The 57,671-nt window shown below is 39.1% G+C and carries 50 protein-coding genes (2 of these 50 only partly in view); 9 read left to right on the forward strand and 41 right to left on the reverse strand.

The features are described from left to right. A protein-coding gene (gene miaB / locus ACXAF2_RS17915) for a tRNA (N6-isopentenyl adenosine(37)-C2)-methylthiotransferase MiaB (protein WP_475140714.1) crosses the window boundary here: on the reverse strand, nucleotides 1-1,076 show its 5' portion. It extends 490 nt beyond the left edge of the window; 1,076 of the gene's 1,566 nt are visible here — the first part of the coding sequence; the start codon lies at nucleotides 1,074-1,076; its stop codon lies beyond the left edge, outside the window. A gap of 276 nt (nucleotides 1,077-1,352) precedes the next feature. Here miaB and ACXAF2_RS17920 point away from each other — a divergent pair, with 276 nt between their 5' ends. Next, complete coding sequence (locus ACXAF2_RS17920; RefSeq protein WP_475140716.1) at nucleotides 1,353-2,708, forward strand: hypothetical protein; 1,356 nt, start codon at nucleotides 1,353-1,355, stop codon at nucleotides 2,706-2,708. Between the two features lie 52 nt (nucleotides 2,709-2,760). Here the strand turns inward: ACXAF2_RS17920 and ACXAF2_RS17925 are convergent, their stop codons facing one another. After that, nucleotides 2,761-3,966 carry a hypothetical protein gene (locus ACXAF2_RS17925; protein WP_475140718.1) on the reverse strand — a complete coding sequence of 402 codons (1,206 nt, stop codon included), beginning with the start codon at nucleotides 3,964-3,966 and terminating at the stop codon, nucleotides 2,761-2,763. 167 nt (nucleotides 3,967-4,133) lie between these two features. Between ACXAF2_RS17925 and ACXAF2_RS17930 the strand changes: the two genes are divergently transcribed. Beyond that, nucleotides 4,134-5,009 carry a glycosyltransferase gene (locus tag ACXAF2_RS17930; RefSeq protein WP_475141278.1) on the forward strand — a complete coding sequence of 292 codons (876 nt, stop codon included), beginning with the start codon at nucleotides 4,134-4,136 and terminating at the stop codon, nucleotides 5,007-5,009. A 49-nt stretch (nucleotides 5,010-5,058) separates the two neighbouring features. Here ACXAF2_RS17930 and ACXAF2_RS17935 read toward each other — a convergent pair whose 3' ends face one another. Together ACXAF2_RS17935 and ACXAF2_RS17940 are read right to left on the reverse strand one after the other, a co-directional pair. Further along, a complete protein-coding gene (locus ACXAF2_RS17935) occupies nucleotides 5,059-6,159 on the reverse strand; it encodes a DegT/DnrJ/EryC1/StrS family aminotransferase (RefSeq protein WP_475140720.1) in 1,101 nt (366 codons plus the stop codon). 12 nt (nucleotides 6,160-6,171) lie between these two features. Next, entirely contained in the window at nucleotides 6,172-7,473 is a 1,302-nt protein-coding gene (locus ACXAF2_RS17940) for a nucleotide sugar dehydrogenase (protein WP_475140722.1), read from the reverse strand. 143 nt (nucleotides 7,474-7,616) lie between these two features. On the opposite strand from ACXAF2_RS17940, the gene ACXAF2_RS17945 reads away from it, so the two are divergent. The 4 genes from ACXAF2_RS17945 to ACXAF2_RS17960 all read left to right on the forward strand — a co-directional run bounded on the left by ACXAF2_RS17945 (nucleotide 7,617) and on the right by ACXAF2_RS17960 (nucleotide 11,856). Beyond that, entirely contained in the window at nucleotides 7,617-8,585 is a 969-nt protein-coding gene (locus tag ACXAF2_RS17945) for a glycosyltransferase family protein (protein ID WP_475140724.1), read from the forward strand. A gap of 55 nt (nucleotides 8,586-8,640) precedes the next feature. Continuing rightward, the gene (locus ACXAF2_RS17950) at nucleotides 8,641-9,480 is read left to right on the forward strand and encodes an FkbM family methyltransferase (RefSeq protein ID WP_475140725.1); all 840 of its coding nucleotides are present in this window, start codon (nucleotides 8,641-8,643) and stop codon (nucleotides 9,478-9,480) included. Continuing rightward, nucleotides 9,470-10,414 (forward strand): glycosyltransferase family protein, encoded by a 945-nt coding sequence (locus tag ACXAF2_RS17955; protein WP_475140727.1) that lies wholly within the window; start codon nucleotides 9,470-9,472, stop codon nucleotides 10,412-10,414. The genes ACXAF2_RS17950 and ACXAF2_RS17955 overlap by 11 nt, the downstream gene beginning before the upstream one ends. A gap of 161 nt (nucleotides 10,415-10,575) precedes the next feature. Then, the gene (locus ACXAF2_RS17960) at nucleotides 10,576-11,856 is read left to right on the forward strand and encodes a DUF6395 domain-containing protein (protein WP_475140728.1); all 1,281 of its coding nucleotides are present in this window, start codon (nucleotides 10,576-10,578) and stop codon (nucleotides 11,854-11,856) included. A gap of 143 nt (nucleotides 11,857-11,999) precedes the next feature. On the opposite strand, the gene ACXAF2_RS17965 is transcribed toward ACXAF2_RS17960, so the two are convergent. Then, nucleotides 12,000-12,677, reverse strand: coding sequence for an acyltransferase (locus ACXAF2_RS17965; RefSeq protein ID WP_475140730.1), 678 nt, complete (start codon nucleotides 12,675-12,677; stop codon nucleotides 12,000-12,002). Between the two features lie 149 nt (nucleotides 12,678-12,826). Here ACXAF2_RS17965 and ACXAF2_RS17970 point away from each other — a divergent pair, with 149 nt between their 5' ends. Both ACXAF2_RS17970 and ACXAF2_RS17975 read left to right on the forward strand, forming a co-directional pair. Next, the gene (locus tag ACXAF2_RS17970; RefSeq protein ID WP_475140731.1) at nucleotides 12,827-13,777 is read left to right on the forward strand and encodes a Gfo/Idh/MocA family protein; all 951 of its coding nucleotides are present in this window, start codon (nucleotides 12,827-12,829) and stop codon (nucleotides 13,775-13,777) included. 38 nt (nucleotides 13,778-13,815) lie between these two features. Beyond that, nucleotides 13,816-14,508, forward strand: coding sequence for a galactosyltransferase-related protein (locus ACXAF2_RS17975; RefSeq protein ID WP_475140733.1), 693 nt, complete (start codon nucleotides 13,816-13,818; stop codon nucleotides 14,506-14,508). A gap of 118 nt (nucleotides 14,509-14,626) precedes the next feature. Here the strand turns inward: ACXAF2_RS17975 and ACXAF2_RS17980 are convergent, their stop codons facing one another. The 3 genes from ACXAF2_RS17980 to ACXAF2_RS17990 form a co-directional block, all read right to left on the reverse strand. Next, complete coding sequence (locus tag ACXAF2_RS17980) at nucleotides 14,627-15,112, reverse strand: M67 family metallopeptidase (protein WP_475140735.1); 486 nt, start codon at nucleotides 15,110-15,112, stop codon at nucleotides 14,627-14,629. Between the two features lie 72 nt (nucleotides 15,113-15,184). Beyond that, entirely contained in the window at nucleotides 15,185-16,378 is a 1,194-nt protein-coding gene (locus ACXAF2_RS17985; RefSeq protein WP_475140736.1) for a hypothetical protein, read from the reverse strand. Nucleotides 16,379-16,472: 94 nt separating this feature from the next. Beyond that, on the reverse strand, nucleotides 16,473-17,657 hold the full coding sequence (locus ACXAF2_RS17990; protein WP_475140738.1) for a BMQ_0737 family morphogenetic spore coat protein: 1,185 nt from the start codon (nucleotides 17,655-17,657) through the stop codon (nucleotides 16,473-16,475). A 511-nt stretch (nucleotides 17,658-18,168) separates the two neighbouring features. Here ACXAF2_RS17990 and ACXAF2_RS17995 point away from each other — a divergent pair. Beyond that, entirely contained in the window at nucleotides 18,169-19,653 is a 1,485-nt protein-coding gene (locus tag ACXAF2_RS17995) for a hypothetical protein (RefSeq protein WP_475140739.1), read from the forward strand. A gap of 18 nt (nucleotides 19,654-19,671) precedes the next feature. Here ACXAF2_RS17995 and ACXAF2_RS18000 read toward each other — a convergent pair whose 3' ends face one another. The 33 genes from ACXAF2_RS18000 to pnp all read right to left on the reverse strand — a co-directional run. Continuing rightward, nucleotides 19,672-20,538, reverse strand: a complete 867-nt coding sequence (locus tag ACXAF2_RS18000; RefSeq protein ID WP_475140741.1) for a 2-oxoacid:ferredoxin oxidoreductase subunit beta — start codon at nucleotides 20,536-20,538, stop codon at nucleotides 19,672-19,674. 3 nt (nucleotides 20,539-20,541) lie between these two features. Further along, complete coding sequence (locus tag ACXAF2_RS18005) at nucleotides 20,542-22,284, reverse strand: 2-oxoacid:acceptor oxidoreductase subunit alpha (RefSeq protein WP_475140742.1); 1,743 nt, start codon at nucleotides 22,282-22,284, stop codon at nucleotides 20,542-20,544. A gap of 238 nt (nucleotides 22,285-22,522) precedes the next feature. Further along, nucleotides 22,523-23,446 carry a dipeptidase gene (locus tag ACXAF2_RS18010; RefSeq protein ID WP_475140744.1) on the reverse strand — a complete coding sequence of 308 codons (924 nt, stop codon included), beginning with the start codon at nucleotides 23,444-23,446 and terminating at the stop codon, nucleotides 22,523-22,525. Nucleotides 23,447-23,554: 108 nt separating this feature from the next. Further along, nucleotides 23,555-23,815, reverse strand: a complete 261-nt coding sequence (spoVS, locus tag ACXAF2_RS18015) for a stage V sporulation protein SpoVS (RefSeq protein ID WP_034760060.1) — start codon at nucleotides 23,813-23,815, stop codon at nucleotides 23,555-23,557. A gap of 137 nt (nucleotides 23,816-23,952) precedes the next feature. Continuing rightward, nucleotides 23,953-24,756 (reverse strand): TIGR00282 family metallophosphoesterase, encoded by an 804-nt coding sequence (locus tag ACXAF2_RS18020; protein ID WP_475140746.1) that lies wholly within the window; start codon nucleotides 24,754-24,756, stop codon nucleotides 23,953-23,955. Nucleotides 24,757-24,924: 168 nt separating this feature from the next. After that, entirely contained in the window at nucleotides 24,925-26,484 is a 1,560-nt protein-coding gene (gene rny / locus ACXAF2_RS18025) for a ribonuclease Y (protein ID WP_148969297.1), read from the reverse strand. Between the two features lie 447 nt (nucleotides 26,485-26,931). Beyond that, nucleotides 26,932-27,969, reverse strand: a complete 1,038-nt coding sequence (gene recA / locus ACXAF2_RS18030) for a recombinase RecA (RefSeq protein ID WP_148969298.1) — start codon at nucleotides 27,967-27,969, stop codon at nucleotides 26,932-26,934. Between the two features lie 217 nt (nucleotides 27,970-28,186). After that, nucleotides 28,187-29,425: a competence/damage-inducible protein A gene (locus ACXAF2_RS18035; RefSeq protein ID WP_475140748.1), complete on the reverse strand. Its 1,239-nt coding sequence runs from the start codon at nucleotides 29,423-29,425 to the stop codon at nucleotides 28,187-28,189. A gap of 71 nt (nucleotides 29,426-29,496) precedes the next feature. Beyond that, nucleotides 29,497-30,075, reverse strand: coding sequence for a CDP-diacylglycerol--glycerol-3-phosphate 3-phosphatidyltransferase (gene pgsA / locus ACXAF2_RS18040; RefSeq protein WP_148969300.1), 579 nt, complete (start codon nucleotides 30,073-30,075; stop codon nucleotides 29,497-29,499). A gap of 82 nt (nucleotides 30,076-30,157) precedes the next feature. Further along, entirely contained in the window at nucleotides 30,158-31,051 is an 894-nt protein-coding gene (locus ACXAF2_RS18045) for a helix-turn-helix domain-containing protein (protein WP_475140750.1), read from the reverse strand. A 19-nt stretch (nucleotides 31,052-31,070) separates the two neighbouring features. Further along, nucleotides 31,071-31,862: a DUF3388 domain-containing protein gene (locus tag ACXAF2_RS18050; protein ID WP_113968160.1), complete on the reverse strand. Its 792-nt coding sequence runs from the start codon at nucleotides 31,860-31,862 to the stop codon at nucleotides 31,071-31,073. A gap of 266 nt (nucleotides 31,863-32,128) precedes the next feature. Further along, nucleotides 32,129-32,386, reverse strand: coding sequence for a DUF3243 domain-containing protein (locus ACXAF2_RS18055; RefSeq protein ID WP_044337337.1), 258 nt, complete (start codon nucleotides 32,384-32,386; stop codon nucleotides 32,129-32,131). Between the two features lie 89 nt (nucleotides 32,387-32,475). Further along, on the reverse strand, nucleotides 32,476-33,192 hold the full coding sequence (gene ymfI / locus ACXAF2_RS18060) for an elongation factor P 5-aminopentanone reductase (RefSeq protein ID WP_475140752.1): 717 nt from the start codon (nucleotides 33,190-33,192) through the stop codon (nucleotides 32,476-32,478). A gap of 61 nt (nucleotides 33,193-33,253) precedes the next feature. After that, nucleotides 33,254-34,543, reverse strand: a complete 1,290-nt coding sequence (yfmH, locus tag ACXAF2_RS18065) for an EF-P 5-aminopentanol modification-associated protein YfmH (protein WP_475140754.1) — start codon at nucleotides 34,541-34,543, stop codon at nucleotides 33,254-33,256. A 2-nt stretch (nucleotides 34,544-34,545) separates the two neighbouring features. Then, complete coding sequence (gene yfmF / locus ACXAF2_RS18070; protein WP_475140755.1) at nucleotides 34,546-35,820, reverse strand: EF-P 5-aminopentanol modification-associated protein YfmF; 1,275 nt, start codon at nucleotides 35,818-35,820, stop codon at nucleotides 34,546-34,548. Nucleotides 35,821-36,078: 258 nt separating this feature from the next. After that, on the reverse strand, nucleotides 36,079-37,038 hold the full coding sequence (locus tag ACXAF2_RS18075; protein WP_148968788.1) for an ABC transporter permease: 960 nt from the start codon (nucleotides 37,036-37,038) through the stop codon (nucleotides 36,079-36,081). Beyond that, nucleotides 37,039-38,088 carry an ABC transporter permease gene (locus ACXAF2_RS18080; RefSeq protein WP_475140757.1) on the reverse strand — a complete coding sequence of 350 codons (1,050 nt, stop codon included), beginning with the start codon at nucleotides 38,086-38,088 and terminating at the stop codon, nucleotides 37,039-37,041. Next, nucleotides 38,081-39,616 (reverse strand): ABC transporter ATP-binding protein, encoded by a 1,536-nt coding sequence (locus tag ACXAF2_RS18085; protein ID WP_148968786.1) that lies wholly within the window; start codon nucleotides 39,614-39,616, stop codon nucleotides 38,081-38,083. Before ACXAF2_RS18085 ends, ACXAF2_RS18080 begins: the two co-directional genes overlap by 8 nt. A 215-nt stretch (nucleotides 39,617-39,831) precedes the next feature. Next, nucleotides 39,832-40,929 carry a BMP family lipoprotein gene (locus ACXAF2_RS18090; RefSeq protein WP_475140759.1) on the reverse strand — a complete coding sequence of 366 codons (1,098 nt, stop codon included), beginning with the start codon at nucleotides 40,927-40,929 and terminating at the stop codon, nucleotides 39,832-39,834. A 50-nt stretch (nucleotides 40,930-40,979) separates the two neighbouring features. Next, a complete protein-coding gene (locus tag ACXAF2_RS18095; RefSeq protein ID WP_148993639.1) occupies nucleotides 40,980-41,705 on the reverse strand; it encodes a GntR family transcriptional regulator in 726 nt (241 codons plus the stop codon). Nucleotides 41,706-42,129: 424 nt separating this feature from the next. After that, nucleotides 42,130-44,493, reverse strand: coding sequence for a DNA translocase FtsK (locus ACXAF2_RS18100; protein WP_475140761.1), 2,364 nt, complete (start codon nucleotides 44,491-44,493; stop codon nucleotides 42,130-42,132). A 191-nt stretch (nucleotides 44,494-44,684) separates the two neighbouring features. Next, a complete protein-coding gene (locus tag ACXAF2_RS18105; protein WP_427597496.1) occupies nucleotides 44,685-44,891 on the reverse strand; it encodes a YlzJ-like family protein in 207 nt (68 codons plus the stop codon). Beyond that, complete coding sequence (locus ACXAF2_RS18110; RefSeq protein ID WP_475140763.1) at nucleotides 44,888-45,640, reverse strand: ClpP family protease; 753 nt, start codon at nucleotides 45,638-45,640, stop codon at nucleotides 44,888-44,890. The genes ACXAF2_RS18105 and ACXAF2_RS18110 overlap by 4 nt, the downstream gene beginning before the upstream one ends. A gap of 126 nt (nucleotides 45,641-45,766) precedes the next feature. Continuing rightward, on the reverse strand, nucleotides 45,767-47,434 hold the full coding sequence (locus ACXAF2_RS18115; protein WP_475140764.1) for a ribonuclease J: 1,668 nt from the start codon (nucleotides 47,432-47,434) through the stop codon (nucleotides 45,767-45,769). Between the two features lie 262 nt (nucleotides 47,435-47,696). Further along, the gene (dapA, locus tag ACXAF2_RS18120) at nucleotides 47,697-48,569 is read right to left on the reverse strand and encodes a 4-hydroxy-tetrahydrodipicolinate synthase (protein WP_475140766.1); all 873 of its coding nucleotides are present in this window, start codon (nucleotides 48,567-48,569) and stop codon (nucleotides 47,697-47,699) included. Between the two features lie 22 nt (nucleotides 48,570-48,591). Further along, on the reverse strand, nucleotides 48,592-49,830 hold the full coding sequence (gene dapG / locus ACXAF2_RS18125) for an aspartate kinase (RefSeq protein WP_475140767.1): 1,239 nt from the start codon (nucleotides 49,828-49,830) through the stop codon (nucleotides 48,592-48,594). A gap of 88 nt (nucleotides 49,831-49,918) precedes the next feature. Then, nucleotides 49,919-50,956: an aspartate-semialdehyde dehydrogenase gene (asd, locus tag ACXAF2_RS18130; RefSeq protein ID WP_475141280.1), complete on the reverse strand. Its 1,038-nt coding sequence runs from the start codon at nucleotides 50,954-50,956 to the stop codon at nucleotides 49,919-49,921. 222 nt (nucleotides 50,957-51,178) lie between these two features. After that, nucleotides 51,179-51,772 carry a dipicolinate synthase subunit B gene (locus tag ACXAF2_RS18135; protein WP_113968175.1) on the reverse strand — a complete coding sequence of 198 codons (594 nt, stop codon included), beginning with the start codon at nucleotides 51,770-51,772 and terminating at the stop codon, nucleotides 51,179-51,181. After that, nucleotides 51,769-52,671 (reverse strand): dipicolinic acid synthetase subunit A, encoded by a 903-nt coding sequence (gene dpaA, locus ACXAF2_RS18140; protein ID WP_475140769.1) that lies wholly within the window; start codon nucleotides 52,669-52,671, stop codon nucleotides 51,769-51,771. Before dpaA ends, ACXAF2_RS18135 begins: the two co-directional genes overlap by 4 nt. A 313-nt stretch (nucleotides 52,672-52,984) precedes the next feature. Then, the gene (locus ACXAF2_RS18145) at nucleotides 52,985-53,218 is read right to left on the reverse strand and encodes a YlmC/YmxH family sporulation protein (protein ID WP_475140771.1); all 234 of its coding nucleotides are present in this window, start codon (nucleotides 53,216-53,218) and stop codon (nucleotides 52,985-52,987) included. Between the two features lie 135 nt (nucleotides 53,219-53,353). Next, nucleotides 53,354-54,595, reverse strand: a complete 1,242-nt coding sequence (locus ACXAF2_RS18150) for a M16 family metallopeptidase (RefSeq protein WP_475140773.1) — start codon at nucleotides 54,593-54,595, stop codon at nucleotides 53,354-53,356. 28 nt (nucleotides 54,596-54,623) lie between these two features. Further along, nucleotides 54,624-55,628 (reverse strand): polysaccharide deacetylase family protein, encoded by a 1,005-nt coding sequence (locus ACXAF2_RS18155; RefSeq protein ID WP_475140775.1) that lies wholly within the window; start codon nucleotides 55,626-55,628, stop codon nucleotides 54,624-54,626. Between the two features lie 318 nt (nucleotides 55,629-55,946). After that, nucleotides 55,947-57,671, reverse strand: partial view of a polyribonucleotide nucleotidyltransferase gene (gene pnp, locus ACXAF2_RS18160; RefSeq protein ID WP_475140777.1) — the 3' portion only. 399 nt of this gene lie beyond the right edge of the window; 1,725 of the gene's 2,124 nt are visible here — the last part of the coding sequence; its start codon lies off the right edge, out of view; its stop codon occupies nucleotides 55,947-55,949.

Raw genomic sequence — 57,671 nt, forward strand, 5'->3', positions numbered from 1 at the left:
TTAATTTTTCTTACTAATTCCAGGAATTGCTCACGTGTATACTTACGGGCCATGATCTTCAGGACATCTGTCGATCCGGATTGAACCGGTAAGTGAATATGCTCAACCAGATTCCCTTTTTTCGCAAGGACTTCAATTAAATGATCATCGAAATCCCTCGGATGACTGGTCGTAAATCGAATACGCGGAATATCCACTTTTCGAAGATCATCCATTAAATCTCCTAGGCCATATTCAAGATCCTCGATATCTTTACCATAGGCATTCACGTTCTGGCCAAGAAGAGTGATTTCTTGATACCCCTGGGCGGCAAGGTTTCGTACCTCCTGAATGATTTCTTCAGGACGTCGGCTCCGTTCCTTACCGCGTGTGTATGGAACGATACAGTACGTACAGAATTTGTCACACCCGTACATGATGTTCACCCATGCTTTAATGTTCCCACGGCGTACCTTCGGAAGATTCTCGATGACGTCCCCCTCTTTAGACCAAACTTCCACGACCATGGCTTTGGACATATAAGCATCGGACAGGATTTTAGGAAGACGATGGATGTTATGAGTTCCAAAAATCATATCCACTTGCTGGTATGTTTTCAAAATTTTATTCACAACGGATTCTTCCTGGGACATGCACCCACATACACCGATTAATAGCTCGGGTTTTTCCCGCTTCAAATGCTTCAGGTGACCTAATTCACCAAATACCTTATTCTCGGCATTTTCACGAATCGCACATGTATTTAAAAGGATAACGTCTGCATCGTCAGTCGAATTCGTCGCTTCATAGCCTAATGCCATGAAAATCCCTGCCATCACTTCTGTGTCATGTTCGTTCATTTGGCAACCGTACGTACGAATATAGAATTTCTTGCCTTCCCCTAAACCTCTATATTGATCATCAATCGTAAAGTCATTATGATATTTAATTTCTTCCTTCCCACGCTTTTTTGCATCTTTTAAAGATGGTGGGATATAGACACTTTCAAAGTATTTACTGTAATCCTTTTCGGATTTTTGGTCCGATGGAGTAACAGACTTCGATTGTTGTCCATGTTTTCTTTGATCTTCGTTCATGAAAAATCCCCTTTCTACCTCAATAACCAAACCGCTTATCTTCTATTATAAATCAGCTTAGAAGATATACATTCTTGCACATTATAATAGTATAAAGGTTTTCAAGGATACATACAATAGAGGCGCTTAAGTGTTGAAATTTGTTCGAAATTTTCCGCTTACACGTATAAATGGGCTTTCATCCATGTAACTCCCCTTGTAATTGGTGCATAACGTAAAGTAAGACAAATACCCAGGGAGGAGATTAAAATAGCAAAGAATGAAATTAAGACACCTATGTATCACATTGAAAACCAAGAAAAATTATACCTCCATTCTAAAATAGATGAACTACACCAAACCATTGAAAGATTACAAGAAAGCTATCTGTATGCTGAGGTTCAGCATTATAAAGAACTTCTTATTTCTAACTCTCACCAATTAGAGGAGTTAAATGAGGAGTTAGAAGTAAACCGGGTTTCTGAAGAAGAAATGATGAAGGATCGAAATAGATTTAAAGAATGGAAAGAAAAGCTTGAGGATCAAGTAAATGTCCTACACCATCAACTACACATAAAGGAAAATATCCTAATAGAGAAGACTGAAAAAAATCATGAATTAGAGCAAAAGCTGCTTCAAATCGAGATGGAGAGAAAAAATCTATCAGTATCTTTATCCTTATTAGAAGATCAATTGAAAATACTACAGGATAAGCTTATCAACAAAGAAGAATTGCTTTTGGAAAAAGGTGAAATGATAAAGAAGTTGGAGCAAAAGCTGGTTCAAACTGAGGTGGAACGGAAAAACCTCGCCCTTTCCATGTCCAGGCTTGATGAAGAAAGAGACTCACTCCGTCAACAACTTCACGAAAAGGAAAGTCTGCTTCAAGAGCAATCTATAACCATAAATGAATTAGAAAAAAAGCTCATTCAATCCGAAAATGAACTCAATACCCTCTCACTTTCCTTATCCAAGTTGGAAGAAAATCATACTAGGTCATCTACTGAAAACGAAACGTTACTAAAAGAAAATCAATCATTACTGCAACGAAACCACTCTTTAAATACGAAGGTCCTTAGTCAACAACAGCATATTTCGGATTTAAATGCTGCATTAGCTCATTCCGAAGAAACGAAGAAAGAAATGTTCTATAGCCTTATTTCCAAAACAGAAGAGCTAGAAAAGCTAATGTCTGAGAGGAAACATACTCTTGATTCTTTGCAGTTCGCAAAGGATCAGTTAGTTGAAGCAGAAAAGCAAAAAATGGAATATATTAAAACATTTATCAGCGAATATCAAAAGCAATTTGAAGAGAATGAGTGGTGGTTTTCCTCCCAATTTGCCGATATTGATCGACGGTCAAAACAACAGGATGAACGGATTGAAGCGGTTGAACAGGAGCAAGAACTCAACTTTATCCATCAAAATGAAGTACTAATGGAGAAATTCGAAGAAGTCGAGCAGCGATTTATACAGTTTATTGAGGAAGTGGATTCCATCCGTGACCAAAATTCCAAAATGACCCACAATTTATTTGAGCTGAAACGAATGGTTGAAAATCAAAAACGAAGTCAAACCCATATTATTAAGCCTCGTCAGAAACCCATAGCCGATAAGATGGTCACTCAAAACGATGACAGTTCAAGAGAATAACGTCAGTAATAAAGAAAGTTGCCTCGGAAGATCCCTTGGCAACTTTTTATGGTTAAAAGGTAATGATGATTTTATTGTTTGAACTGAGCTGAAGCTCTTGTTCTTCAAATAACACAAACCCCAAAATAGTAGAATTTTCCTGTTCTTCGAGATTTTCCAACGTAAATTGTAACCCCTCCACCGCAATTGTTTCCCCAGGCGGGATAACGGATCCCTGTATAGATTCGATCCAATAATCCCCAGTTGCGAATGCCTTTTCCAGCCAGTCTTTCCCCATATACTTCCATCCTTGCGCACCGTTTTGGCCCTGAATGGAAAAAATCTCACTCATTTCAGGGGGCAGGATCTGTCCTCCAATTTCAATTTTATCAGGAGGGTTCATCCGAAAGCAGATTTTTGGATTCAATAAGTCTACGTTTCCTGTATTCTTTATGAAGAAATCCGCCTTAATAGAATATCGTTCAAGTTTTCGATTAGGTAATACATTATAATCAAAATATATTTCAGCGGATGGTTTTTTCACCTGGGCTTCCAGAGTTTTTCGATTCGCTTTTTGCTTTTTGATTTCTTCATATTCTTTATCATCAATCTGGGTATGCCTATTTGGCTTCTTTATCTCCTCCTTATTTATTCCCGTGTCCTCAACAAGCTTACCTGTCGTTTTTAATAAGTGCAGCATATTCAAATCGAGTAAGGTGGGTTTTTGATTCCCTAGTAGTATTTTCAGTGCACAAGTCGTTAAAATTGCAGGAGCTTCGTTCAGTATGAATTCTTCATCTCTACATTGTATGGAACATCTAAGATGGGGAATTGAGTGACGCTCTTGCAATAAATAGGACCCATTGAAATGCAGCTCATCTTTATAGACCGAGAGATTTTTTTTCACATTGATGGAATTCAGCTTTTCGTTATATCCAAATGAAACAAACTGTTTATCGCCCTTTGGTTTACTCGTCACTAATTCAAAAAATAGGTCCCCCTCACTGAGCCATTCCGTATTTTCCATTATTGAAACATCCACCCCATAATGAGTTAATGCCTCTTTCACCTTTTCATGTACCTCATGATTTATGTTTTCATTCGATGTGTTCACTGATAGCCATACTTTTTTTCCGTGTAGAGAACTATTCACTTCCACCACTTGTTCTTCTTTGTTCCAATTGAATTGATAATTATTTTCCGCACATAAAAACTGGATGGCTGATAAGGAATAGTCTGGAATTGATCCCCAATCATAATTATTGATTTTTAACTTCATATACAGGCTCACCACCTTTGAATATTATTTGGTCTTTTTATCTTATGATACAAATCGACTAACTATGATGCATCCCATGAGCCTTGAATTCTAAGAACACCATCAGGATTTATTGACATATGATAAATGGATGAATAAATATATGAAGGAGAGAGTATGAAGTGCAAATGGATCATTATAAGGTATCTATTATCTTTCCTGTGAAAAATGAAGGTTTAAATGTAAAAAAAACGTTAACTTCACTTTTTTCCACTGATACTTCTATAGACTACGAAGTGATTATAGTTGATGATGCTTCTGAAGATCGGTGTTGTGATTTCTTGGAACAATCTCATTTCAAAAATAAAGTTAAGTTAATCAGGACGGAGGGAGTAGGACCTTCAGTAGCGCGTAATATTGGAGCAGAAAATGCTAATTTTAACTATTTAATGTTCTGTGATGCTCATTTATCTTTCGAACCTTATTGGATAGATAAATTATTAACTACTTTAAGAGTGGGTATGACGGATGTCGTTTGTCCCGCGATAGCATCAATGGACGACCCGAAGATTGTAGGTTATGGACAAACTTTAAATAGCAGCTTAAGAATACAATGGCATAAGAAAAAGCCATGTTTATTTAATACTGCGATTATTCCAGGCGGGTGTTTTTTAATAAAACGGGATGTCTTCTTCAAAGTTGGTGGATTCGAAACCGGCTTTAAAACATGGGGACATGAAGATGTAGAATTATCTATAAAACTATGGTTGTTCGGCTATAGGTGCAGCTGTGAGCCGGCAGTTACAATCAAACACTTGTTCAGGAAGTCCCACCCTTACAAAGTAGATTATGATGGAGTATATTATAATCTACTGCGTATGGCTTACCTTCATTTTAATCAGGATAGGATCAAAAAAACGAAAGAGTTGATTATTCATAGGAGTCCAAAAAAAATTGAGAATCTTGTTCTCAAAGATGGAGTGGAACAACGAAGAAAGAAATATTTCCAAAGCAGGACTTTTAATGATGAATGGTTCTTCAAACACTTTAATATACCCTTTTAATAAAGAAAACCATTTCTTTATCTACAAAAAGAAATGGTTTTCTATCGTTTTATTTCTTGTTTAAAAACTCGATTACAGTGTTCATGATATATTGTTGCTGGCTATTGGACAGCGTCGGATACAATGGCAGGGAGAGGATTTCATCGGAGATTTTTTCTGTTTTCGGAAAATCCCCTTTTTGATAATGTAAATGGCTAAACGCTTTTTGGAGATGTAACGGAATCGGATAATAGATCATGGACGAAATTCCTTTTTCTTTTAAATACTCCATTAATCCTTCTCTTTTTTCTACCCTGAATGAGTATTGGTGATAAGTGTGCTCTCTTGATTGTATATACGTGGGGAGCTTTAGGTTATTCTTTAACCCTGAATAATACGTTTTAGCAAGAGCATTTCTTTTATCCAATAATTCTTCAAAGTATTTTAATTTCACTAATAGAATGGCTGCCTGTATCTCGTCCAACCTGCTATTGATTCCTATTGTGTTATGAATATATCTTTCTAGAGAGCCGTGATTTCTAAATTGCCTTATTTTATTATTGAGTTCCGGCGAGTTAGTTGTCAGCATCCCAGCATCTCCGCACGCACCTAAGTTCTTGGTAGGATAAAACGAAAAACAACCTATGTCCCCTATGCTTCCTGCCATCTTTCCTTTGTACTTTGTTCCTAACGCCTGGCAAGCGTCTTCAATCACATAGAGTCCGTGCTCATTGGCTATTTCCATGATCTCATCCATATTTGCAGCCAGGCCAAATAAATGGACAACAATGATGGCTTTCGTTTTTTTGGTGATTTTCCGGATGATTTCTGTAGGATCTATATTAAATGTTTCTTCTTCAATATCTGCAAAAACCGGTTTGGCTCCTACATGAGCGATAGATTCAGCGGTTGCAAAAAAGGTAAAAGGAGTAGTAATTACCTCGTCCCCTTCTCCAATTCCCAGGGCTTTTAATCCCAATGTAATGGCATCTGTACCACTTGCTAACCCCAACGCATACTTAACGCCTACATATTCAGCTATCTCTTCCTCGATTTTTTTGGACCTTGGTCCAAAAATGTACTCTCCATCTCTGATTACTGCCGCAACTTCTTTCATTATTTCCTTTTCGTATAGCTTCAAGTCACTTTTAGTATCTACCATAGGTATCATTCAATCACCCTCTTATGTGGCTCCAATGCCGATATATTTGATTCCCTGCTCTTCGACTTCATTGCGGTTGAACGCATTTCTTCCATCAAGTAATACCTTGCAGTTTTTAAACATGGAAAGATTAAGATTCTCATATTCGGAATGATACGCTTGTAAAATGACAATATCCATATCAGCAACTAGTTTATCCTGAAGTGACATATACGTTATGTCCATGTCTTCCACTTCTTTAGGAGAATAATACGGATCGTTCACATACACATTCGCATTTTTTTCATTTAGAATTTCATTTAGACGTATAGTAATTGATTTTGTATGTTCTTTCACATTTTCTCTAAACGACAGCCCTAGAATAAGTATATTCATAGAATCTAATTTACCTACTTCTTTTTCTATCATATCGACAGAATAAACCGCCATGCTATCATTGATTTCTCTAGCTTTGTTAACTAAGCCCTCTGTATTTAATCCATTATTCAAGAAAAAGTAAGGGTATATAGGGATGCAATGCCCCCCGACTCCTATGCCCGGATTATGGATATGAGAAAAAGGTTGGGAGTTTGAAGCCTTTATGATTTCTACTATATTTACACCTTTTTCATACGCATATACAGAAAGCTCGTTTGCAAGTGCAATGTTCACGTCTCTATAAACCGATTCTGCTACTTTAGCAAATTCAGCAGCTTCAGTGCTACTCATTTCAATCACTTCACATTGTAATGCCCTTTTATAAAAAGTAACTGCAAGATCCTTACTTTTTTCATTTACTCCTCCCACGACTTTAGGATAATCCTTGAGATTTTTTATGATCTTATTTGAATAGACTCTCTCTGGACTATAAGCAAGGTAGAAGTCAGTACCCATCTTTAAACCGGAAAGCTTCTCGATATTCGAACCAAATCGATTCCTTGTATCACCGGTTGGTAATGTTGTTTCAAATATCACTACCGTACCTTTTTTTATGCTTTGTCCAATTTGATTAACGGCTTCATCAATATATTGGTAATCAACCTGGTTATCAGGTGTTATTAATACCGGGACAATGACAATTACTACATCGGAGTTACTGACGGCTTCTTTAGTATCTGTGGTAGATGTCAGTGCATGAGCCATCTGATTTGCCTTTACCAATTCTTCCAAACCAGGTTCCCCTTTAATATGACAAATACCCTTGTTGACTTGTTCAACTACATGAGGGTTTTTATCTACTCCATAAACTTTTATTCCTTTCTCCGCTATTACTGAAGCAATGGTTAAACCTATTTTGCCCAGACCAATAACTGTCACTTTCAAGTTATCCTTTTCGAAATTCACTATCCACACCCCTTATTGTTTTTATCAGTTTATGCATATCCAAGGAAACTGTTAAGACACTAATCTATTATTGGAAATTTTCATATCTTGTCCTCACATAATCACCATTTATCCATAAAATATTAGATAGGGAGGTGTGATATTTGAAAATCAAAAAATTAAAGCTATTAATTCTAATTCGACCATTTGGGAGAATGTACGCTAAACATAAATCAAAATACGACTTCATTACAACAATTGAACAATTTGCTGACGTTTACTATTGGCATAAAGACGGGTCAATTCATGAAATTATTAAAAAGTTAAACATCAGACCGGATTTCATCTTCCACTATGACACAGCGTACAATTATAAATTATCACCGAGAATCACTGGATTGTCTCAAATTAATATTCCTAAGGGATGCTATATTATTGATTCCCATTACAATCCTGGTTTCCGCAGGGAGTATGTAAATAAAAATAAAATTGATGTTATATTTTCGGTTACTAAAGAAAACTTCCTGAAAATGTATCCAGACCTAAAAAACCGGTTTGTTTGGTTACCCTGGTCGATAAATACCTCTATATTTAGAGACTGGTCGCAACCAAAAGTATATGACTTTATGTTGATGGGCTTAGTCAATCCTCTATTAGAAGGAAGATATCCTTTCAGGGAAAAAGTATTGGAAACAATGAAAAAATATAATGGATTTGTCCATCACCATCATCCCGGCCATTTAGTTTCATGGAAAGGAAATCCTATGGTCGATCTTAATTACGCAAAAGAAATCAATAAATCGAAAATCTTTTTTACTTGTGGCAGTACATTAAATTACCCCGTTTTAAAGTTTTTCGAAGTTCTCGCTTGTAACACTCTATTACTTGCGGAAGCTAACAATGACATTTATGAATTAGGATTCAATAATGGGGTAAATTTCATTTCCTGTACAAAAGAAGATTTTGAAGAAAAAGCTCTCTTCTATTTAAATAATCCAACTTTAAGAAATAGGATATCTAAAAATGGAGCGAATTTTATTAATAGATACCACTCAAATGAGGTTAGAGCAAATCAATTCATTAAGCATATTAATGAAATCATTATTGAAAGAAAAAAACCCCGGATTGATTGATATATACTCTTTCATTCTAATCTCTCCAAAACAATAATAATAAAGGGGTGTTGTAATGATGAAAGAAATCATATTTAGTGATAACCACAATTCATTTTATGTAAATGATGAAGAAAAGAAGGGACTAGGCTTGTCACTGCACAATGGGATCACTCAGCCCAGAGTTGTGAATTTCTGGAGAAGAATTGTAGAGAAGCTGGAACCGAACATTATCATAGACATTGGTTTGAATTATGGAGAGATTTTATTTTCTGCAAATTACTGTAAGGATGCATTGATTTATGGCGTAGAGCCAAATAAAGATCTTAAACCTTATATTGAAAAATCTCTCCAAAAGCATGTAAATAAAGATCAAATGAAAATTATTTATAAATTGGCATCTGATCGAAACTTGTATTCTCAAGATTTTTTTATAGATAAAGAACGGTCCGGAAATTCATCAATCTTTCAATTAGAGCATAGAGAACAAATTAAAAAGAAAATTGGCAGTATAAGAATTGACGATCTATTTATGCTGAAAAGCATTAAAAATCAGATAGTCATCTTTAAGATCGATGTCGAGGGTCACGAATGGAAAGTATTGGAGGGGATGAAAGATACCTTAAATAGGTGCCATACTTTCGCGGGATGTATAGAGTTCAATATAGATTTCCTCAAAAAAGTCAATGTTAACGTGGAAGATTTCATTAACTATCTAAATGAGAACTTTAACGTTTTCATTCCTGGTGAAGAAAACACTCTGATAAAAATCCCCCAGCTGGACATTCATCTCCTAAGTGCCTACTACTCGATAGATACTAAATGTAATGACTTAGTATTATTCCCTCAAAATTATCATCCTGATAATTTTGATTACTCTATTATCACTAAAGAGGTGTTTGCTGATGAAACCTAAGATATTACTATTAATTCGACCATTTTGGAAAAAATACGCTAAGCATAAGGCGAAGTTTGATATGATTAAAGCATTTGAAGAATATGCTGATCTTTACTATTGGTATGAAGATGGGGATATAAGAGAGATATTAGAAAAAATAATAGTCAAACCTGATTTTATTTTTCATTATGATGTCGGATATAATTATGCACTAGCACCGAATATCACTGGTTTACATTCCATTGACATACCGAAAGGTTGCTTTATTATTGATTCTCATTATAATCCTGCTTTCAGGAAAAACTATGTTCTTACTAATAAATTTGATGCTGTTTATTCTGTATCCAAAGAAAATTTTCTCAATTCCTATCCAGAACTTCAGCATAAATTCAAATGGTTACCCTGGTCAGTAAACACAAAGATTTATAGAGATTGGAAGCAGAATAAAGAATATGATTATCTATTGATGGGATTAATCAACACGCCAACACATGGCCGGTACAAATTTAGAGAAGCAGTGTTAAACAGGTTTAATAATCTTCCTAATTTCACCCACATTGCACACCCGGGTCACTTAGTATCCTGGGATAAGGAACCGATTGTCGATATTAAATATGCGAAAGAAATCAACAAGGCTAAAATCTTTTTCACTTGTGGAAGTAATCTCAAATATCCAATTTTGAAGTTCTTTGAGGTACCTGCATGTAAAGCTTTACTGCTCGCTGAACCCAACAACGATATCCTCGAGTTAGGCTTCAAGGATGGTGAGAATTTCATCGCTTGCAATGTTACAAATTTTGAAGAAAAAGCGAAGTATTATCTTAATAACAATCGATCAAGAGAAGAAATTATTCATAATGGATACCATTTCATTCAAAATAATCATTCTAATCAAATACGTGCTCAGCAGTTTGTCCACTCCGTAAAAGATATTATCCTCAAAAAAAAATAGGAAAAGTAAGTGGGATTCATAGCTTTTCATTCCTAAAAAATTCAAACACTATATCACCTTGAATATCCAACCCAAAAACTATAATATCCCATTTATCTTCTTATCTTCACAAGGGTTATCTATCATAAGTTTTATGAATTTTATTAAAAAGGATGAATGGAATGAAAATTTACTACAAATGCAAAACCGGGTTATTGACCCTCTCTTATTTTATTGACCCAACGGATAAAACCAACTTTACTATTTTTAGAAACAGTTATAAATCATCGGGTGAAGTACACCTGAATAATAAACAATGTACTATCCACTTGCCAAACAACTGGAATATCGATTCAGTTCATCCAGATATGTTAGCTCTTGCTGCTATTTCAATTGTGTACCCATTTTGTGGTCCTGTAATCTCTGTACCAATAGGTGTCAGTGTACACTTCCACAGGGCTTTCTACAGACTCACTAATAAAAAAATAGTTCCTGTAAATTATCATCTCAAACCCAGAAAAGCTCCAATTAATGCTGTACCAGCCCTTTCCTATAGTGGAGGTATGGATTCAACTTCAGCTTTATTACTCCTCCCACCTTCAACTCACTTGTTCTATATAGATCGAATTCCACCACTTACACTTAAACATAAAAGAACGATGCTTAATCAGGATGCCGCATATTTTGCTTGTAATTCTTTAAAGAAATTGGGATTTAATATTCATAGAATTAAGTCAGATTTACAGTATGTGAGGAATCCTGTTGGCTTTAATACCATTTTGGCTGACGCAGCTCCTAGTTTACTATTATCTGATTACTACGGCTTCAATAGTTTAGCAAATGGTCATACGATCGAAGAGGGATACAGGGTCGGTTATGAGGGGTATACAGACTGGAAGCAAAATCCATTCATAGCCACATGGTCAGAAATATTAGAAAGCGTAGATATGCCCTTTACCCTTCCATTAATAGGATTAAGCGAAGTATCTACAACAAAGATGGTTATGAACTCCCGCTATAGGAATATCGCGCAAGCATGCAGCAGAGGCGGCGTAGGAAAGCCTTGTATGAATTGTTATAAATGTTTCAGGAAAGATCTATTGGAAAATACGATTAAGAACGTACCTCTTTCAGAACCTTATCTAAATAATTTGTTTAAAATCAATGATGCAAACAATATTATAAAACATCCATATCCACACTTCGGAAACGTCCTATCATACATTACTTCTAAATATAATGGCAAACACCTTGAAATGAATAAATTAAAGGTTAAAGTTAGAGGGGATTCCATCAATACATCCTGGATGGAAAAATTTCACCCAGAAGCTTTAGAAATTATCGCCCCACAATATCGCCAATATATTAAAAAGCAAATTGATCAATATGTACCTACAATGAATGCGAATGAAATTAACACAATGAAAACCTTATATAGTGTAAATACATTAAAAAAATTATAACTTCATATAAAAAAGTTTCTTCACAAAATCATTTATACAAGTAATAAACCCCTCATAATTTTAATAGTTTATGAGGGGCTTTCTTTCATGTCTACTAATATTTACTTTGTTCTTCCTTACTGATTAGTAAGTCTATGAATGTATTATTTTCTCTTTAATACTCTTGCGGGATTTCCTACAACTGTACAATTATTTTGTACATCTTTTGTTACTACAGAACCTGCACCAATTACAGAATCGTTATCAATAATAACTCCAGGAAGTAAAGTGGCATTATTTCCAATGGAAGCGCCTTTCTTAATAACAGGACCTTTCAACTCATAGGGAGATTTCCCCATATATTTATCGTTTGACATCGAAACACAAGGACCAATAAAAACGTGATCTTCTATAATGGTATCACCTGTCACATACGCAAGCGTTTGAATAGTACATGCCTTGCCAATGGTACTATTTAATTCAATGATAGCACCCCTGCCAACTACAGTATCCTGATCAATTATTACGTTCTCCCTTATACTTGCATGATCTCCAATGAATACATGTTGACCAATAGTGGTGCCTGAATAAATGCTGACCAGGTTGCCTATTTTCACATTTTCTGAAATTAATAAGGTAGTAGAACTTTTGTTGCCCCTCATCCTATTATTTCCTTGTGGTTTTATACCAATCACACAATTATTTCCTATCTTTGAATTCTTCATTATATGTGTTCCCTTTAAAATCACGCTGTTATGGCCGATCTCGACCCCTTCTTCTATTAAAACATCCTCTTCTACAACTACATTTCTCCCTAGTGTCACACCATTAAGATTCTTCACGTAGATCACCCCTGCAAACGTTATTTATTACCTAGTGTATGTGCAAACCTCTATAATAGTTTGGACTAATTTAAACATTTAATTGTTTGTCCAAGCAATTTAATTTTTTTCGCATAGTATATTAAAAACAGGTATAAGAGGTGTTCAAATTGAAGATTGGAGTTATTGGTGCTGGTAAAATGGGTGAGAAGCATATTAATGCATTATTGGCACTTAAAGAACAAGTGACACTACAAGGAATATTTGATAACGATATAAATAAGAGTCAAATCATTTCAGAGAAATATAAAATAAAGAGTTACCCTACAATGATCGATCTTATGAGAAGTGTGGATGCAATAAGTCTTTGTGTGCCAACTAAATATCACTACGAGCTTGCGAATCTATGTTTAGATCATAATGTTCATTTATTAATAGAAAAACCCATAACTGCTAATAGTTCTGATGCAGAAAAGATTGTTGAAAAAGCTCAAACTAAAAACTTGATTGTACAAGTTGGGCACATAGAATTATACAACCCTACCTTTAGGTTATTAATGGAGCTATTAAAGCACGAGGATATTTGCTCTATCAATTTTAATAGGTTAAATCCAGCTGCTGTCCGTATGGATTTCCCTGAAGTTGTCAGTGACTTAATGATTCACGATGTATATCTATTAGAAGAGATCACTAAAGGTGATACAATTAAAGATATATATTCTATTAGATCCCCTAAGAATAATCACCATGGAAACGATCATGTAACGTCTATTCTTACTCTTCAGTCCGGATTAATTTGTACATTAACAGCCAGCTATATATCAAAATATAAAAAAAGACAAATCGAAATCATAACCAACCATTCATACTTTGATGTTGATTTGATTAACCATACGATTAAGACGATTCAAGTCTCCTCTCATTATCCTGAAATAGAAGACATTGTAAGCCAGAATAAAGTTTCTACAATTAATATCTCTGCTCCTGAGTATGATCCATTACAAATGCAGCTACTGGACTTCATTCAAAATGTGAAAACCCACAAGCAGCCTAAGGTGACTGCTGAAGATGGAATGATTTCCCTTTCCATTATAGAAAGGATACTTTCAAACCTGAATTAGTCTTATTATCTTTTCCTAAAGAAAGGATGTGCATAAAGATGGTTCCCTTTACGATCATCATTCCTTTTCATTCAAAGGATACCTTCAGAAAAAAAGACTTACATGTAGTTATGAATTACTACAAAACGTTGTTTCCTAACACAGATATGATCATCGCTTCCGATGGGAATGATCCTTACTCCAAATCGTCAGCAATAAATAAAGCTGTAAAAAAGACTAAAACTGAATGTATTGCCATTATAGATGCAGATATACTTTGCCCAAAAAATGCAATGCTCTCAGGCTTGAAGCTTCTTAAATCTTTTCCCCTTATACTTCCATATAATAACGTGTGTGATTTGTCCCGTCACATGTCTGAAGTGCTATATGACAAACCCTATTACGCTCTGAACACTTCCATGTTACATGGTAAAAACCGACACAATAATAAGTCGATTCCCGTTGGCGGAATAAATTTAATCAATAAAACATGCTTTATGAAGATTAATGGTTTTGATGAACGTTTTACAGGCTGGGGTGGTGAGGACGATGCATTTGTTGCTGCCAGTGATACAATTTGTGGTCCTCATAAAAGATTAACCGGTAACATCTATCATTTATGGCATCCTCCAAAAAAAGCTAAAACAAACCCCTATTATTCAAATAACCATAGAATTGTTAGTGAGTATTTTAAGGCCTATAATAAAAAAGAAGAAATGATTAAAATCCTTTCAAAAAGGAAGGGTATTTAACGTTTATACACTCGAAGAAGGAGACTGACTCTCCTTCTTATTCTTATTGTCAGATCAACGTTTTTCACTTTAAAAAAGGATCTGCTATATGGCAGATCCCTTTTAAAAGTGAAAATTGTCACCCGTAAATTTCGATATCGACTTCCCTTACATTACCATTAAATATTTTGTAGCATCTGATATTTGCTTCTCCCCTTCCTAAAGCAATGATGAAATAATAAATATGGTGGCCAGGGGCATGCTTAATATCATCGTTTGAAGGTACTGCTTTACCAAAAGGATGAGAATGATAAACTCCAACTAATTCTTCATGATTTTTTTTCAGTTCACCCATTATTCTATCTTGATCATGGATATCAATGGCAAATGTATAAGGAGAAGGGTTTGTGTTTTTGGTTGGCCATACATTTTTACACACATTCGTATGACCAGAAATAAATCCGCATGCCTCATTCGGAAGCTCTTTTTTACATTCCGCTTCAAGCAATTGAATTAATTTTTTTGAAATATACACTCTTTCTTTATGCGTTACACCCGCATCCCTTATATTTGAACTTTGTTCGTTTCGCTTCCATTTTCTTTTTTTGTTCTTTTCTGATCCCAATGGGTACACTCTTTTGCTGCTTGTAAATTTTATTTAGATCATTGGATTGCATCTTTTTCCCCCCTTTCAAATTCATCGAATGTATTTGTTCGGATTAAACATTGTTCGTTTCGCTTCAGGAGCCATCGGTATGTTTCCGTACTCTTCAAATTGAGGGTTCCCGTGAGTTGCTTGTTTACTTTGCTGTTTCATTTTATTATAGAGATCATTTTTCTTATTTGATTGAGACTTCAGATCTTGACGAAGTTTAGACAATTCTTTCTCCAGTTCCATTTCACGCTGACTTTTCCCTTTTTGAATACCTGTATCTTTTTCATTCAATAACGTCATCTGTCTTTCAAGATCTTTTTCTCTTTGTTTAAATTCTTCAATTTGAGTCCTTAGTGCATGAAGTTCTTCCTCGTAATGTTCCTCAATTTTCTTTAGCTCTTCATGCAAGGCACTCATCTTCTGTAAGTAATTCTGAGTGGTTTCTTCCCTTTCATTGCTCTTATTCAACGATTCCTTCACTTCATTGAATTTTCCAGAATACGATTCTAAATGTTCCTCAATCAAATTAAGCTTCTTAATTATCTCAGGATGATTATTTTCTTGTTTTCCCCATAAAAAATTCCACATTTTCGTATACCACCTTTCATTTTTCCCCTTGATGTATTGCTTGTATTGCTGTCTTACCCATGCTAAATGAGTTGCGAATGCATTAGCATATACCTCGACCTCAATGGACCTTTTGCTCTCCGTTAGGAAGTACTCATTGGCTTCCATCAACAAAGATATTGCATCATTTTTAATACCTTCAAGTATTGACCTCTTTTGGCTAAGAGTACTTTCATAAATCACCCTTATTTCTGGAATGGCTGTAGGAATTAAATGGTCATTAACTTCCCATAAGCTATTTCCGAAAATGCTATCATCCAGATTCTCTGGTTTAACGGTTGCTTCATTAATTAATACAGATTCATCTGGATTTGGTACTTTCTTTAATTCATGTTGTAGTTGAAGATAAATCTCATGTTTCAATTCCATATCTTGTAGTAAGTATTCAATTTGCTCTGTCAACATCTGAATTGTATGGTGATTCTCAGCGATTTCTAATTGATACACTTTATGTTTTGATCTTTCCCTGGACAATTCCTCTGACACATTCTTTATCCGCCTTGAATAATGATTATAGAGAGACTCAAGTTCTTTAGATATCAAATGAATATCATTCATGACTTCCGGGTAGCCCGTGCCATCTTTAGTTTCATCCTCCTCCACTGTCATCACGTTCACCTCCATTGATTTCTTTGTATTATCTTATGTATGGTTTGTTTACATGTTAAAAAAAAGGAGAGAGATTCCTCTCTCCCTCATTTAATTAGTCATCCAATCCGCCAAGCAGGTCAGCAAATGTATCACACTCACCGAATTCTACCAATGCTTCTACAATTCCACTATCATAGATGACAACATTAGCTGTATTTCTTAAGATTAAGCGGAAGCCTTCTGAGATTGGTCCGACTAATCCACTAATGATCTGTAATTCGTAGAATAATTGTTCAGGAGCACCATCAAAGTAGCGGATTCCTTCTCCTACAGCAGTCAAAGCGTCCTCACCACATGTTACGCTATCGATGGAAGATGGCTCGAAAGTAAAGCTGAAGTCAGGTTGGAATCCTGTTCCAGTCGGAGCCGGTGTAGGACCTACTTCAGTATCAGTGAAGGAGTAAGACCATGTGCTATCAGCGAGTGAACATTCTTGACAAATCTCTGCTCTAAGAGTCGATAGACCTGTTACAACGTCTGAGGTTGCACCGGAACCAAATGTTGCAAGTGTATCTTCATTTCTAGCAAGAGCAGTCGCTTGACATTCACAGTTATCAACCGGGAATAATCCTGGACATTGACGAGGGAATTCTAGTAGGCTCAAGTCACATTGAAGTCTTTCTTCAGGTACTGGAATATTGTTTGGACGTGGGAAACAGAATTTAGCCAATACTTCAAGTTTAACAGGATACTCTACTTGAACATCTTTACATAGTACGACTTTCAATGGGATCATTGGTCCAAATGGATCCGGCCCCATTAATACCCCACCAGAAGTCGCGATTACTTGTGTTGCTCTGATGTTTAAGTTGTCATTTGTGATTCCTGTCGGTACGCAAAGCATAATTTCGTCGGTGAATTGAGTGCGAACAGTGAATGAGCACTCTGCTACCCCATCGATTAAGATTGTAACGTCTACAGGGACTGTCCAGACGATAAGAACTTTTCCAGGATTCCCATTTTCAATGATAGTACCTGTTACGCTGACGTCAGCCGGGTCTACTGGAGCAGTTTGCACCTCTACTCTTTGACCTGCAGCTAATGCTGCACTGACTGCTGCACGACAAGCTTCATCAGGAATGAAGTTCTTATTCTCGTACCTGTTCGCAAAGAACACCCAGTCATACACTTTGTCTACTCGAATACATTCAGGTGCTAAATCATTTGTATCCAAGGGAATACTGGTTGGCGTTGGTGTTGGGGTCTGGGAACCCCTAATTTGTTTACGCTTCTTCAAAAAAATCCTTCCTCTCTTTTAATGAATATTGTATTTCTATCACACTATATCTTATGGACGAGAAAAAATTTGGTATAGAGTAAATACCTATTTTTACAAAAAAAAATAATAGGCATACTAATAGTTTTTCAAAACTATGAAAAAATAGGCTGTGCATATAGTCATTTGCCAGTACTCCCGTTTTAAAACCGGCATAACATATACCATAAGGAAAGGAGGAATGTATAACCTTTTATGAATTGCTCCACTTGTGATGTAAAATGAACAAAACTACAATTAAATGACATTCAAATATATTTCTGAAAAACAAGCTTCTGATTGGTTACGCTTACTCTTTTAAATGAATATTACGAACGTAAACGCTTATCTTATCATTGCAATGATATTTATTATAAATATAAAAGCCATGTAAACTCTGGGAAGTTTTCATGGCTTATTTTTATGGACAAATAGCGTTCACATTGTGGAACACATATACATAATAAAAACGAGAAGAAAGGAGGCATCCTGTATGAAACAACTTTCTCCTATACAATTGCAGCAGCAAATCATTCATTATAAATCCGAAATGGAAAAGTACAAACAAAAGTGTTCATTATTCGAAAAAGGTTATCTCGCTCAAAAATACAAATCCTTAAAAAAAGAACATCAACTTTTAGAAAATACAGTTGAAGAGTATCGAATGCGATGTATAAAAATCGATACGGAAAAAGGACAGCTATCCTCAAAATACCACTCCTTCCTTAAGGCACAAGAAAAGGAAATGACAAAGCTTCGCTACACGATTAATCACTTAAAGGATCAACTCCATAAAACAAACCATCTCCACTTAACGGAAACAAAAAAACAAACGGAACACCAAAATGAAGAAAAGGATACACTTGATAAAGAAATCCATTCTTTACAAGTGACAAATTGCTACCTTACAAAAGAAATCGAACAACTATTGAAAAACAAACAACGAATTGAAAGACAATTATATATCACAGAAAGTGAATTATTGGAACAAGAAGTGTTAGGAGTGGAATTACAAAGGGAGTGGAATGACCATAAACAACATCTACTCATACTGAATAGCTTTGAGGAACACAAAAACTATAATCTGTTACATCAGAACGAGTCCTTGAAAACTCAACTTTACTTAAAAGAAACGGAATTACTAGAACTTGTGGAGCTGATGGAGAAATTGAAAATTGAGTGGGCGGAAACGAAACAACATTTGCTCATCCAGAAAGACTTTGAGGAACATGAAAACTACAATCTCTTGCATCAGAATGAATCCTTGAAAACTCAACTTTACTTAAAAGAAACGGAATTACTAGAACTTGAGGAGCTGATGGAGAAATTGAAAATTGAGTGGGCGGAAACGAAACAACATTTGCTCATACAGAAAGGCTTTGAGGAACATGAAAACAACAATCTCTTATATCAGAACGACTTCTTGAAAACTCAACTGCACCTAAAAGAAACAGAATTACTAGAACTTGTGGAGCTGGTGGAGAAATTGAAGATTGAGTGGACGGAAACGAAACAACATTTGCTCATCCAGAATGGCTTTGAGGAACATGAAAACTACAATCTCTTGCATCAGAACGACTCCTTGAAAACTCAACTTTACTTAAAAGAAATAGAACTGTTTGAAATCGAGCAAGCTTTTTCAGAAACCTCATTCCATTACGAGGACCTGCTTACCACTAAAGCGAATCAGCTTGAACAGGCATCGAAAATGCAAATCGAAAAATCGGCCTATATCCAAAAGATCGAAACATCATTAAAAAGGCTGTTAGACGAAAAAAAGGACTATACCGCAACCCTTCATACATTAAGAAAGAATATCAAACTTATGAAGGAAGACGACTTCAGCTTCAAAGAGGAAGAATCAGCTGAAATGAAAAATAAAATAAAAAGCTATGAAAACACAATTCAGCACCTGCAATTCACAAATGCTCACTTAATTGAAGAAATCAATAAATTAAAAAACCGGGCACCCAAATAAGGAGCCCGGTTTCTTCTATTACATAAATTCTTTGACTAATTCATCAAATTTACCCTCATCTAACGTTAAATCATGTGTACTTAATGGCTCTTCAGAGTACCCGGTTACTAGATCCTGGTATGAAGGCTGTTCTCTGTTTTGATAAATCAATCCAGTTACCAGTCCATCCTTCTCCATGAGCGTATTCATGGCTTGTTCACGATTTGATGGATCATAGCCTTCAAGATCCGAGAGCTTTGTCAGGTTCTCTTTAAACCAATCGTACGTATTAATCTTATTATATGTTACGCAAGGACTAAATACGTTGATCAAAGAGAAGCCTTTATGATTTAGACCTGCTTCAATTATCGCAGTCAGCTCTTTCAAGTCAGAAGAGAAGCTTTGGGCAACGAATGTTGCGCCAGCTGTCAGTGCCATTTCCATCGGTGCCAGTGCTGGCTCGATGCTTCCTTGAGGAGTAGACTTTGTCTTAAAACCAGATGACGAACGCGGAGAGGTCTGTCCTTTTGTCAGCCCATAAATCTGGTTATCCATAACGATGTATGTGACATCTACATTACGACGGATCGCATGGATCGTATGGCCAAGGCCAATGGCAAATCCATCTCCATCCCCGCCTGAAGCAATGACGGTCAAATCCTTATTTGCCATTTTTAATCCTTGAGCAATAGGAAGGGAACGGCCGTGAATGCCATGAAAACCGTACGAATTAATATAACCCGATATACGTCCTGAACAACCGATTCCTGAAACGACAGCTAATTGTTCAGGATCCAGCCCCACGTTTGCCGATGCCCGTTGAATCGCAGCTTGTACAGAGAAGTCTCCACACCCAGGACACCAGTTGGGTTTTACATTATTTCTGAAATCTTTAAAGGTAGCCATGGATCAGATCAACTCCTTACATCTTGAATGAATTTCATTTGGTAAGTATGGTGTTCCATCATACTTTGTCATTTTCGTGATTTTATTTCCATACCCAACGTTCATTTTGATTATATTGGCCAGTTGTCCAGTGGCATTATGTTCAATCACGACCACTTTCTTTGCTGATTGCATCAACGGCTCCAGCTCATCTGCAGGAAACGGATGGATTAAGCGTATATGAGCATGATTCACTTTCAGTCCATCAGCTTCAAGTCGTTCCATTGCTTCTTCAATTACTCCACGTGTCGAGTTGAAACCGACTAATAATAAATCGGCTTCTTCATGTGGTGCATAAGTGTGAATTGGATTGTTAAAGCGGATTCTTTCCACCTTGCGCATCCGTTTATCCATCTGCGCCTGTCTGTTTACCGGAGATTCAGAAGGCTTCCCTGTTTCATCATGTTCGACTCCTGTCACATGATGAATACCGTTTTTCATTCCAGGAATGACACGTGGTGATACACCATCTTCAGTCACTTCAAAACGTTTAAAGTATTTCTTAGCCTCTAATTCAATTAACTCCGATTCATTGCCGACAAGCTTCCCTCTACGAATTTCCACTTTGCTGTAATCAAGTGGCTCAACCGTTTGCTTCCCTAATGAAAGCTGAAGATCAGAAAGAATGATGACTGGACATTGATACTCTTCAGCTAAATTAAATGCCTCTACTGTATCATAGAACGCTTCCTGTACAGTACTTGGAGCGAGGACGATCTTAGGAATCTCACCGTGCGTACCGTAAATCATGGCCATTAAATCGGACTGCTCCTGTTTCGTTGGAAGTCCTGTGGACGGCCCTCCTCGTTGAGTATCCACCACTACTAAAGGCTGCTCTGTCATACCGGATAAACCGATTGCTTCCATCATAAGTGAAAGACCGGGTCCAGCTGATGCAGTGAATGAACGGATCCCCCCGTAGTTCGCACCGATTGCCATCGTTGCAGCTGCAATCTCATCCTCTGTTTGGATAACCGTTCCTCCAACCATCGGTAGCTTCTTAATGAGGTATTCCATGATTTCAGAAGCTGGAGTGATTGGATATGCTGCCATGAGACGAACCCCACCAGCCAGTGCACCGAGAGCAATCGCATCGTTCCCGATCATGAACATGCGCTTATTTCCATCGGCTTCCTTCAGTTGTAATGAACCAACCTTGCTTCCAAGCTCATCTTTCATCGTTTGAAACCCTTGCTTGATGGCTTCCATGTTTTTCTCAACTACTGTCTCACCTTTACGGCCAAAAATCTCTTCCACAACTTCCTTGAAAACGTCTGGATCCAGGTTGAGAACCGCACAGGTCGCACCCACTGCTACCATATTCTTCATTAAAGAAGTTCCCAGTTCTGTAGCTAACTGAGTGAAAGGAATGATATACAAAGAAGCATCCGTATCTTCAGGCTTTTCAGGCTTGAACTTCGCATCAGCTATAATGACACCATCGCTATGTAATTCTTTATAATTCACATCAATCGTTTCCTGGTCAAATGCTACTAAAATATCTAAGTCATCAGCAATCGCACGCACTTGTGTGGTACTTACCCGAATCTTGTTATTTGTATGTCCTCCCTTAATACGAGAGGAGAAATGGCGGTAACCATATAAGAAGTACCCAAGGCGATTAAGGGCCATAGAAAAGATTTCACCCGTACTCTCTATCCCTTCACCTTGCTGGCCGCCAACTTTCCATGAAAGTTGTTCCTTCATTTATTACACCCCTTCAATCAATTTTTGCAACCTCTATCAGAGAAGCATATACTCTTCTTTTCGTTCAAACAACCTATTACTACAAAGGATTGCAGCAACTCTTATATTTGTATTCACTCTATCAGTTTATCACTTTTCTATTTAAATCACTACTGTATTAAAGAGATTATGAATGTACAGACTTAATTCCTGGTACAAAAAACCATTATAGGTATCTCTTTCATGGCAGGTTCTGTAGTCAATCTGGTATTCTTCCAACAAAGTTTTCAAACAAGAACTTTTTCACCTGTCTCTCGCTATAGTAACGTTGGAGTGTATCGATCAAGTTCTGATATTGATCAAATGATGATAACCCTTGTACGGTTTCTGATATCCCGTCGAAATCTGATCCAAAGCCAATATGATCCTCTCCACCCAAACTGCAGACATGTTCGACGTGCCTGATGATATCTGAAATCACTGCTGTACCTTTTTTGTTTAGAAACGGCGGCACAAATGTAATCCCCATCACACTGTCTTTTTTGATTAACGCTTCAATTTGGTCGTTTTTTAAATTTCGGGGATTTGGACAAATGGAGTAGGCATTCGAGTGAGAAGCAACGGGATAATCTGAAATCTCGATTGTATCCCAGAATGCTTTCTCACATAAATGGGAAACATCTGTCCACATCCTGTTCTCGTTTAAGAATGAAACGACTTCATGGCCAAAATTGGTCAATCCTCCACCCCTTGGCTCCAGTGCTCCATCTGCAGCAGCATTGGCCCAATTCCATGTTAATCCAGCAGAGCGCACCCCAAGCCGGTAAAGAATTTCAAGCTTGGTGAGATCCTCTTCTATCGCTTCAATGCCCTCAAGTGTAAGCATTGCCCCGATTTCATCATGTGCTAATCTTTCTATATCACTTTTAGAGGTGACAAATTTTAATTTAGGGTTGGGTTTCAGGACTTGATTATGAAATAAGTTCACCATTTCCAGGGCAGCTTGAAATCGTTGACCTGGCTTCAAATCGGATGGGATATAAATAGCAAACAATTGAATCTTACTCCTGCTTTCAATCAGTTGTGGATAAGTTATATGTAAAGTGTTCTTCGTTTGAAATGCTTTCTTCCCCGGTTCTAAGTATAACTTCATCAATACATCACAGTGTGCATCAAATAACATGTTTCTTTCATCCTTTCAAATGCCTGACCTTCTTATAAATAATACTATGGAATAATAGAAAGGCTGTCCACTAAAGAATCCCCTCTTTAATGAACAGCCTATGGTTTATTATCTTGGTTCCACGATTAACTTTATCGCCGTACGCTCTTCTCCATCAATCAAAATATCTGTAAATGCCGGGATACATATCAAATCTAAACCACTAGGAGCCACAAAGCCTCTGGCAATCGCAACTGCTTTGACGGCCTGATTTAAAGCCCCTGCACCAATCGCTTGAATCTCAGCTCCTCCTCTTTCACGAAGAACACCGGCGAGTGCACCAGCTACAGAATTAGGATTAGATTTTGCTGAAACTTTTAATATTTCCATTCCTTTTCCTCCTTGTCATTTCCCCCATACCGTATGTCCGTGGTAAAGAACAAACTTGGTATAAATGATTCCACTGATACTATATTCAGGAAATGGACAAATCATTCCGGTCTCACCGAAAAAAGGAAAGAAAACATTTAATATTCTGCCATAAAAGGATGATCCTCGTTAATTAATATTCGCTCGATCTTTTTCGCTTTACCCGTTTTTTGATCAACATCTATTAAGCAGGCACTCAAAATTTTGCGTCCTGTCTTTGGAACTTCAAAGCGAACAGGCAAACTTGTCTGAAATCTCTTCAGAACAGAATCCTTACTCATTCCCAATACCTCATCGTATGGGCCTGTCATACCGACATCACACATAAATGCCGTCCCATTGGGCAAGATGCGGTTATCCGCTGTTTGCACATGTGTATGAGTTCCTATTACAGCAGATACCCGGCCATCCAAAAACCAGCCAACAGCCTGCTTTTCACTTGTTGCCTCTGCATGAAAGTCAACGAAGATAATGGAGGTTCTCTTCTTTGCTTCGTCTACAAGTTCATCCAGTGCCTTAAACGGGTCATCAAGGGGCGGCATAAACGTTCTACCTTGGGCATTGATAACGGCAACCTCTTTTCCATACACTTCAGCATAGACCAGACCGCTTCCAGGGGTTCCTTCCGGAAAATTCGCCGGTCTCACCATTTGTTTCGATGAGTCGATAAAATTGAAAATATCTTTATTATCCCAAGTATGATTACCGAGAGTTACCATATTGGCACCATCTTGCAATAATTGTTTGTAAATCTTCTCTGTGATCCCTCTGCCTGAAGCTGCATTTTCCCCGTTAACGATGGTAAGATCCGGTGAGTGCTTCTTTTTTAACTTTGGCAAGTATTCCGTTATCATTTCCCTGCCCATTGAACCGACTACGTCTCCAACAAATAAAATTTTCATGAAAATTCCCTTCTCTATATGTATTCAGTCTTGTAGTTATTGTAACACAAATAACTTGCCGTCTATTCATCCGTAAAGGATCCATTATTGATTCATCTTCTGGATGGATAAAATATGCGATAAAAAAAGCTGACCCGAAAGGGAAAAATCCCTTTTCGAGTCAACCTCTTATTTTGCGTATTCGACAGCCCTTGTTTCACGGATGACCGTTACTTTAATATGGCCAGGGTAATCAAGCTCATCTTCGATCCGTTTACGGATATCCCTTGCTAATCGGTGAGATTCCAAATCGTCAATGGCTTCTGGTCTAACCATAATACGAACTTCACGTCCTGCCTGGATCGCGAACGATTTCTCAACGCCTTCATATGACTCTGAGATTTCTTCCAACTTCTCTAATCGGCGGATATAGTTCTCAAGCGTCTCACTTCTCGCGCCAGGTCTCGCAGCAGATAAAGCATCAGCTGCAGCAACCAGTACGGCGATGATGGACGTAGGCTCTGTATCTCCGTGGTGAGAAGCAATACTGTTAATGACAACAGGGTGTTCTTTGTACTTCGTTGCCAGTTCAACACCAATTTCCACGTGGCTTCCTTCAACTTCATGGTCGATTGCTTTTCCGATATCATGAAGTAATCCAGCACGTTTAGCGAGTCTTTCATCCTCACCAAGCTCTGCTGCTAATAATCCAGAAAGATAAGCCACTTCCATTGAGTGTTTTAAAACGTTTTGACCGTAACTTGTACGATATTTTAAACGTCCCAAGATTTTAATTAAATCCGGGTGAAGACCATGAACGCCAACTTCAAATGTTGTCTGTTCACCAATTTCACGGATGTATTCATCCACTTCACGTCGGGATTTATCGACCATCTCTTCAATTCGCGCAGGGTGGATACGTCCATCCTGAACTAACTTCTCTAATGCAATTCGAGCCGTTTCTCTACGAATCGGATCAAAACCAGAAAGAATAACTGCTTCAGGAGTATCATCAATAATCAAATCAATTCCTGTTAAAGTTTCCAGCGTACGAATGTTACGTCCTTCTCGCCCAATAATTCGACCTTTCATCTCATCATTCGGTAGGTTCACAACACTAACCGTTGTTTCTGCCACATGTTCAGCAGCACAACGTTGAATAGCCAGTGAAAGGACTTCTTTCGCCTTCTTATCTGCATCTTCCTTCGCACGTGTTTCATGCTCTCTGACCATAATAGCGATATCATGGGAAAGTTCATTTTCAACGCGGTCAAGAATGATTCCTTTCGCTTCATCACGAGTTAAGCTCGAGATACGTTCTAGCTCTGTTTGCTGTGATCGTACCATCTCGTCCACTTTGCTTTCCATCTCTTCAATATGTTGTTGTCTCTCGTTAAGGGTCCCCTCTTTTCTTTCAAGTAAGGCTTCACGCTTATCAAGCGTTTCATCTTTTCGATCGAGGTTTTCCTCTTTTTGCATTAAACGATTTTCTTGTTTCTGCAATTCATTTCTTCGTTCACGAAGTTCATTTTCCATTTCTGTGCGAAGTCTATGATTTTCGTCCTTTGCTTCCAATAGTGCTTCTTTCTTCAGAGCATCTGCCTCGCGCTTAGCATCTTCTAAAATGTGCTCTGCTGAACCTTTGGCACCAGCAATCTTTGCTTCAGCAATGGACTTACGAATTAGGTATCCAACAACTACACCGACGATAAGGCCAAGCAAAATGGAGATGATTGTTATAGGTTGCATTATTTCACCTCCTCTTGCTATGAACTGTCATCATGTCTTTTACATGTCGGCTTGTACATTGCTCAAAAGAACAAAATATACAGCGCTAGGCTTTCAAATATTCATTCGAAAAATTTGTAAAATATACATGTTAATTTTAAATCTCTGAAAATTTATTGTCAAGGGGTAGAGCCCTCTATCACTAGATTTCTCAAGGGATTTTTTCCAATCGACACAAAATGACACTGTCATTATGGGGTTATGGATGATTTTTTGACACCATCCATCTATTTGAAAAATTTTTGTTGAATTTAGAAGTTTACATCTGATAGCGATTATTCACATGCTTTTGTTAACTATAAGCGATTAGCATTAGAGAAAAACACTATTACTATTTTCTACCAAATAATTACTTATCATACATAATAAAGAGAAGCACACCAAAGATGGCTGCTTCTCTTATTTTGGTTAGTCTTCTAAAAGACTTAATTCACTTTGATCATCGGTTTCAGCTCGACCTGTATCCAATCCGTAATGATCACGGATTTTCAGCATGATTTCGCTGCGGATTTCCGGATTTTCTTTAAGGAAAATCTTCGCGTTCTCACGACCTTGACCTAAGCGCTCTTCGTTATAAGAGTACCAGGCACCGCTCTTCTGAACAATATCAAGCTCAGATCCAAGATCGACGATTTCACCTTCTTTAGAAATTCCTTCACCGTACATAATATCTACTTCCGCTACACGGAAAGGAGGAGCTACTTTATTCTTTACGACTTTAATCTTCGTTTTGTTCCCTACCATTTCATTTCCTTGCTTAAGTGTTTCAGCACGACGGACTTCCAAACGAACAGAAGAATAGAATTTCAGCGCGCGTCCACCAGGAGTCGTCTCAGGATTTCCAAACATGACTCCAACCTTTTCTCGAATCTGGTTGATGAAAATCGCGATGGTCTTCGATTTGTTGATAGCACCTGAAAGCTTACGAAGAGCCTGTGACATTAAGCGGGCTTGAAGACCTACGTGAGCATCTCCCATCTCACCCTCGATTTCCGCTTTCGGTACAAGTGCTGCAACAGAGTCGATAACGATGGCGTCGACTGCCCCACTACGTACAAGCGCTTCGGCAATTTCCAGTGCCTGTTCACCTGTGTCCGGTTGAGAGAGTAATAATTCATCTATGTTTACCCCAAGCTTTTGTGCATATTCAGGATCAAGTGCGTGCTCTGCATCGATGAATGCAGCCTGACCGCCTTGAGCCTGTACTTCTGCAATGGCATGAAGGGCTACCGTTGTTTTACCGGATGATTCCGGACCATATACCTCGATGATTCTACCGCGGGGATATCCGCCAACTCCAAGAGCTGCGTCCAATGCCAGTGAACCACTTGGACATGTTACTATCTTTCTATCAGTTTGCTCCCCAAGCTTCATGATAGAGCCTTTACCGAATTGCTTTTCTATTTGTTTTAACGCCATATCTAAGGCTGCTTTACGATCGCTCACAAAATCTTCCTCCTTTAAATATAGAACTTGAAATAGACAACTTATAAGCTTGTCTCAAATCCAACCTATCTATACTATAAACGTTTTTATAATAGAAAACAAGAAAAAAATCGAACATTCATTCGGTTTTTTTCTATAGGCGACTTGGATTGAATTTGGAGCAGTTGAACAAGAAAAAAAACTGCCTTCCACGTATCAGAAGACAGCCAAACTATCCTTACTTACTCAATTCTTTAATCAAATAATACCAACCGTATTTTGCCGTTCTCATTCGGTTAGCATTCCGTCCTCCTCCAAGATTCAATAGAAACGTTCTAGTTGGTTGGTCTTTAATGGACAGTCCTATCCAAACGGTTCCTGCAGGTTGCCCTTCGTGTGGTCCGGGACCTGCCACACCTGTAAAACTGATCCCGATATCGGATGATAAAAGTTCTCTTACGTTTTCTGCAAGCTCCTGTGCACACTTTTCGCTAACTGATGTATGCTGTTCAAGCGTACTTTCTTTCACGGATAGTACCTTCTTCTTGACCTCATCCTGGTAACAAATCACCCCGCCATTCAGGATGGAGGATGTACCTGGTAATGACGCTAATTGAGCTTGAAAGAGGCCCCCGGTTAAACTCTCTGCACAGGATAATGTGAAGCCTCTCTCTTTTAATAATTTGAATCCCACCTCGACGAGAGAATCCTGATCGTAACCGTAGAAGTAATCTCCTGCAATATTCATAATCTCAATTTCTAACTCATCCAAAAGGGTGATGGCAGCATCTTTCGATTCATGTTTGGCCGTCAACCTCAGTGTAACTTCTCCGTCAGCAGCCAGTGGGGCAATGGTTGGATTGGTTTGTTGATCAATCAGATCTTCTAATTCTGTTTCCAACTGAGCTTCCCCAATGCCGAAAAAACGCAGGACCCGGGAATGGATAATTTCTTTCTTCTTTAATACTTTTTGGATGGCCTGTTTGCCATAAGTACTGAACATCGGTTTCATTTCAGATGGAGGCCCGGGTAAAAGCATGTATGCTTTACCATCTTTTTTCAAGAGCATGCCGGGAGCCATACCGTTTTCATTCTTCAACACCTGAGATCCGGCTAATACGAGTGCCTGTTTTTCATTATTAGGTGTCATCTCCCGATTGACATTTTTAAAATAGCTTTTTATTGATTCCAATGCATCTTCGTCCATGGTCAAAGTTGTACCTAATGACTTCGCAATCGTTTCTTTCGTCAAATCATCCTTCGTCGGTCCAAGTCCACCAGTGAAAATCAACAAGTCTGCTCTTTCTTGAGCTACTGAAATCGCATGTTGCAACCGCTCTGGGTTGTCACCAACACTAGTGTGGTAGTAGACATTCACGCCCATTTCAGCCAGCTGTTCTGAAATGAATTGAGCATTGGAATTGACGATTTGACCTAATAATAGTTCTGATCCTACCGCAATAATTTCTGCATTCATCCTAACTCCCCCTGTCATCGATATAAAGAAGGGGATGATTCCAGTAGAATCGATCCCCCTGTTACAGCGTCTTATTTCGAATTTACAAATGCTTTTTTATTATGTTTGAAATAGTCCCATCCAGACCAAATAGTAAAGAACATAGCCACCCAGAGAGCAATGGTCGCAAATGGCAAATTGATCAGTTCGAAAATGGCATTATGCAGAAGCAGAGCTGAAATAGCAATGATTTGTGCCCATGTTTTGATCTTTCCAAGTTGACCCGCAGCAACCACTTCCCCTTCTCCTGCTAACACAAGGCGAAGACCTGTTACCGCAAACTCACGGCTGATGATGATGATGACAATCCATGACGGGGCAAGACCAAGCTCAACCAGTACGATTAATGCAGCGGATACAAGCAATTTGTCCGCCAATGGATCTAAAAACTTCCCAAGGTTCGTCACGAGGTCAAGCTTTCGTGCATAATAACCGTCTACCCAATCGGTTGTTGCCGCAATGATGAAAATCAATGCTCCCACAAAGTGCTTGACCGGCATTTCTGCCCCAAGAAACATCATGTCACCCCAGTTTAGCGGTGCAAGCATAATGATTAAAAATAATGGAATTAAAAATATCCTTGAAACTGTAATCTTATTAGGTAAATTCACCTTTCTACCTCCAATACTAAAAAAACACGTTCTAGCTATAGTATGTAAGAAAAAGGAGTTATTAAAACTCCTTTCATCTCAATTATTGTGTCGCTTTAGGTTCATAGTTTATGATGATATCCTGTCTTACAACATCCGAAGCAGATACCTCGTACTCAAGCTGACTTCCGTTAACTGAAATATTTGTATTTGAAGCGTTACCGATGACAAGATAAGCAACCTTTTCGGAGGAAAAGTCAAAGTCCTTTTTATTCCCCTCTTTCAATAACCCTTCAAACAATAATTCATCCTTCGTGTTGTATACACCGACCCAAGTATCACCTTTAGCAGATAATTCCAGCTTGAATTCATCTGCATTTTTCAGTTCATAGGTTGTTTTATAGCCTGAAGTATTCACAGCTTCTAATAATTGTTCTGGTTTTTGTTCTTTCTCTTCCTTAGCATTTTCATCTTCTGAAGGTTTATTTTCCCCTGTTTCTTTGGTTTCTTCTTCAGGCTCTTCACTTTCAGCCGCCTGGTTTTCATCTACAGCGACTTGCTCCTGATTCTCTGAAGGCTGTGTCTCAGGGGCTTTATCCCCCACTTTCCCCTGCCAGAATACCCATAAGGCAATCAAGGCACCAATAACGAACAGGGCTATAAGGAGTTTGGGCACGAAGTCAAATACTTTTGTAGAGCTTTCTGATACAGACTTTCTTGACTGAACCCTGGAAAGGGAAACCGGTATCTCATCTTCATAAGTTGTCGGAATTTCTTCCTTATGCTCCTCAAAAATCATTTCAGGAGGAAGACCGACCGCTTCACAATACTGTTTAATAAATGCACGCACATAGAACTTCCCGGGCATCGCGTCATACGAGCCTTCTTCAATTCCAATCAAATAGCGTTTTTGAATTTTTGTCATTCTTTGTAAATCATCGAGGCTGTAACCTTTAGCTTCACGGGCTTCCTTTAAACGATTTCCTAATTCCGTCACCACTTAACACCTTCCAATATTAAAAATCAAAACCTCCAAAATCGGAATTTTGAAATAGATTATTTTGTTCTACTAATTCATATGTAATTTCTTCATCAGGATCGTTTCTAAGTTCAATGATATAATCAAAATCTTCAAGTGAATATTCAGAGTTTTGAACGAATACGTCAGGATGTTCGATTACTTTCACAGCAGGCAATCTCATGATTTCCCTTACTAATTGCCAATGCTTTTCACTTGCACGGCGAGTTGAAACGATACCATCAATAATAAATAGGTTTTCAGATGAATACTCGTCTTCAATCAACTTGCTTCTAATTGTCTGCTTTAATAAGGTGGAAGAGACAAAAAGCCATTTCTTATTTGCACATACGCTTGATGCCACGATGGATTCGGTCTTCCCCACCCGGGGCATTCCTCTGATCCCAACAAGCTTATGTCCCTCTTGCTTAAATAGCTCAGCCATAAAATCCACTAATAAACCCAGCTCATCACGAACAAACCGAAACGTTTTCTTGTCATCGGCATCACGCTGAATATAACGGCCGTGACGGACGGCAAGGCGATCCCGTAATTTCGGCTCACGGAGCTTTGTAACATTAATTGTATCCATCGTTTGTAAGATGGACTCGAGCCTCGTTATCTGTTCATCATTGTTAGCAAGAAGAAGCATTCCCCTCCTGCCTTCATCTACTCCATTTATCGTCACTATATTTATAGAAAGCATTCCTAATAACGAGGAAATATCACCTAAGAGGCCTGGACGATTTTTTTGAATTTCATATTCTAAATACCATTCTTTGCGTTCCATTGGTTCCCTCCTGAAAAAACTGTGACATTTCAATTCGATAAAAATCGACATAATTCGGAAAGATTATTTAAACATCTAGGTATTATAATAAATGATTTTCCGTTAATAGAAAAGCAAAACCTACATAAATATGTACAATTTCTCATTTTATACCTGATAAGCTGTTTAGAGTAAAGAAGTATAGACTTCATCAGAAAAATGGCTTCGGTCTCAAGTGGTTCTTTTGAAGCACATATAAGAAAAAGGAGAGGAAAAAATCCCTCTCCTTAACGAGTACCATTGTTATTAACTAGTTTAACCATCATGTTCGCAATGGCATGTTGTTCTTCAGGAGAAGCGACAGACCATAAATCCGCTAACACTTTTTCCTGATCGTTCTTAGCTTCGACTTGATTCGCTAAGTAGTCACCAATTTGGTAAGCTAAGTCAGAAACCGTTTCATTTTCCATTCCACCATGTTGGGCCTGGTGAAGACGGTCACCTAAGAAGTTTTTCCAATCAGACCAGTTATCTAATACAGACATTTGTCATGACCTCCTTTATTGAAATACAACCTTAGTTTGTATCCAGGAGGAAAAATTATTCGCCTTAATCATTTGACTAAAAAACTTTTTCATGTATGCCATCCACCATTGATGGAGATGGTTTGACCAGTTATATAAGAGGATTTGGGGGAAGTGAGAAATTGAATCGAGTCTGAAATCTCATCCACCTTAGCGAAACGACCCATTGGAATCTCCTCCTTAAGAGCTTCTAGATCCCCTTCAGAAAATGAATCCATCATCGATGTATCAACTGCTCCGGGAGCAATTGCATTGATTCTTACTCCGCTTAGAGCAAGCTCCTTACTCAACGATTTCACAAATGCCAGCTGCGCCCCCTTTACAGTTGAATAAACGACCTCACACGCTCCGCCTATTTGTCCCCAAATGGAGCTTACCATTACAATGCTTCCCTTACGTTCTATCAGTTTTGGCAATAACTTTTGAATGAGAAGTATAGGACTTTTCACATGAACGTTAATCAAATTGTCCACCTCTTCTTCAGTCTGATCTTGAAACATTCCCCAGCTTGAATTCCCACTACTATAAATGATGGCATCAAGTTGGAAGATATTGTTTACGAGACTCCCGACTTCTTTCGGGAGGGCAAGGTTCGCCCGAATGGGAATTGCCTCCACCCCAAGTTTTTCAACCTTATGAATCAGGTCTGTTATGGCCTTTTCATTCGTATGATAATGTAAATATAAATTCCATCCCTCTTCTGCCAAGCTTAAAGCCGTGCTGCTTCCAATTCCCCCTGAAGCCCCTGTTATTAATGCATATTTCATCTGTTTCCACCTCAATGTCCACATAAAGAGAGGAACTACCCTAGAGCAGCTCCCTCCGATTTTATGATTTTGGTACTACCTGACAGACCGTAAAGCGCTCTTCACTGATAATGGTACTGGCAACGGTTTGTATATCTTCAAACTTCAATGATTCAAGTGTAGGTACAACCTCAAAAAGATCCATTTCGTTAAAAGCATAGCGTGTAAATTGATTTGCAATAAACTCAGGAGAATTAATGGCACGTAAAAACGCACCAATTTTCTTTTTCTTCGTTCTTTCTAACCCCTCTTCTGTAAAGAGAGATTGTTGTTTCGCTTTAAGCAGCAGCGATTGTACCTTTTCGGCCAACTCATCCGGCTTTTCCGTATCTCCACCGACAGTTAGGAACCCAAAGCCATTTTCCTGTGTATAATCATAGTGGAATGTTTCATCAATCAACCCATCATTGTAAAGTTCTGAATAATACGTTGAACTTTTACCAAATAACATATCCAGGAAAACGTTCATCGAAAGCTCTTGTCTAAGCATTTCTTTGCCTTGCTGATGCGGTTCAGGCGCTTTAAGACCTACAAGGCACTTAGGGCTTTGCACATTCATCTTAAGGACCTGCTTCTTCTCAGCAACCGTTTCTGGTTCATCATCAAATTTCCGCTTGATCTCAGGCATTTTTTCATAATCCTTCTTTTCCTGATTCGAACGTATCTGATTCATGATTTGATCCGGGTCTACAGATCCCACTACAAAGAGGAGCATATTGCTTGGGTGGTAGAATGTGTTATAGCACTGATACAACATATCTTTCGTGATCGGGGTGATGGACTCAATCGTTCCTGCTATATCGATCTTCACAGGATGATTTTTGTACATATTCTGAATCACACCAAAGTATAATCGCCAGTCAGGATTATCATCATACATGGTGATTTCCTGTCCGATGATTCCCTTTTCTTTTTCCACGGTCTTTTCAGTAAAATACGGGTCTTGAACAAAATCTATTAGCGTTTCTAAATTTCGTTCTACATTGGTAGTACTTGAGAATAGATAAGCTGTTCGTGTAAAGGAAGTGAAAGCATTAGCCGACGCTCCCTGGCGACTGAATTGCTGGAATACATCCCCGTCTTCCTTTTCAAACAATTTATGTTCCAGGAAGTGGGCGATTCCATCTGGAACTTTTACGAATTCTTCTTCGTTCAGAGGAACAAAATGATTGTCAATGCTTCCGTACTTCGTCGTGAATGTGGCATATGTCTTATTAAATCCTTTTTTCGGGAGAATATAGACGTCCAATCCATTAGACATTTTTTCATAATATAAATTTTCCTGTAGTTGATCGAAGGAAATTTTCTTCATCTTTATCCCTCCATTCCTGTTAAAAAGTAGATGGTATCAAGCTCAACTTTATTTGCTGCTTTCACGATGTCTTCTTTCGTCGTCTTCTCTATTTCATCAAGCCAGTGTTTTAAATCAATTTCTTCATGGGCGACTGCATTATGATATAGTACTTCAACCAAACCGCGGGACGTATCAATGGTTTCAAGCAGTTGATTGCGGATGACCGCTTTCGTTTGTTCGATTTCACCATCCGTAAAGTCGCCATCCTTCATTGCTTGCAGCTGATCATTGATGATTCCGACTGCTTGATCATATTTCTCAAATTCTATTCCGGACATAACCATCAGTAATCCTTTATGACTTTCCAGTCTACTTGCTGCATAGTAGGCTAAGCTCGCTTTTTCCCTCACATTTATGAACAATTTGGAATGAGAGAATCCACCGAATATACCATTGAACACTTGAAGGGCAAAGTAATCATCATCGCCATATTGTGTATGAGTCCGATAGCCCATATTCAGCTTACCTTGCTTCACATCCTGCTTTTCTTTCACGACGTTTTCCCTTTCTTTTTGCTTCACTTCCGATGAATCGACTTCGATAGGGGTACGTTCGTTTAATTGAAGGAGTTGATCACACAGTTTTTCAACTTCTGCAACATCTACATCACCGATGACATAAAGATCGAATTGATCTTCATTCATGACTTTTTGATAATACTCATATAAACTCTTGGCCGTAATGGACTCCACTTCTTCACTAATTCCATTAACATGAAGGGCAAATCGCTCCCCCTTACACATTTCTTCTACAAGCCGGGAATTAGCGTAACGCATTTTATCGTCATATACTGCCTGTATTCTTACCTTCTGGTTTCGTTTTTCCTTCTCGACTGTTTTCTTATCGAATTCGTCATTTTCAATATGAGGATTTTGCAGGACATCTGCTAAAAATTCTATTCCTTTTTGAAGTAAAGGCTCTGAGTCCCTTAAAAACTTTTCGTTGGCGATTTCCACGGACATGCTGACCACGTGGTATTCACCTTTTTTACCTAAATCCGTAAAAAAGTTAGCACCATATAATTCATCCAGGTAGGATCTTAATTCCGTTGTACTCGGATAGGTCTTTGTACTACTTTGCATTACATGAGGGAGTAATCCGCGTAAGGTCACTGTTTCTTGATCTAAAGGAGCTTTCATTTTCAAAATCAGACTGTTGGTTTTATACTTATCCGTTTGAACGATATGTAGCGTGTACCCCTGTTTCTTTTTTACTACTTCATTTATGGCTGTCATCGTACCGTCCTCCTTAGTTCCACACTTCCGTCATTTTTGAAATCAAAAAAGTTATAAACACCTTTATTGTGCGGTATTTATGTATAACTATACATGTTGTGATATGTTGATTTCAAGCATCTTCCTCTATTGGAAAAATACCCATAGAGTAAACTAGTATATGTATAGAAAATATTCAATATGTTTCATTTTTTGTGCAGACAAAAAAGGTATCCCGAATGTCGGGATACCTTTTACTGATTGGTGCTTATGTTCTGATTAACGATTTCCTTTAATATACGGTGTACCAAGTGCTTTAGGTGCATCTGCACGGCCAATGAATCCTGTAAGTGCAAGGATTGTTAGTACATATGGTGCGATTAGCAGATATACACTCGGAATGTTTTCAAATAATGGAATACTTGATCCAATGATACTTAAGCTTTGTGCGAACCCAAAGAATAATGCTGCACCCATTGCGCCAAGGGGATGCCACTTACCGAAGATCAAAGCTGCTAAGGCCATGAATCCCTGCCCGCTTATGGTAGCATGACTAAAGTCTGAGGAAATGGACTGGGCATATACTCCTCCACCCACTCCTGCAAAAGCCCCGGAAATGATTACGCCGATATAGCGCATTTTCGTTACGTTGATACCCATTGTGTCTGCAGCCATTGGATGCTCACCTACGGAACGCAATCTGAGACCGAATGGAGTCTTAAACATAATGAACCAAACGATGACGGACACAAGAATGGCTACAAATGGTGGCCAATAAGTGTTGGAGAAGAAAATATCACCGATCACCGGAATTTTGTTAAGTAATGGTACATCCACTTTTCCAAAACCTTCTGAAATGATGTCTGTTTGACCCTTTCCATAAATACGTTTGACTAAGAAAAGGGTTAAACCGATGGCAAGCAGATTGATTGCCACTCCGGAAACTACCTGATCGGCACGGAATGTTATCGAGGCAACCGCATGGAGTACGGCAAGTAACGCACCCATGACCATCGCTATTAGCAGGGCCACCCAAGGTGTTGCCGCACCGAATGTGTCGGCAAACGCTAGATTGAAAACAATACTTGAGAAAGCTCCAATGACCATTAATCCTTCAAGCCCGATGTTAACCACACCAGAACGTTCAGAGAACGCTCCTCCTAACGCAGTGAAAATAAGTGGTGATGCCCACAATAATGTTGATGGAATAAGGATTGTTAAGATATCGATAAAGCCCACTTATTTCACCCCCTTCTTACTAAATCGTTGAATCAGATAACGAATCATATAACCCGATGCTACAAAGAAAATAATAAGGGCAATGATAATGTCTACCAGTTCATTTGGAATACCTGCTTCAAGAGGCATATTTAACGCCCCTACTTTGAGTCCTCCAAATAATAATGCTGCGAACACAACACCAATGGCAACATTCCCCCCTAATAGTGCTACAGCGATCCCATCAAATCCGACCCCTGTAAATCCTCCTTTAATCGAGGCGTACCCAAATGTTCCCAAACCTTCCATGGCACCTGCGAGTCCGGCAAATGCTCCGGAGATGACCATAGAAAGAATGATGTTTCCATTTACGTTCATTCCTGCGTATTGAGAAGCATGCTGGTTAAACCCTACGGAACGCAGTTCATATCCACGTGTGGTTTTTTCTAAAAGGAACCACATGATAAATACACAGGCGAGAGCAATGAAGATCCCCCAATGCAGTCTTGAATAATCCGTTAATGCCTCAAAGAATGGAGACTTTAATGATGCCGTCTCTGCGATATAGTCCGTACGATCTTTACGTTCCGTCAATACATCACGGATAATCGCATTCGTTACGTGAAGTGCAATATAGTTCATCATGATCGTAACAATTACTTCGTGTACACGGTATCTTGCTTTCAGTAATCCTGGAATGAAGCCCCAGAATGCGCCGGCAAATGCCGCTGCGATTACAGCAAGCGGTAAGTGGATGATCTTTGGTAACTCATCGAAAGCAACTCCAACCCATACCGCGGCAAGCCACCCTACAATCAGTTGTCCTTCGACCCCGATATTGAATAATCCGGTTCTGAATGCAAAGGCAACAGCCAATCCTGCCAGAATGTACGGAGTCACTTGACGAACCGTTTCCCCTACATAGTAGATCTCTCCGAAAATACCTTGCCAAAGTGCAGAGTATCCTGCAATTGGATCATATCCGCTCACAAGCATAATAATGGTTCCGACAATAATTCCTAAAAGGACCGAAATAACCGGGATTAATATATTTGTTAATCGATTAGACATGTTCGTTCTCCCCCGCTTCCTTCCTCTTCGAACCAGCCATCAGTAGTCCAAGTTCTTGTTCGGTTGTTTCTTTTGGATTCACAATTGCTACAATTTGCCCTTCATAAATGACCGCGATACGGTCACTTACATTCATGATTTCATCCAATTCAAATGAAAGTAACAGTACGGCTTTCCCGTTATCCCGCTGCTCGATCAGGCGCTTGTGAATGAACTCGATTGCCCCTACATCGAGACCGCGGGTAGGCTGGGCAGCAATCAACAGATCCGGATCACGATCGACTTCCCGACCGATGATCGCTTTTTGCTGATTTCCACCAGATAGTGCCCTGGCAAGGGTATATTCAGAAGGTGTCCTTACATCAAACTCTGAAATTAGCTTTCTCGCTTGATTGTAAATATTCTTATAGCTTAATACCCCTTTATTTGAATAAGGCTTTTGGTAATAGGTTTGTAGAACCATATTTTCACCGATTGGAAAATCCAGAACTAAACCATGTTTGTGACGATCCTGAGGAATATGACCTACACCTGTTTCATAAATCTTGCGCGGTTTCATATTGGCTATTTCTTTTCCATTCAGCTTAATCGACCCACTATTCACTTTGTATAACCCTGTAATCGCTTCAATCAGTTCACTTTGACCGTTCCCATCAACTCCCGCAATACCAAGGATCTCCCCGGCTTTCACTTCCAGGTTCAACCCCTTTACAACGGAAACATTGCGGTGATCTTTTACGTTCAAATCTCTAATTTCGAGCACATTGTCAGTAGGGATGGCTTCCTTCTTCTCAGTCTTAAAGGTTACTTCACGTCCTACCATCAGACTGGCAAGATGATTCGGATCGGTTTCTGATACCTGCACTGTCCCGATCCCTTTTCCTTTTCTGATAACGGTTACATTATCACACACTTCCATAATCTCTTTTAGCTTATGAGTGATAAGAATGATAGACTTGCCTTCTTGAATAAGCGTTTTCATGATTTGAATAAGCTCTTTGATTTCTTGTGGGGTCAGTACCGCCGTAGGCTCATCGAAGATCAGAATTTCTGCACCACGATAAAGTGTTTTCAAAATCTCAACACGCTGCTGCATTCCAACTGAAATTTCAGAAATTTTAGCGGAAGGATCCACTTTTAAACCGTATCTTTCTGAGATTTCCAAAATATCCTTCTCTGCCTTTTTAATATCCACTGTGGCACCGGACTTCGGCTCTCTTCCGAGAATAATATTTTCTGTTACTGTAAAGGTATCAACGAGCATAAAGTGCTGATGAACCATTCCGATCCCTAAGTCATTGGCAATATTGGGATTGGTGATGTTTACTTTCTGCCCCTTTACACGAATTTCTCCTTGTTCAGGCTGATAAAGTCCAAATAAAACATTCATCAGTGTAGACTTACCTGCTCCATTTTCACCTAGAAGCGCATGAATTTCACCTTTTTTGAGCTGGAGGGTAATATTATCGTTTGCTACGATGCCAGGAAATTCTTTGCGAATATTCAGCATCTCAATTACATAATCCATTGCTAATCACTCCTTGCATAGGCTAGGGATATTTATCTAGTAGTTAGAGGTCAGACCTTAAGACTCTAGAAAAAAAAGGGTTTCCCCGATTAAAACTCTAAATGAAAGATAGAAAGAAGTTTCTATACTTCAATTAAATTTTTAATTATTATGAATATTCCTTTTATAAAAGGGATAAGAGGCCGGCTATCCTTGGCCCCCTTATCCCTGTTCAATTAGTTAGCTGAGAATGAATTTGCTGCATCTAAAGATTCAGGAACAGTGATTTCCCCACTCTTGATCTTTTCTTTCCATTCATCAACTTTAGTCATAACTTCGTCTTTGTTAGAAAGCTCTTCGTTCAGCTCAGCTAATCCAACACCCTCTTCGTTAAGACCGTAAGAGATAACTTCTCCACCCGGGAAGTTTCCTTCTTTTGCTTTATTAGCAAGATCCAGAACCGCATTATCTACACGTTTTAAAGAAGAAGTTAAGATGATATTATGATCCCCGACTTTACCTTCTGCTGATTGGTCGGAGTCAACTCCGATTGCCCAAAGCTCACGGGAAGGATCTTTTTCTTTTAAGTCACGTGCTTCTTTGAACAATCCATTACCTGTACCACCAGCTGCATGGAAGATAACGTCTACATCTTGTGAGTACATCTTAGACGCGATTGTTTGACCAAGTTCAGCTTTGTCGAATGCACCTGCATAATCTGCAACGATTTCCGCTTCGGGATTCACTGATTTAACACCAGCAATGAAGCCGGAGTGGAAACGCTCGATTACTGGAATTTCCATTCCACCAAGGAAACCGATTTTGTTCGTTTTCGTTGCCAGTCCAGCAGCAACCCCCGCAAGGAATGAACCTTCTTGCTCTTTGAATGTGATACTCGCAACGTTTGGCTGATCTACAACAGCATCAACAATTGCAAAGTGAGAATCTTTTTGTTGTTGTGCAATATCATTGATTGCACCTTCCATAAGGAAGCCGATACCATATACTAAGTCAAAGTCTTGACGAGCTAATGTGTTTAAGTTAGTAGCATAGTCAGCATCAGATTGTGATTGTAAGTAGTCATAACCTTCCTTACCTTTTTCTAAGTCGTGCTCTTCACCGAAAGCTTTTAAACCTTCCCAAGCAGATTGGTTGAAAGATTTGTCATCTACTCCACCAACATCTGTAACCATTGCTACTGTAAACTGATCTTCTTTTTTGTTACCTTCACCACTAGATGCACCTTCTTTGTCCTCGCTTGTTCCACAAGCACCTAATAATGTACCTGCAGCTAGAACAAATGACAACGCTAAACCAATTTTACGTTTTTTCACCTAGAGTACCCCCTAATATTGTAATAAATTAGTAGAAAGATGGATTGTTGTTATACACGCTTTCTTAATACGTGGAAGCTAAATTTGTCTGACCGAAAATAGTTTACTGAGTACAGAATCGGCTCATCGTTTTCATCAAAGTGCATTTGCTTTAAAACGAGTAGTGCCGTTTCTGGTTCACAATTTAGAATAGGGGAGATTTTATCGTGATAGCCCATAGGTTCTATTTGTGCAACAGCATGAGTGATTCTCTTATTCTCGCGTTTCTCCAAAACGGTGAAAATCGAATTATCTTCATGGGTGAAATTCCTCGGCATAATCTTTTCAGGAATTTTGTCTACACAATACACAACCGGTTCCCCGTTTGCAGTACGAACCCTTTCAATCAGTATCACGTCGTCCTCTTCATTGCAAGTAAACCTCTTCACATCATCCTCCGTAGCTTCTTGAGTCGTTGAGCTTAAGAAAATGGTCCCTGGCTCCATACCGGCCTGCTTAATCATGTTCGTTACACTGTTCAGCTGCTCAATACCAGAAGTAAAGAGCGGTTTAGCGTTTACAAATGTACCTACCCCATGACGTCGTACGATGACACTTTCTTCCTCAAGAATTCTGAGAGCTTCACGGAGAGTAGCCCTACTCACACCTAGTTGTTTGGAGAGATCAAATTCAGACGGGAGTTTTTCTTTTTCTTTGTATATTCCCGCTTCGATATCTTTCTTCAAACGGTCTATCACTTGTAAGTATAAATGTCGATTGTCTGTCTTTATTGTCACTGGAACCACCACCAAATTTTCTCAAGACATCAGACCTCTGATGTATATCTTTCCTACTAATCGAAAATACTATAACACTTTTCTTTTCATAAATAAATAGCATTGTGTGATTTTGTCGAAAAAATCGACTAGAATGACAATTTAGTACCCTTATTTGTAAAAAAATAGTAAATAAATTAGGTTGAATAGGCTTTCAAGGGGTTATTTTACATATAATTTACAATAAGGTTGTTATCAATTATCAATCTTTACAAAATTAAAACAACGGCATTACAATTGTAAACGCTTTTAATAGTATAACACATTGGTGGATAAACTAGAATAACATCATTTGAAACGTATACATTTTGAGATTTCTTCCTTGATTTCTACATAAAAAAGGTGTGTTATCCCATTCAGTTTGAATAGGGTAACACACCTTTTTTTAAGAGCTTTGCTCTTCTGAAGGTTTACCGATCAAAACGGTTCGCGGTTTACTTCCTTCATAAGGTCCAACGACTCCTCTTACTTCCATCTCATCAATCAATCGTGCTGCTCTTGTATAACCAACTCTAAATCGTCTTTGAAGCATGGAAACGGAAGCTGTTTGCATTTCAGCGATCAACTGAACTGCATCATTATAAAGTTCGTCCTCAGCTTCGCCCGTTTTCTCATCTTCTTGTATCTCATCTGGAATCATTTCTTCCTGATACTGTGCCTTTTGTTGAGAAATGACAAAATCAACGATTTCTTCCACTTCTTCATCAGATAAAAAGGCTCCTTGTACCCTTGTAGGCTTTGATGCGCCTACAGGCATGAAGAGCATGTCTCCTCTACCCAATAGTTTTTCTGCACCACCGGAATCCAGGATGGTTCTGGAATCGATTTGTGATGATACGGCAAACGCAATCCTGGATGGTATATTCGCTTTGATGACCCCTGTAATAACATCCACAGAAGGACGCTGAGTCGCAATAATTAAATGGATCCCTGCGGCACGTGCCATCTGTGCGAGTCTTGTAATAGCGTCTTCTACATCGTTTGAAGCAACCATCATTAAATCAGCTAGCTCATCCACAATCACCACAATGTATGGAAGCAGCGGCTGCTTTTCTTCGTTCTCAAGATTCTGTCTCTTAACGTAGTCGTTGTAGCCTTCAATATTCCTTGTTCCTGTGTGAGAGAACAATTCATATCTCCGCTCCATTTCACTTACAACCTTTTTTAGTGCCTGTGAAGCTTTCTTTGCATCAGTTACAACGGGAGCCAATAGGTGCGGTACCCCATTGTATACATTCAATTCAACCATCTTTGGATCTATCATCATGAGCTTAACTTCATGTGGTTTAGCTCTCATTAGAATACTCGTGATGATTCCATTAATACAGACACTCTTTCCGCTTCCAGTGGCCCCGGCTACAAGCAAGTGAGGCATTTTATTCAATTCTGCAAGTACGGCTTCTCCCGTTATATCCCTCCCTAACCCAATTTGGAGCTTGGCATCCGGTTTATTATGTTCCTTGGCTTCAAGGACCTCTCTTAAAGACACCATGGCCACTTCTGAGTTCGGAACTTCAATACCGATAGCCGATTTCCCCGGAATAGGAGCTTCGATTCGGATATCTTTAGCCGCAAGAGCCAAGGCTAAATCATCACTAAGGTTTACGATGCGGCTTACTTTCACACCTACATCCGGGTGAACTTCATACTTGGTGACGGCCGGACCTAAGTGAACTTGTGTAACTTTCGCTTTTACCCCGAAGCTTTGGAAGGTTCTTTCAAGTTTGGCTGCGTTGGCATGAATCAGTTGATATTCATTACTCTGATCTGTTTTTCTAGGAGTCTTTAATAACGAAATAGAAGGTAGTTTATAATCCTTATTTTCTACTTCAGTAAACGTAATTGGTGGTGCAGAATCCGCTTCTCCATCTGAATCGGGTTTATCTTTAGCGGCAGCATCGTCTTTTTCACCATTCATTCCCGCTCCTGAAGTGGATGGTTCTTCTTTAGTCTGATTCCCTCCGTATGCACGTTCAGCGAAGTTTGAGATAATCGGTTCTCTCGTTTCCTCTTCCTGAGGCAGTTGAGTTTCAACCGTTTTCTCCTGCTTCACAGGAACTTCTTTCTTTTTCTTTTCTTTCACTTCTTTTTTCTTTGACTGATCTTCTCTCCAGTCACTCATATCTTGTTTGAATGCCGACCATTGCCCGCTTAAGAATGCACCAAAGCGCTTTCCTGCTCTTCCCAGCACATCCCCGATGGATTTACCTGTCACTAGTATGATTCCGATCAATATGAATGTTGCACTAACAATCCTTGCTCCTTGGGAGTCAAATAGAAAATAAGAAAGGGCAAATAGAATGCTCCCTATCATTCCCCCACCAAGGTCCGATGTACTCGTTTCCCCGCTTACATCCATCCAATACAAATCCCATGTATTCATGATGACACTTGGATTATCGAAAGAACCATCATTGGAGAGCAAATCAAATAATTTCACATGACTCAATAGCAAGAAGCTCGCAATGATGATGTAAATCCCAATGAGTCGGCGACTAAATAACATAGGAATCTCCCGTTTAATCATGAGGTACCCAGCTACATACAGCATCCACAGGAGGGCAACCATATACCATTCACCAAGAAAGAATCGATAGAAATATACCACTGCTTTCCCTACAGCTCCAAGCTCTATGATTGAAATCAAACTGAGGGCAGCAAGGATCATTCCTGTAATTTCATATTTAATGGTTTGTTTTAAGGTTGAACTCGTTGCAGATCGTTTTTTTCTTCTTTTTCGTTTTGCCAATCCAATTCACCTAAATTCTATTGAAGTCTTTCTTCATATGTACATAAAGATGAAGAAAGGGCTGATCCTTTGGGGCAATCTATGTGCCTAAGGTGTCAGACCCTTCCCGTTTAACTTAAAGTATCATTATGATTATCTCTTCCAGTAATATTATAGCATAACCACTATTTCGGGAAAATCCTCTTTCTCGCTTAATTATTGATAAATTCACCTGGGCAAATCTGATTATCTAGATAATGTGCAGGATCACTACTCATGACCCTCACAATACGATACCGGTTATCCTCCTGCTGAACAAGGATAGGAACACCCTGATATTCCATCATCATTTGACCACTGAATTCACTTGCATCAGTTGGAAATACAAGATCATTGGGAACGACTGTATAAAGGATCATTGTACTAAGCCCTCTTGTTGATCCGATTGCTTTTTCATCTCAATTAACTCGTTAATCTTTTTAATGGCTGTCCCAATGCCCCCGATCCCATCTATCAGGCCGTATTCGACGGCATCGTCACCTACCACATTCGTACCGATATCCCGTGTGAGGTTTCCTTTTGCAAACATCAGGTCTTTAAAATCATCTTCCGATATATTACTGTGCTTCGTTACGAAACTAACTACCCGATCCTGCATTTTATCCAAATACTCGAATGTCTGGGGTACGCCGATCACCAACCCTGTCAATCGAACCGGGTGGATTGTCATTGTAGCAGTGCTCGCAATGTACGAGAAATCGCATGATACGGCAATCGGTACACCAATACTATGTCCTCCCCCCAACACAACAGATACTGTAGGTTTAGAAAGTGAAGCGATCATTTCAGAAATAGCGAGTCCCGCTTCCACGTCTCCACCTACCGTATTTAGTATTACCACCAAGCCCTCTATTTTAGGATTTTGCTCAATGGCTACTAGCTGTGGAATAACATGTTCATATTTTGTTGTTTTATTTTGTGGAGGAAGCTGCATATGCCCTTCTATTTGTCCTACAATCGTCAAGCAATGGATATTGGAATCCTGAGAGAGTTGCGGGACATTTGTTTGCCCTAATTGCTGTATCTTTTCCATTAACCCTGATGGTTTATCTTTATTATCCTCGCCTTTATTTGGCTGATCCTGCATACGTTCATGATTTTCTTCCATGAAAAACATCTCCTTTTCATTTCCATTCTCTTGTTATTATTTTAATAAGGGAGTGTTTTCATACTTTATACTTTGGGATCAAATAAAAAACGGAGGCTATCTGTTAATAACAAATAGCCTCACGCATTAAACTTCCATGATGATCGGTAATATCATTGGTCTTCTTCGTGTTTTGTTGAATAAATAGTAATTAAGCTGATCTCTGATATCCTGTTTAATGGTTGTCCATTCAAAAGAGCCCTTTTGTAGGTAAGAATGTACTACATCCGTTACGATGCTTCCAGCTCCTTCAATCAATTCTTCCGACTCCCTCACATAAACGAAGCCGCGTGAAATAATTTCAGGACCTGACACGATCGATTTGGATCTGCGGTTAATCGTTACAACGACGGTAAAGACACCGTCTTCTGATAATAGTTTACGATCGCGAAGGACGATATTCCCTACGTCCCCTACACCAATTCCATCGATTAACACATTCCCGGCCTGCACCCGACCGCTCATTCTCATCTTCCCATCCTTGTATTGAAGCACATCTCCTTTATCCAAAATGAAAATTTGCTTATACGGAAGTCCGATGTCGTGAGCGATCTGGGTATGCGCCACCAGCATTTTGTACTCACCTTGAATTGGGATAAAATACTTCGGCTTCATGATATTTAACATGAATTTTAGATCTTCCTGACTCCCATGCCCTGAAACATGAACTTTCTTATTAGCGGTCAAAACGTTTGCTCCTGCTCTATAAAGCATGTCAATGGTCTTTCCTGCAATGACTTCCATGCCAGGCGAAGGTGAAGCCGTAATCAGGACTGTATCTCCTTCTTCTATATTCACAAGACGATGGGATCGTTTTGACATCCGCTGCAAGGCTTCAAATGGTTCTCCTTGTGTTCCGGTGGCAATGATGACGACTTCATCTTTTGGATAATCACCAATCTCATCCATTCCGATAATCATCTCATCCCGGACGTGAAGATAACCTAATTTCAACGCTACATCATATACTCTCTTCAAACTCTTACCCACCACGACCACTTTACGGTTATTTTGATCTGCAGCGTCAAAAACTTGCTGTAATCGAATTAAATTGGATGCATAGCAAGCTACTATAACTCTTCCGGATGCCATACGTAAAGCGTCTGTTATATGTTGTTCAATGACGGCCTCGGATGTTGTATAGCCAGGTCTCTCCGCTTCTTTGCTGTCAGACAACAAACAAAGCACACCTTTTTCACCGATTTGAGCCATTTTGCCTAAATCCGGTCGATAAAGATGTTTAGCAGATTGATCGAATTTGAATTCCCCGGTATGTACGATGACTCCTTCAGATGTATGTATACATACACCAACTGAATCCGGAATACTATGTGTGGTTTTAAAGAACGTTACATTCACTCCATCAAAAGTGAGATGGCTATCTGAGTGAATCGTATAGAATTTCACATCTTCCCTGACATTTTCATCCTTCAATCGTGCCTTTACAAGAGCATTCGTTAAACGGGTGCCGTAAACAGGTGCTTTAATCTTATTGAGTACGTATGAAATCGCTCCAATACTATCCTCATGTCCATGAGTCAAAAAGATCCCTTTCACACGTTCTTTATTTTCGATCAAGTATTGAATGTCTGGTATGACGATATCAATTCCCAGCATTTCATTTTCAGGGAACATCAGCCCTGCGTCAACCACGAAAATTTCATGATCCACTTCGATCACGTACATGTTCTTCCCAATTTCTCCTACTCCTCCGAGCGGTATGATCTTTATACTTTCATTCTTTGTCTTACTCACATTATGTCCTCCTATGCTGTGCCTTTCCCGATCTTCAATCAGTTACGTTTATTATACTTGATAATATTTTGGGAGTACAACCAATTTTATCCTTCCTATATTAAGATTAGGAAAAAGACTGCATTCATTTTTACTACATTACTATTTCGATACTATGTGACTAAATCCTTCTTCTTGAAAATAAATTAATCTATTACTGATTTCAGGGGCTTTTCCTTTCCATAATAAAAGACTGTGAAGGATGGCCTTCACAGTCTTTTATTTAAGATAATACCTGTAACAATTGAGACAGCTTTGCTCTTTCCACTTCAGTTAGTGGAATTAATGGTAAGCGGACAGATCCGACGTCGAGACCCTTCATTTGCAGGGCCGTTTTAACCGGTGTCGGGTTCGGGCTTGTAAATAACCCTTTCATGACTGGTAGAAGTTTTTGATGCAGACCGGCTGCCTTTAAAAGGTTTCCTCCTGTAAATGCAGCAACCATCTCTTGCATTTCGTTTCCGATGATATGCGAGGCTACAGATACGATTCCAGTTCCACCTATTGACAATACAGGGAGAGTAAGTCCGTCATCACCACTGTATAGCATAAAGTCGTCTGATGTATGTGAAATGATTTCAGTCATGCTGTCCAAGTCTCCGCTTGCTTCTTTAACAGCTACAATGTTTTCAATCTCTGATAATCGAATGATCGTTTCCGGAGAAACATTGACGCTTGAACGTCCAGGGATATTATATAGCATGACAGGTAAGGTTGTTGATTCAGCAATCGCCTTAAAATGCTGGAACAACCCTTCCTGACTAGGCTTATTATAGTATGGAGCCACCAGCATGATGGCATCTACGCCTGCCTCTACCGCCTTTTTGGTTAGTTCGATTGACGCGTGGGTGTTATTGCTTCCCGTGCCGGCAATGACAGGTACTCTTCCATTTACTACTTTTACTACATGACGAAATAAAGCAATCTTTTCTTCTTTTGTTAAAGTCGGAGACTCACCAGTGGTCCCGGCTACTACTAAAGAATCTGATCCATTATCAATCAGATACTGAATTAATTGGGTCGTCTTTGTGAAATCGATATTTCCTTTACGGTCAAATGGGGTAACCATTGCCGTAGAAACGCGGCCAAAATTCAATCTAGTCACTCTCCTCTTATGTTTATCCTACCCTGAATGTAGCGGTTCTCTCTTGTAGTTGAAACGTATCATGAAGTGCATTAATCGCATTAATCAGGTCCATCTCTTTCACCAGAACCCAAATAGTCGTATGACTATCTGCAGACTGGAGGATTCGAATTCCTTCGTTGGACAGAGAAGATACGATGGCTGAAGTTACACCAGGAACACCCGTCATCCCGGCTCCAACTACTGAAATCTTGGCACACTCTGACTCTACAATAGGTTTATGACCTATTTTTTTTAAAACTGAAATTGCATCTTCTGCCAGGGATGATGCAACAGTATAAACAACTCCCCTTGGCGAGATGTTAATGAAGTCAACACTTATACCTTCTTTAGCCATCGCTTTAAAAACTTCAGCTTGAAGATTGTATTGGTCTTCCTTAGCGAAAACTTTTATTTGCGTCAGGTTGGGTACATGAGCGATTCCTGTTACGGGATGACTCCGGAATTCTTTGTGTGCTTTCGTATTTTCAAGTGTTGTCACTAGCGTCCCTTCACCATTTGAATAAGTAGAACGGATCCGGATTGGAACATTTGAATTCATCGCAATTTCAACAGCTCTTGGATGAATCACCTTAGCCCCCTGATATGCCATATTACAAACTTCATTATAAGAAACAACCGTAATAGGTCTCGCTTTCGATGAAATGCGGGGATCGGCAGTCATGACCCCTTCAACGTCGGTGAAAATATCGATGAATTCAGCTTTTAATGCCACTCCTAAAGCAGAAGCTGAAGTATCACTTCCCCCTCTGCCGATCGTGGTGACATCACCATCTTTCGTTGCACCTTGAAAGCCCGCTACCACCACTGCATCGTGTTCTTCAAGCTCTTTGACCAAACGGCTGCATCGCATTTCCAAAATCTTAGCATTATTAAAATCATTATTGGTTCGGAATCCCGCTTGAGCCCCAGTCAACGCGGTTGAGCGGATTCCATGTTCAAGAAGCATATTAGAGAAGACCAGGCTGGAAATGATTTCTCCACACGATAATAATAAGTCTTGCTCTCTCTTACTTATTGAAGTATTTCTGCCACCGATAAGTGATAATAGGGAGTCAGTAGCGTAAGGTTCACCTTTTCTTCCCATTGCTGAAACGACTACCACCACTTTATATCCCTTATCAATCGCTTGCATAGTGTGGGCAAGTGCCTTTAAGCGACTTGCCTCATCACGTACAGACGTTCCACCAAATTTTTGAACGATCACTTTCATGACTACACCTCATTGTCATATGTTCAAGAGGTATGTGAGAATGAATAGTGGAAATAAATAGATCTAGAGCTGAAATGGTCCCTCTTCGTTATTTAATTATACCAAGTTTCATTAGGCTTTCTGCGATTTGAACCGAGTTCCAAGCCGCCCCCTTAAGTAAGTTGTCAGACACAACCCACATATGGAAGCCCTTGTCTTCATCAAGATCTTTACGCACCCTGCCAACAAATACATCCGGTTTTCCTACTGCATGTGCAGGCATCGGATAAATCTGTTCTTCCGGGACGTCTTCTAAAGTGACTCCAGGAGCATCTTTTAACAGTGCATGGATATCATTCACTGTTACAGAACCCTTCTCAATTTCAATATATACACTTTCTGAGTGACCTGTTACAACTGGTAATCTAACGCATGTCGCAGATACCTTCAATGACGGCATATGCATAATTTTTTTTGTTTCATTGATCATTTTCATTTCTTCGAATGTAAAGCCATTCTCCTGGAATTTATCAATTTGAGGAATGGCGTTATATGCTATCTGATAATGCTTTTTATCGCCTTTTACAGGTAGCACACTCGGCTCAAATGTTTCTCCGGACAATATGGCTTGTGATTGCGCGTTAAGCTCATCAATGGCCACTGCACCTGCTCCTGAAACGGCTTGATAGGTTGAAACGATTACTTTTGATAACCCATATTGTTTACGGATCGGTTCAAGTGCTGCCACCATCTGGATCGTAGAACAGTTAGGATTCGCAATGATGCCTTTATGAAGTTTGATATCTTCTTCATTCACCTCTGGAACAACAAGAGGAACATCCGGGTCCATTCGGTATGCACTTGTATTGTCTACGACGATAGCTCCACGTTTAACGGCTTCAGGAGCAAGAAGTTTGGATACACTACCCCCTGCACTAAATAAAGCGATGTCTACCCCTTCAAAACTCTCGGGCTTAGCTTCTTCAACCGTCCATTCTTTCCCTTTAAAGGTAACGGTGGACCCGGCTGAACGGGCTGAAGACAATAATGTCAATCGTTTTATTGGAAAGTCCCTTTTTTCTAATGTTTCAAGCATTTGTTGTCCAACTGCACCTGTGGCACCGACAACCGCTACATGTAATCCCATTGTATTCAAAATCTTCTCTCCTTCCAACCATTCAGTATCCTCATAGCAGGTATACCTTTTAGTCTATTACTATAATAAAGAATATTTTAACATAAACAATTATTCGACAATAGGGAATTTTATATTTATGCCTTGATTATTTTCATTTACTAATAAATTTATATAATTATACATGAAAAGAAGGCCATCGTAACAGTGCAAGTTGATAGCCTTCTCCATCTATTAATCTAAATATCTTTCGATTACGACAGGCTGAAGCTGTCTTCCTTCAATAGCTGCTTCTATGGTTTCCTGAATAAGTGTCATTCTGGCTACCATTGATTTCGGTTTGCTTTCAGGTGCATCCTGCCCAAATGGGATAAAGTATATATCTTTAGTTGATATTAATCTCATTAGGTTTACACCGTTTAAACCAAGAGCATCATTTGTCGAAATCCCCAGTACTACAGGACGGTGATTACGAAGAGTCGCTTTAGCAGCCATTAACACCGGAGAATCTGTCATGGCATTTGCGAATTTACTCATTGAATTTCCTGTAAGGGGAGCGATCACCATACAATCCAATGGAATTTTAGGACCAAGTGGTTCTGCCTTAACGATTGAATCGATTACCCTATGACCTGTAACGTCCTCAATTCGCTTAATCCAGTCTTCTCCTTTACCGAATCTCGTTTCCGTATTCATAACAGTTGAAGTAACAATCGGCATCACTTCTGCACCGTTATTCACTAATCGTTCGATTTCCGGGAATACGGCATCATACGTACAATGAGAACCTGTCAGACCAAACCCGATTCGTTTTCCTTTCACACTCATGATGAACTCTCCTTTCCTAAATCAAGATCTTCCTCTAACAATTGACAAAGTACATTTGCCAGTATCTGGCCAGCTGTCTTAGGTGCCACGATCCCAGGCAATCCCGGGGCTAACAATGCTTTTATTCCCCTCTTTTCTGCATAACGAAAATCTGTACCTCCAGGCTTTGAAGCCAAATCGATTATTAATGTATGAGCTGGCATTTTGGCTATCACAGCAGCCTTTACTATATGCACTGGAATTGTGTTAATACATATATCACAATTCTCAACCTCTTTTTCTAAGTTATCCAAGTGGAATGGCTCTAAGCCCATTTCAGTCACCCTAGCCAGATGCTCACTTTTCCGAGCGCCAACCTTCACCTTTCCGCCTAAGTGATGAAACGTTCTAGCAACACTCATACCTACCCTACCCAGACCCAATATGACAATCGTAGATCCATGAATCGTAAAGTCTGTATGCTGAATAGCCATCATAATCGTTCCCTCTACTGTAGGAATAGAATTATAAATGGCAACATCGTCTCTCTCAAACAACTGAACAAGTTTCCGATTCGTTGAAGACATTATTTCATCCAAATACTTATTACTAATTCCTGAATAGATCGCACAGTGCTCTGGCGTCTGAGACACAACTTCTTCTGTTAAAACGATTTTCTCATTGGAGAAAATCGTATCAATTTCCCCTTGTAGATTCGTGCCTGGTACAGGTAAGATTATGGCGTCAATCATTGAAAAGTCCACTTCATCGAGCTTTTCTTTTGTAGCCCCTGTAAAGGCATGATCTAATTGTTCAAAACCTACGAGTGAGATCTTTGCATCCAACTCAGTAAGCTTCCGAATAATCTCAAGTTGACGAGCATCTCCGCCTAGAACTGCGATCTGCATTCCGGTCAGCATCACTGATTTCACCTACTTTTTTACATAATCGCTATTCTAAATCCCTTTTCACTTCAACAGTGTATGTTGCACATACCTAATGGGTGAGAAGAAAAGCAGGAAGAGACTGTTTAGAATATGGGATTGTTTTTGTAATGGAGGGGTTGTAAAAGGTTAGGTGGGGATATTGATCGTACTCCAATTTCATCCAAGTCGTACAATTTGGATGTTCACATTACACTGATTTCTTCAATCATGTTAGAGAAACACTCTTTTTAAATTTAAGCAAAATAAAAAAACGGGGTCGCCCCGTTTCAATAGACTGTCTATTTCGTTATTCATCCGATACTTCCAGGATGATCATATCAGCTCCGATTGTTCTGATTTGATGCCATGGTACCCGTATTTCCCCACCTTGCTTTCGCAGCCATTTACCTGTCGGAATGATAAGGGCATTAATACTTCCTGACTTATCATTGAATTCAAGGTCGGTTTGCCCCAGAATACCAAGTCGCTCTGCTTTTTTATAATCGACTATTTCTTTTCCGCTTAACTCGCTTAACCTCATGAAGGTTTCCTCCTTAAAAAAGCTCTGTACTACAATGTATACACTGTCCACTTTTTTTAGAAGAAATTCTTCGTTTTTCCATCCAATGTGATGTTTCAATCAAAGAAAGCAGACTTAAGCAGTCTGCTTTTCCTGTTATTTCCTCATATTTTGAGGAAGATTCCCTTCCGGACTGATGAGGGATATTGCATAATCATCTTTAAAGATATCAAGGGCTAGCTGATTTACTTTGTCCATTGTTACGCCGTCGATTTCTTCGACAATCTCATCCAGCGTACGGTGGCGTTTTAGAAGCAGCTCATTTTTCCCGTTACGACTCATCCGGCTATTCGTACTTTCTAAGCTCAACATAAGGTTACCCTTTAATTGCTCTTTGCTGTTTAATAATTCTTTAGAAGTTATACCATCATCTTTTAGGGCTTGAAGAGTGCTATCGATCGTATCAAATAATTGATCTAACTGATTGGCCCCTGTTCCTCCATAAATAGTAACCATTCCGCTATCTTCATATGCGGAATGATAAGAAAACACGGAATACGCAAGTCCCCTTTGTTCACGAACCTCTTGAAACAGACGGGATGACATACTGCCACCTAACACGTTGTTTAATACGATCAAGTTATAGATGTCCGGATGCCCGATTTGCAGGCCGTCAAATCCTAAGCATAAATGTGCTTGTTCTGTATCTTTTTTCCGGGCAAGTTTATTGGTGTGGAAGGCAGGCTTCACACGGTCCTCAGGTCCTTTACCCCCTTCATAAGATCCGAATAGCTTCTCGACTTCTTTGATGAATGATTCATCCACATTTCCCGCTACAGACACCACTACTTGATCCGGGGTGTACATGTCATGCATGTACTCTTTCAATTTAGCTTGATTGAATGAGTTCAGTGTTTCTTCCGTTCCCAGAATCGGATAGCCGAGTGGATGCTCTTCATAGATTGCCTTGCTCAATAAGTCATGAACAATATCATCAGGTGTATCTTCATACATCTTAATTTCTTCATACACTACATTTTTTTCTTTATTCAATTCCTCTTCAACATAGGTAGAGTTAAAGAACATATCAGAAAGTGTATGTAAAGCATAATCCGCATGATTGTCCAATACTTTTGCATAATAGCAGGTGTATTCCTTTGAAGTAAATGCATTGACCTGTCCGCCGATGCTGTCAAAGGACTCTGCTATTTCACGGGCTGTTTTCGTTTTTGTTCCTTTGAAAAACATATGTTCCAAAAAATGGGATATCCCGTTATTTTGTTCCGATTCATTTCGCGAGCCGGTTCCAATCCAGACCCCAATCGCTACAGAACGGACGTGAGGTATTTCCTCCAGCACGATTCTTAGTCCATTTTGGCATGTATATTTCTTTATCAAGAAATTTCCTCCTATTCATGTTGCATACTTACTGCTTCTTATTACTATTTCCCTGTTCTGACGAATTATCGACGTCTTCTACGATTCTCTCTTCTTTAACCAGGCTTGAGATCGTACCAAGCCTTAAATTTTTTTCTTTTATTTGAAGAATCAACGTGTTTAACGAATTGGCCGTTGAAGCTGTCGGGTGCATCAATACAATTGCTCCCTTGTGCATCTTTCTCATGACACGCTCGATTAACACATTTGGTTGTGGTTTTTGCCAATCAATCGTATCCACACTCCACATAATCGTTCTCATGTGCATTTCGTCTGCAATATTTATGACTTCCTCCCGATAACTGCCGCTTGGTGGAGCAAACCACTCCGCTTTCTCCCCTGTAGTCACTTCAATTATTTCATTCGTCTTTTTCAATTCTTCTCTTACTTTGGCTGACTCCAATGTTTTCATATCAGGGTGAGAATATGAATGATTTCCGACTTCATGTCCTGCATCCACAATCATCTTCGCTAAGTCCGGGTTATTCTTCACCCATCTACCCTCTAAAAAGAACGTAGCATATACTTGGTGTTTTTTCAAAGTTGCAAGCATATCGGGGATATATTCATTTCCCCATGCTACATTGATAATAAAAGATACCATTGGTTTATCCGGATTTCCCCGGTAAACAGGGGAAGCGGGCAAATCAGGTAAGTGCGTTTCAGGAGGGATTTGCTTGTAGATCAGTTTATCTTCATCGAATGCTTTTTCTTTTTTCATATTTTGAAGAGACGCTTCTACATCCACTTTCAAACCATTATACCCTGGTGTAGCTTTCCAAATTGTATCTATTACAGCATCTTGAGCCGGTACTTCCCTCAATTTTGCTTCTTCTTTAATTTTTCGGGTTAGATCATTTGGTTGGCTGACTCCATTCACTTCTAACGATTCTTGTTTTAGCCCTGTCACATACTGGTCTGATAACGGATTTTCAACGACAACTAAAGTCAGAATAGCAATTAGACTAATACCAATCAAGTATTTTCTTTCCATACCCTGTCCACCTTCCTTCTCCTAAAAACATATGAAGGAAAAGGAAAAGGTAGAACAAAAGCGGAGGGGCTTTGCTCCAGAGGCGACAAGCATAAGGCGAAGATATCGGAAAGGCGCTTTTTGCCTTTTTGATATCTTTGACTTATGACCTCGAGCCTCTAAGCCCCGGAGCTGGATGATACAAAAGCGGAGGGGCAATGCTTGAGAGGCGACAAGCCAAGGTAACTCATTCAGCCCTGAATGAAAACTCCGCAGATAAAAAAAGCCGCCCCGGAGGAGAGTTTGCTCCCTACAGGACAGCCTGCCAATCTCAAAAGATTATGCTTGGTTTTGTTCTTCTTTTTCACGCTGCTCTTTAAGAACTGCTTTTCTCGACAAGTTGACCCTACCCTGGTTATCGATGTCAAGAACCTTAACAAGGATCTCATCGCCGATCGCTACCACATCTTCAACTTTGCGAATACGTTCTTCTGCAATTTCAGAAATGTGGACCAGGCCATCTTTACCACTGAAGATTTCTACAAATGCTCCGAATTTTTCAATTCGTTTTACTTTCCCCAGATACATTTGTCCAGCTTCAACTTCTCTAACAATATCTTCAATTGTTTTCTTAGCAACTTTGTTCATCTCTTCATCAGTAGAGGAGATGAAGATCGTTCCGTCCTGCTCAATATCGATCTTAACGCCTGTTTCGTCGATGATTTTATTGATTTGTTTACCACTTGGTCCAATAACATCACGGATCTTATCAGGATTAATATGCATGGTTAAGATTTTAGGTGCATATTGAGAAAGGCTGGTTCTTGCTTCACCGATTGTTGCTAACATGCTATCAAGGATCTGCATTCTTCCTTTTTTCGCTTGTTGAAGTGCTTCTTCAAGAATTTCCCGGGATAGCCCTTCAATTTTGATATCCATTTGAAGAGCGGTTACACCCTTTGAAGTCCCGGCTACTTTAAAGTCCATATCACCAAGGTGATCTTCCATCCCTTGAATATCCGTTAAGATGGAATAGTTTTCACCAGATTTGATCAGACCCATGGCAATCCCTGCTACAGGTGCTTTAATAGGAACACCTGCATCCATCATCGCTAAAGTACTTGCACAGATACTTGCTTGGGATGTTGAGCCATTTGATTCAAGTACTTCTGAAACCAGACGGATTGTATACGGGAAGTCTTTCTCGTTCGGAATAATGGGATCCAAGGCTTTTTCCCCTAGTGCACCGTGTCCGATTTCACGACGACCCGGTCCTCTGATCGGGCCCGTTTCCCCTACACTGAATTGAGGGAAATTATAATGATGCATGAATCGTTTTGATTCTTCAATTCCTAAACCATCAAGAACCTGAACATCTCCCAAAGCCCCTAATGTACAAATGCTCAGTGCCTGGGTTTGTCCACGTGTGAACAGTCCTGAACCATGTGTTCTTGGTAACAAGCCTACCTCGGAAGAAAGTGGACGTATTTCGTCGACTTTACGACCATCAGGGCGGACTTTATCTTCAGTAATCAAGCGACGAACTTCATTTTTCACAAGTTTATCTAAGACTTTTTTCACTTGCTTCAGTGTAGCTTCATCGGCTTCTTTTTCTTCTTCATAAACAGCCATCACTTTTTTCTTGACTGCTTTAATGGCTTCTTCGCGTGCATGTTTTTCTTGAACTTGAATGGCAGGGATCAGTTCACTTTCACATAATGAACGAACCTCTGCTTCAACGGCTTGATCAAGTTCCACAAGTTGAATTTCTGATTTTTCTTTACCTACTTTAGCAACAATTTCTTCTTGGAAAGCGACTAAACGCTTTATTTCTTCATGACCAAACATGATAGCCTCAAGCATTGTCTCTTCCGGTACCTCATCTGCACCTGCTTCAACCATGTTGATGGCATCTTTGGTGCCGGCTACAGATAAATGAATCTCACTTTTCTCCAGCTGCTCCACTGAAGGGTTAATAATAAATTCACCATCAATCAGACCAACAATCACGCCGGCAATCGGACCCTCAAATGGGATATCAGAAACAGATAGTGCCAGTGAAGA

It is taken from the genome of Rossellomorea sp. ABR4_004, assembly GCF_056159585.1.

Coding starts and splice junctions, on each gene's coding strand:
- ACXAF2_RS17930 (WP_475141278.1), top strand. CDS start 4,134: ATGGATCATTATAAGGTATCTATTATCTTTCCTGTGAAAAATGAAGGT.
- ACXAF2_RS17925 (WP_475140718.1), bottom strand. CDS start 3,966: ATGAAGTTAAAAATCAATAATTATGATTGGGGATCAATTCCAGACTAT.
- ACXAF2_RS18020 (WP_475140746.1), bottom strand. CDS start 24,756: ATGAAAATTTTATTTGTTGGAGACGTAGTCGGTTCAATGGGCAGGGAA.
- ACXAF2_RS18080 (WP_475140757.1), bottom strand. CDS start 38,088: ATGTCTAATCGATTAACAAATATATTAATCCCGGTTATTTCGGTCCTT.
- ACXAF2_RS17950 (WP_475140725.1), top strand. CDS start 8,641: ATGATGAAAGAAATCATATTTAGTGATAACCACAATTCATTTTATGTA.
- ACXAF2_RS18085 (WP_148968786.1), bottom strand. CDS start 39,616: ATGGATTATGTAATTGAGATGCTGAATATTCGCAAAGAATTTCCTGGC.
- rny (WP_148969297.1), bottom strand. CDS start 26,484: ATGCAACCTATAACAATCATCTCCATTTTGCTTGGCCTTATCGTCGGT.
- ACXAF2_RS18055 (WP_044337337.1), bottom strand. CDS start 32,386: ATGTCTGTATTAGATAACTGGTCTGATTGGAAAAACTTCTTAGGTGAC.
- yfmF (WP_475140755.1), bottom strand. CDS start 35,820: ATGACAGCCATAAATGAAGTAGTAAAAAAGAAACAGGGGTACACGCTA.
- ACXAF2_RS18010 (WP_475140744.1), bottom strand. CDS start 23,446: ATGTTATTTGATGCACACTGTGATGTATTGATGAAGTTATACTTAGAA.
- ACXAF2_RS18050 (WP_113968160.1), bottom strand. CDS start 31,862: ATGGAACGCAAAGAATGGTATTTAGAATATGAAATTCAAAAAAATCGT.
- ACXAF2_RS18110 (WP_475140763.1), bottom strand. CDS start 45,640: ATGGAAGAAAATCATGAACGTATGCAGGATCAGCCAAATAAAGGCGAG.
- ACXAF2_RS17920 (WP_475140716.1), top strand. CDS start 1,353: ATGTATCACATTGAAAACCAAGAAAAATTATACCTCCATTCTAAAATA.
- ACXAF2_RS17985 (WP_475140736.1), bottom strand. CDS start 16,378: ATGACAGTGGAGGAGGATGAAACTAAAGATGGCACGGGCTACCCGGAA.
- yfmH (WP_475140754.1), bottom strand. CDS start 34,543: ATGAAGAAAATTTCCTTCGATCAACTACAGGAAAATTTATATTATGAA.
- spoVS (WP_034760060.1), bottom strand. CDS start 23,815: ATGGAAATATTAAAAGTTTCAGCAAAATCTAATCCTAATTCTGTAGCT.
- ACXAF2_RS18000 (WP_475140741.1), bottom strand. CDS start 20,538: ATGGCTACCTTTAAAGATTTCAGAAATAATGTAAAACCCAACTGGTGT.
- ACXAF2_RS18105 (WP_427597496.1), bottom strand. CDS start 44,891: ATGATCCTTTATACAGTCGTTCCCAATGATCTTGTATTTCCAACTGAT.
- ACXAF2_RS17960 (WP_475140728.1), top strand. CDS start 10,576: ATGAAAATTTACTACAAATGCAAAACCGGGTTATTGACCCTCTCTTAT.
- ACXAF2_RS17935 (WP_475140720.1), bottom strand. CDS start 6,159: ATGATACCTATGGTAGATACTAAAAGTGACTTGAAGCTATACGAAAAG.
- ACXAF2_RS18005 (WP_475140742.1), bottom strand. CDS start 22,284: ATGAAGGAACAACTTTCATGGAAAGTTGGCGGCCAGCAAGGTGAAGGG.
- ymfI (WP_475140752.1), bottom strand. CDS start 33,192: ATGAAATATGCATTAATAACAGGGGCTTCAGGGGGAATTGGAAGCAGC.
- ACXAF2_RS17995 (WP_475140739.1), top strand. CDS start 18,169: ATGAAACAACTTTCTCCTATACAATTGCAGCAGCAAATCATTCATTAT.
- ACXAF2_RS18155 (WP_475140775.1), bottom strand. CDS start 55,628: ATGGAAAGAAAATACTTGATTGGTATTAGTCTAATTGCTATTCTGACT.
- dapG (WP_475140767.1), bottom strand. CDS start 49,830: ATGAAAGTGATCGTTCAAAAATTTGGTGGAACGTCTGTACGTGATGAG.
- ACXAF2_RS18135 (WP_113968175.1), bottom strand. CDS start 51,772: ATGAGTGTGAAAGGAAAACGAATCGGGTTTGGTCTGACAGGTTCTCAT.
- dpaA (WP_475140769.1), bottom strand. CDS start 52,671: ATGCTGACCGGAATGCAGATCGCAGTTCTAGGCGGAGATGCTCGTCAA.
- ACXAF2_RS17975 (WP_475140733.1), top strand. CDS start 13,816: ATGGTTCCCTTTACGATCATCATTCCTTTTCATTCAAAGGATACCTTC.
- asd (WP_475141280.1), bottom strand. CDS start 50,956: ATGGGATTACATGTAGCGGTTGTCGGTGCCACAGGTGCAGTTGGACAA.
- ACXAF2_RS17955 (WP_475140727.1), top strand. CDS start 9,470: ATGAAACCTAAGATATTACTATTAATTCGACCATTTTGGAAAAAATAC.
- ACXAF2_RS18035 (WP_475140748.1), bottom strand. CDS start 29,425: ATGAATGCAGAAATTATTGCGGTAGGATCAGAACTATTATTAGGTCAA.
- ACXAF2_RS18145 (WP_475140771.1), bottom strand. CDS start 53,218: ATGAGGTTAAGCGAGTTAAGCGGAAAAGAAATAGTCGATTATAAAAAA.